This window comes from Empedobacter sp. GD03797, from assembly GCF_029842105.1.
Taxonomy (GTDB): Bacteria; Bacteroidota; Bacteroidia; order Flavobacteriales; family Weeksellaceae; genus Empedobacter; species Empedobacter falsenii_C.
This window is the reverse complement of sequence record NZ_JAOCFS010000014.1, coordinates 1-57671: the sequence shown is the minus strand read 5'-3', so window position 1 is coordinate 57671 and position 57671 is coordinate 1. Positions and strand designations below refer to the sequence as shown.

Annotated in this window: 52 protein-coding genes (1 of these 52 running past the window's edge); 25 read left to right on the top strand and 27 right to left on the bottom strand. The window is 32.3% G+C overall.

All coding sequences use genetic code 11. The features are described from left to right. The 3 genes in view from N5D90_RS10475 to N5D90_RS10465 are tightly spaced (at most 9 nt apart) and all read left to right on the top strand, a layout consistent with a single transcriptional unit that may run on beyond the window. Positions 1-821 carry the 3' portion of a mechanosensitive ion channel family protein gene (locus N5D90_RS10475; protein WP_038335045.1) on the top strand. 439 nt of this gene lie to the left of the window's left edge, so the window shows 821 of its 1260 coding nt (coding positions 440-1260); the start codon falls outside the window, past its left edge; the stop codon is at positions 819-821. A gap of 9 nt (positions 822-830) precedes the next feature. After that, the gene (locus N5D90_RS10470; RefSeq protein WP_038335044.1) at positions 831-1556 is read left to right on the top strand and encodes a pyridoxine 5'-phosphate synthase; all 726 of its coding nucleotides are present in this window, start codon (positions 831-833) and stop codon (positions 1554-1556) included. Positions 1557-1559: 3 nt separating this feature from the next. Further along, a complete protein-coding gene (locus tag N5D90_RS10465; RefSeq protein ID WP_280062410.1) occupies positions 1560-2336 on the top strand; it encodes an alpha/beta fold hydrolase in 777 nt (258 codons plus the stop codon). A 77-nt stretch (positions 2337-2413) separates the two neighbouring features. Here N5D90_RS10465 and N5D90_RS10460 read toward each other — a convergent pair whose 3' ends face one another. Both N5D90_RS10460 and N5D90_RS10455 read right to left on the bottom strand, forming a co-directional pair. Next, positions 2414-2953: a GNAT family N-acetyltransferase gene (locus N5D90_RS10460; RefSeq protein WP_114997934.1), complete on the bottom strand. Its 540-nt coding sequence runs from the start codon at positions 2951-2953 to the stop codon at positions 2414-2416. Next, complete coding sequence (locus tag N5D90_RS10455) at positions 2944-3957, bottom strand: ABC transporter ATP-binding protein (protein ID WP_280062409.1); 1014 nt, start codon at positions 3955-3957, stop codon at positions 2944-2946. The genes N5D90_RS10460 and N5D90_RS10455 overlap by 10 nt, the downstream gene beginning before the upstream one ends. Before the next feature lie 100 nt (positions 3958-4057). Between N5D90_RS10455 and N5D90_RS10450 the strand changes: the two genes are divergently transcribed. The 3 genes from N5D90_RS10450 to N5D90_RS10440 all read left to right on the top strand — a co-directional run bounded on the left by N5D90_RS10450 (position 4058) and on the right by N5D90_RS10440 (position 6022). After that, complete coding sequence (locus N5D90_RS10450; RefSeq protein WP_280062408.1) at positions 4058-4744, top strand: YceI family protein; 687 nt, start codon at positions 4058-4060, stop codon at positions 4742-4744. A 161-nt stretch (positions 4745-4905) separates the two neighbouring features. After that, positions 4906-5406 (top strand): hypothetical protein, encoded by a 501-nt coding sequence (locus N5D90_RS10445; protein WP_280062407.1) that lies wholly within the window; start codon positions 4906-4908, stop codon positions 5404-5406. A gap of 55 nt (positions 5407-5461) precedes the next feature. Then, positions 5462-6022, top strand: a complete 561-nt coding sequence (locus tag N5D90_RS10440; protein ID WP_280049060.1) for a cytochrome b/b6 domain-containing protein — start codon at positions 5462-5464, stop codon at positions 6020-6022. Between the two features lie 32 nt (positions 6023-6054). Here the strand turns inward: N5D90_RS10440 and N5D90_RS10435 are convergent, their stop codons facing one another. The 7 genes from N5D90_RS10435 to N5D90_RS10405 form a co-directional block, all read right to left on the bottom strand. Then, complete coding sequence (locus tag N5D90_RS10435) at positions 6055-6588, bottom strand: hypothetical protein (protein ID WP_280062406.1); 534 nt, start codon at positions 6586-6588, stop codon at positions 6055-6057. Positions 6589-6623: 35 nt separating this feature from the next. Continuing rightward, a complete protein-coding gene (locus N5D90_RS10430; protein ID WP_114997942.1) occupies positions 6624-7007 on the bottom strand; it encodes a DUF423 domain-containing protein in 384 nt (127 codons plus the stop codon). Positions 7008-7025: 18 nt separating this feature from the next. Then, on the bottom strand, positions 7026-7697 hold the full coding sequence (tsaB, locus tag N5D90_RS10425) for a tRNA (adenosine(37)-N6)-threonylcarbamoyltransferase complex dimerization subunit type 1 TsaB (RefSeq protein ID WP_038335034.1): 672 nt from the start codon (positions 7695-7697) through the stop codon (positions 7026-7028). A gap of 82 nt (positions 7698-7779) precedes the next feature. Further along, positions 7780-8385 (bottom strand): DapH/DapD/GlmU-related protein, encoded by a 606-nt coding sequence (locus N5D90_RS10420; protein ID WP_280062405.1) that lies wholly within the window; start codon positions 8383-8385, stop codon positions 7780-7782. Positions 8386-8449: 64 nt separating this feature from the next. After that, positions 8450-9772, bottom strand: a complete 1323-nt coding sequence (locus N5D90_RS10415) for a TolC family protein (RefSeq protein WP_280062404.1) — start codon at positions 9770-9772, stop codon at positions 8450-8452. Positions 9773-9868: 96 nt separating this feature from the next. After that, on the bottom strand, positions 9869-10195 hold the full coding sequence (gldC, locus tag N5D90_RS10410) for a gliding motility protein GldC (RefSeq protein ID WP_038335027.1): 327 nt from the start codon (positions 10193-10195) through the stop codon (positions 9869-9871). A 17-nt stretch (positions 10196-10212) separates the two neighbouring features. Beyond that, positions 10213-11262: a gliding motility protein, GldB gene (locus N5D90_RS10405; RefSeq protein ID WP_280062403.1), complete on the bottom strand. Its 1050-nt coding sequence runs from the start codon at positions 11260-11262 to the stop codon at positions 10213-10215. Positions 11263-11362: 100 nt separating this feature from the next. Here N5D90_RS10405 and nadE point away from each other — a divergent pair, with 100 nt between their 5' ends. Next, complete coding sequence (nadE, locus tag N5D90_RS10400; protein WP_038335023.1) at positions 11363-12157, top strand: NAD(+) synthase; 795 nt, start codon at positions 11363-11365, stop codon at positions 12155-12157. Between the two features lie 15 nt (positions 12158-12172). Beyond that, positions 12173-12976 (top strand): bifunctional 2-polyprenyl-6-hydroxyphenol methylase/3-demethylubiquinol 3-O-methyltransferase UbiG, encoded by an 804-nt coding sequence (locus N5D90_RS10395; RefSeq protein ID WP_280062402.1) that lies wholly within the window; start codon positions 12173-12175, stop codon positions 12974-12976. A gap of 30 nt (positions 12977-13006) precedes the next feature. On the opposite strand, the gene N5D90_RS10390 is transcribed toward N5D90_RS10395, so the two are convergent. The 15 genes from N5D90_RS10390 to N5D90_RS10320 all read right to left on the bottom strand — a co-directional run bounded on the left by N5D90_RS10390 (position 13007) and on the right by N5D90_RS10320 (position 35741). Next, on the bottom strand, positions 13007-13387 hold the full coding sequence (locus N5D90_RS10390) for a VanZ family protein (RefSeq protein WP_280062401.1): 381 nt from the start codon (positions 13385-13387) through the stop codon (positions 13007-13009). Beyond that, positions 13380-13760, bottom strand: coding sequence for a glycine cleavage system protein GcvH (gene gcvH / locus N5D90_RS10385; protein WP_038335019.1), 381 nt, complete (start codon positions 13758-13760; stop codon positions 13380-13382). Before gcvH ends, N5D90_RS10390 begins: the two co-directional genes overlap by 8 nt. A gap of 20 nt (positions 13761-13780) precedes the next feature. Then, complete coding sequence (gene sprA, locus N5D90_RS10380) at positions 13781-20950, bottom strand: cell surface protein SprA (RefSeq protein ID WP_280062400.1); 7170 nt, start codon at positions 20948-20950, stop codon at positions 13781-13783. Continuing rightward, the gene (gene ruvA, locus N5D90_RS10375; RefSeq protein ID WP_038335017.1) at positions 20950-21531 is read right to left on the bottom strand and encodes a Holliday junction branch migration protein RuvA; all 582 of its coding nucleotides are present in this window, start codon (positions 21529-21531) and stop codon (positions 20950-20952) included. The genes sprA and ruvA overlap by 1 nt, the downstream gene beginning before the upstream one ends. 78 nt (positions 21532-21609) lie before the next feature. After that, on the bottom strand, positions 21610-22563 hold the full coding sequence (locus N5D90_RS10370; RefSeq protein ID WP_038335016.1) for a hypothetical protein: 954 nt from the start codon (positions 22561-22563) through the stop codon (positions 21610-21612). A 143-nt stretch (positions 22564-22706) separates the two neighbouring features. Next, positions 22707-23999: a serine hydrolase domain-containing protein gene (locus N5D90_RS10365; protein ID WP_236688205.1), complete on the bottom strand. Its 1293-nt coding sequence runs from the start codon at positions 23997-23999 to the stop codon at positions 22707-22709. A 111-nt stretch (positions 24000-24110) separates the two neighbouring features. Beyond that, positions 24111-25616 carry a serine hydrolase domain-containing protein gene (locus tag N5D90_RS10360; protein WP_181816251.1) on the bottom strand — a complete coding sequence of 502 codons (1506 nt, stop codon included), beginning with the start codon at positions 25614-25616 and terminating at the stop codon, positions 24111-24113. Between the two features lie 125 nt (positions 25617-25741). Beyond that, the gene (locus N5D90_RS10355) at positions 25742-26884 is read right to left on the bottom strand and encodes an AraC family transcriptional regulator (protein ID WP_280062399.1); all 1143 of its coding nucleotides are present in this window, start codon (positions 26882-26884) and stop codon (positions 25742-25744) included. 71 nt (positions 26885-26955) lie between these two features. After that, on the bottom strand, positions 26956-27672 hold the full coding sequence (locus N5D90_RS10350) for a sulfite exporter TauE/SafE family protein (protein WP_125349890.1): 717 nt from the start codon (positions 27670-27672) through the stop codon (positions 26956-26958). After that, entirely contained in the window at positions 27657-28100 is a 444-nt protein-coding gene (locus tag N5D90_RS10345; protein WP_038335014.1) for a FixH family protein, read from the bottom strand. Before N5D90_RS10345 ends, N5D90_RS10350 begins: the two co-directional genes overlap by 16 nt. Before the next feature lie 4 nt (positions 28101-28104). After that, entirely contained in the window at positions 28105-29586 is a 1482-nt protein-coding gene (gene ccoG / locus N5D90_RS10340; protein ID WP_280062398.1) for a cytochrome c oxidase accessory protein CcoG, read from the bottom strand. 103 nt (positions 29587-29689) lie between these two features. Then, complete coding sequence (locus N5D90_RS10335; RefSeq protein WP_280062397.1) at positions 29690-30637, bottom strand: cbb3-type cytochrome c oxidase N-terminal domain-containing protein; 948 nt, start codon at positions 30635-30637, stop codon at positions 29690-29692. A gap of 196 nt (positions 30638-30833) precedes the next feature. Continuing rightward, the gene (gene ccoO / locus N5D90_RS10330) at positions 30834-33101 is read right to left on the bottom strand and encodes a cytochrome-c oxidase, cbb3-type subunit II (protein ID WP_280062396.1); all 2268 of its coding nucleotides are present in this window, start codon (positions 33099-33101) and stop codon (positions 30834-30836) included. Then, a complete protein-coding gene (gene ccoS / locus N5D90_RS10325; protein ID WP_280062395.1) occupies positions 33101-33265 on the bottom strand; it encodes a cbb3-type cytochrome oxidase assembly protein CcoS in 165 nt (54 codons plus the stop codon). Before ccoS ends, ccoO begins: the two co-directional genes overlap by 1 nt. Positions 33266-33344: 79 nt before the next feature. Then, on the bottom strand, positions 33345-35741 hold the full coding sequence (locus N5D90_RS10320) for a heavy metal translocating P-type ATPase metal-binding domain-containing protein (RefSeq protein ID WP_280062394.1): 2397 nt from the start codon (positions 35739-35741) through the stop codon (positions 33345-33347). A gap of 75 nt (positions 35742-35816) precedes the next feature. Between N5D90_RS10320 and N5D90_RS10315 the strand changes: the two genes are divergently transcribed. Next, the gene (locus N5D90_RS10315; RefSeq protein WP_125349884.1) at positions 35817-36524 is read left to right on the top strand and encodes a Crp/Fnr family transcriptional regulator; all 708 of its coding nucleotides are present in this window, start codon (positions 35817-35819) and stop codon (positions 36522-36524) included. Positions 36525-36582: 58 nt separating this feature from the next. On the opposite strand, the gene N5D90_RS10310 is transcribed toward N5D90_RS10315, so the two are convergent. Beyond that, on the bottom strand, positions 36583-37290 hold the full coding sequence (locus N5D90_RS10310) for a DNA alkylation repair protein (protein WP_280062393.1): 708 nt from the start codon (positions 37288-37290) through the stop codon (positions 36583-36585). Positions 37291-37354: 64 nt separating this feature from the next. Beyond that, entirely contained in the window at positions 37355-38581 is a 1227-nt protein-coding gene (gene hflX, locus N5D90_RS10305) for a GTPase HflX (RefSeq protein WP_038337345.1), read from the bottom strand. Between the two features lie 136 nt (positions 38582-38717). Here hflX and N5D90_RS10300 point away from each other — a divergent pair, with 136 nt between their 5' ends. From N5D90_RS10300 to N5D90_RS10225, 16 genes are all read left to right on the top strand, one after another. Next, the gene (locus N5D90_RS10300; RefSeq protein WP_114997987.1) at positions 38718-39605 is read left to right on the top strand and encodes a T9SS type A sorting domain-containing protein; all 888 of its coding nucleotides are present in this window, start codon (positions 38718-38720) and stop codon (positions 39603-39605) included. A gap of 365 nt (positions 39606-39970) precedes the next feature. After that, positions 39971-40828 (top strand): ATP phosphoribosyltransferase, encoded by an 858-nt coding sequence (gene hisG / locus N5D90_RS10295; protein ID WP_280062392.1) that lies wholly within the window; start codon positions 39971-39973, stop codon positions 40826-40828. 80 nt (positions 40829-40908) lie between these two features. After that, positions 40909-42195: a histidinol dehydrogenase gene (hisD, locus tag N5D90_RS10290; protein ID WP_280062391.1), complete on the top strand. Its 1287-nt coding sequence runs from the start codon at positions 40909-40911 to the stop codon at positions 42193-42195. A 14-nt stretch (positions 42196-42209) separates the two neighbouring features. Beyond that, positions 42210-43268 carry a histidinol-phosphate transaminase gene (hisC, locus tag N5D90_RS10285; protein WP_280062390.1) on the top strand — a complete coding sequence of 353 codons (1059 nt, stop codon included), beginning with the start codon at positions 42210-42212 and terminating at the stop codon, positions 43266-43268. A 74-nt stretch (positions 43269-43342) separates the two neighbouring features. After that, positions 43343-43705 carry a four helix bundle protein gene (locus N5D90_RS10280; protein WP_038336488.1) on the top strand — a complete coding sequence of 121 codons (363 nt, stop codon included), beginning with the start codon at positions 43343-43345 and terminating at the stop codon, positions 43703-43705. Positions 43706-43742: 37 nt separating this feature from the next. Beyond that, positions 43743-44876 (top strand): bifunctional histidinol-phosphatase/imidazoleglycerol-phosphate dehydratase HisB, encoded by a 1134-nt coding sequence (hisB, locus tag N5D90_RS10275; protein ID WP_280062388.1) that lies wholly within the window; start codon positions 43743-43745, stop codon positions 44874-44876. A 76-nt stretch (positions 44877-44952) separates the two neighbouring features. Continuing rightward, the gene (gene hisH / locus N5D90_RS10270; protein ID WP_280062387.1) at positions 44953-45531 is read left to right on the top strand and encodes an imidazole glycerol phosphate synthase subunit HisH; all 579 of its coding nucleotides are present in this window, start codon (positions 44953-44955) and stop codon (positions 45529-45531) included. 19 nt (positions 45532-45550) lie between these two features. Beyond that, positions 45551-48670 carry a S41 family peptidase gene (locus tag N5D90_RS10265; RefSeq protein WP_280062386.1) on the top strand — a complete coding sequence of 1040 codons (3120 nt, stop codon included), beginning with the start codon at positions 45551-45553 and terminating at the stop codon, positions 48668-48670. Between the two features lie 75 nt (positions 48671-48745). Further along, positions 48746-49459 (top strand): 1-(5-phosphoribosyl)-5-[(5-phosphoribosylamino)methylideneamino]imidazole-4-carboxamide isomerase, encoded by a 714-nt coding sequence (gene hisA, locus N5D90_RS10260; RefSeq protein ID WP_280062385.1) that lies wholly within the window; start codon positions 48746-48748, stop codon positions 49457-49459. A 68-nt stretch (positions 49460-49527) separates the two neighbouring features. After that, the gene (locus tag N5D90_RS10255) at positions 49528-49884 is read left to right on the top strand and encodes a four helix bundle protein (RefSeq protein ID WP_221410148.1); all 357 of its coding nucleotides are present in this window, start codon (positions 49528-49530) and stop codon (positions 49882-49884) included. Between the two features lie 90 nt (positions 49885-49974). Further along, positions 49975-50727 (top strand): imidazole glycerol phosphate synthase subunit HisF, encoded by a 753-nt coding sequence (hisF, locus tag N5D90_RS10250; protein ID WP_038336482.1) that lies wholly within the window; start codon positions 49975-49977, stop codon positions 50725-50727. After that, the gene (hisIE, locus tag N5D90_RS10245; RefSeq protein WP_280049037.1) at positions 50724-51335 is read left to right on the top strand and encodes a bifunctional phosphoribosyl-AMP cyclohydrolase/phosphoribosyl-ATP diphosphatase HisIE; all 612 of its coding nucleotides are present in this window, start codon (positions 50724-50726) and stop codon (positions 51333-51335) included. Before hisF ends, hisIE begins: the two co-directional genes overlap by 4 nt. Before the next feature lie 178 nt (positions 51336-51513). Next, positions 51514-52977, top strand: a complete 1464-nt coding sequence (locus tag N5D90_RS10240; RefSeq protein ID WP_280062384.1) for an ankyrin repeat domain-containing protein — start codon at positions 51514-51516, stop codon at positions 52975-52977. Between the two features lie 8 nt (positions 52978-52985). Continuing rightward, positions 52986-53477 carry a DUF2271 domain-containing protein gene (locus N5D90_RS10235; protein ID WP_180905318.1) on the top strand — a complete coding sequence of 164 codons (492 nt, stop codon included), beginning with the start codon at positions 52986-52988 and terminating at the stop codon, positions 53475-53477. 2 nt (positions 53478-53479) lie between these two features. After that, positions 53480-55669, top strand: coding sequence for a PepSY domain-containing protein (locus N5D90_RS10230; protein ID WP_038336478.1), 2190 nt, complete (start codon positions 53480-53482; stop codon positions 55667-55669). Between the two features lie 177 nt (positions 55670-55846). Next, entirely contained in the window at positions 55847-56848 is a 1002-nt protein-coding gene (locus tag N5D90_RS10225; RefSeq protein WP_280062383.1) for an FAD:protein FMN transferase, read from the top strand. Between the two features lie 174 nt (positions 56849-57022). Here N5D90_RS10225 and N5D90_RS10220 read toward each other — a convergent pair whose 3' ends face one another. Beyond that, positions 57023-57610 carry a hypothetical protein gene (locus tag N5D90_RS10220; protein WP_280062382.1) on the bottom strand — a complete coding sequence of 196 codons (588 nt, stop codon included), beginning with the start codon at positions 57608-57610 and terminating at the stop codon, positions 57023-57025. Positions 57611-57671 lie beyond the last annotated feature (61 nt).

Here is a 57671-nt window from a genome sequence, read left to right as displayed (position 1 = left end):
TGCGAACTTTTGGGCAAATGTTGAAGTTTATTATCACATTTTTTGCGATAATTTCTGGAATAATGATTTTGTTTACGGTTGATAAAAACACAATTATTACTGTTCTCGGAGCTTTAACTGCAGCTGTTTTATTGATTTTTCGTGATGCGATTTTCGGATTTGTTTCTGGCTTGCAAATCTCCTATTCTAAAATTGTAAAAGTTGGCGATTGGATTACCGTTTCAAAGGGCGATATTGAAGGAACAGTAAAAGAAATTAACATCAATTTGGTGAAAATTGAGAAGTTTGATAAATCTATTGCAACGGTTCCTACTGTGGATTTGGTTTCGTCGCAAGTAACCAATCATATGGCGATGTTGGCGACTGGAACACGTCAAATAAAACGTTCGGTTTCGTTTAATGTCAATTCTTTTCAGTTTTGTAACGAAGAAATGTTAAATCGTTTCGAAAATATTACTTTAATTCATCATTATATTCAACAAAAACGTCACGAAATTTCCATCTATAATCAAAACATTGAAAATTCTGATTTAGATATTAATGGTAAAAATTTAACCAACATTGGTGTTTTTAGAATTTATGTTGAACATTATTTAAAAAGTTTGAAAACTGTTTCGCAAAATGATCCAATTATTGTGAAACAATTACCTGTTTCTCCACTTGGAATGCCGTTAGAAATTGGTTGTTTTACAACTTCGGCAAGCAATTTGGAATTTGAAAGAATTCAGTCCGATATTTTCGATCATTTGTTGACAGCTTGTCGTAAATTTGACTTAGAAATTATGCAAAGCATTTCGCTTTCTGATATAAAAAAATTATAATATAAAATCATGACTAAATTAAGTGTTAATATAAATAAAATTGCCACAATTCGTAATGCACGTGGTGGAAATACGCCAAATCTTGTAGAAGCGGCAATCAAAATTCAGGAATTCGGAGGACAAGGAATTACGATTCATCCACGTCCAGATGAACGTCATATTCGTTACCAAGATGTGTACGATTTGAAACCTGTTGTAACAACTGAATTTAATATTGAAGGAAAACCGATTGATAGTTTCATGGAATTGGTTTTAAACTCAAAACCAGAACAAGTTACCTTGGTTCCTGACGCAGAAGATGCGATTACATCAAATGCTGGTTGGGATACAATCAAACATTTTGATTATTTAACTGATGTGATTAAAACCTTTAAAGACGCTGGAATCAGAACATCTATTTTCTTAGATCCAAATCCTGCTTTAATTGAAAGTGCTGCAAAAACTGGTGCTGATCGAATCGAATTGTACACAGAAGAATTTGCAACTCAATATGGTTTAGGAAATCTTGAAGCGATTAATCCTTATAAAGAAACAGCTAAATTGGCAATCGAAAATGGCTTGGCTGTAAATGCTGGACACGATTTAAGTTTGGACAATATTGAATATTTTATTCGCGAAATTCCAACAATTGCAGAAGTTTCTATTGGTCATGCTCTAATTTCTGAAGCTTTATATTTAGGTTTAGAAAATACAATACAAGCGTATTTACGTAAAATTGAATTAGCAAATTTGTAAAAAATGGCAGAAATCTTACATAGCAAAATTGTCGGTTCTGGTGAAAAACATTTGTTGGTTTTTCATGGATTATTCGGGCAATTGGATAATTGGAGCACATTAGGAAAACATTTTGGTGAATATTTTACTACACATTTGATTGATTTACGCAATCATGGACGTAGCTTTCATAGCGAAGATTCTTCTTTGGCAGCGATGACGCAAGATATTGTGAATTATATGGATGCAAATTCTATCGAAAAAGCACATTTGTTGGGACATTCTCTTGGCGGAAGAATTGTGATTGATTTTGCAATGATTCATCAAAATAGATTAGATCATTTGATTGTGGCGGATATGGCTCCAAAAGCGTATCAACCTCATCATAACGCGATTTTCAAGGCGTTGAAATCTGTCAATTTTGATCAAGTTGAAACTCGAAAAGATGTAGAAGCGATTTTAGAACAATATATTCCTGAAATTGGTGTGCGACAATTTTTGTTGAAAAACGTGTATCATGCCGATAATGGGAAATATGCTTTTCGATTCAATTTAGATATTTTGGATAAATATTATCAAGAGATGATTGGTTCTGAATTGTTAAAAGGCGAATTTGATGGTCCAACTTTATTTTTGGGTGGTGCAAATTCAAATTACATTATGCCAGAAGATGAAATGATGATCAAAGAACGTTTTCCAAATGCAGAAATCAAGAAAATTGCAAATGCAGGACATTGGTTACATGCCGAAAATCCGAAAGATTTTACAACAGAAGTTTTAGATTTCTTGTTGAATAAATAAAAACAAAAAAGCGAAATTCATAATTTGAATTTCGCTTTTTTTTATATCAAATTTTTAAAAGACCTTGACAAGATCTTTTAACTCAATTTATTTTCTCTCAACAACGACCAATAAATCATAGTTGAATCTCGACTTAATTCAGTGAAATTTAGTTTTGTCAAAAGTTTAGTTGAACCAATATTTTCTATCAAACAACAAGCGGTAACTTCCTCTAAAGTTTCTTTCGTAAATGCCCAATTTATCAATTCTGCAGCTGCTTCCACAGCAAAACCTTGCTTTCTTTCTGCTTCGATAATTCCGTAACCAATATCACAACTTCTTCCAACAAAATTATAACCTTTAAAACCAATGTCACCAATTATTTCTCGCGTTGATTTCTTGATAATCATCCACGATTCGAAACCTGTTGGTGCGTCAACTTTAGACAAGTTCACAATAATTCGAGGCAATGTTTCGATTACATCTGCATCTGGCCAACCTTTTCCTCTAATCAAATTTAATTGCTCTAAATCGGTATAATTATTTTGTAATATATTTTCGCAAATGGAAATCGTGAATGGCATCAAAATTAATCGTTCACTACACAATTCCGTTACTTGTAAACTTTCTAAATGCATAATTGATGAAATTTTATAACTTCAAAATGTATCAACTCATCTTTCGTTAATTTTTGAGAAGAATAAGTCAACAATTCAATGTTTTTGAATGTAAATCTTACCAAATAATCTCTTCCCTGAAATTTTGATGAAATTACTTTTCCTTCAAATTTTCCATTTTCAGAAATTGTAATTTCTTCTGGATAAATGACAATTTTAGAAGAATCGATTCCTAAATCTTGCGAATCATCCAACACGTTTACATAACCAAAAAGTTTGGCTACATAAGCTGTCGCAGGAGAATTTCGCACATTTTCTACCTCATCAAACTGAATCATTTTTCCATTCTGCAAAACTAAAATTTTATCCGAAGTATAAAAAGCATCATTCAAATCATGCGTCGTAAAAATCACTGTAATTTGATGCGCCTTGCACCAATCCATAATTTTTTCTCGAATGGTTAATTTTAATGTTTGATCTAAATTAGAAAAAGGTTCATCCAGCAACAAAATTTCCGGTTGTTGTGCCAAAGCTCGTGCAATAGACACACGCTGTCGCTGACCTCCACTCAGTTTATTTGGAAAAATATGTTTAAAGTCTAACATTTCAACCACCGTTAATGCTTCGTCAATTTGTTGTTGTTTAAGTTCTAAATCAAAATTGCTTAAAAATTTTCCGACATTTTCGCCAACCGTCACAAAATCTAACAAATCATAATCTTGGGCAACATATTTCATCATTTTATGACCTGGAATCAAGTTATAAGCAGGACCACGTAATTTTTTTGTATGATAGTAAATTTCTCCTTCTTTAAAATCCAACAAACCATAAATCAATTTCAGTAAAGTTGATTTTCCACTTCCACTTTCTCCGATAATACTTATCACTTCGCCTTTGTTAACTGCAAAATTGATGTTATCGAGTACTTTTTCTTCGAAATCTGGATAATTATAACTGAGTTGTTTTACGTTTAGCACGATTAAATAATTTTTCTTATGTTTGGCTAAGGTATTAGATTTATTCAATATGAAATAATTGTTTAATTATTTCATTTATTGATATAAATCAATATCAACTATTAATTTATATTATAGTTTTGCAATAGAAAAAAATTAAAAAAGCGATATGAAAAAATTATTCTTAGGATTGGCTGTTGTTTCTGCTGTTGCATTAACATCTTGTGGAGGAAAAACTGAAACTAAAGCTGCTACAGAAGCTCAAGAAGGAGCTACATCAACTGAAGGAGCTGCAGAATATGCTGTTGATACAACTGCATCTGTTGTAAATTGGAAAGGTGGAAAAACTTTTGACGATATCAACAAACCAGAAGAAGGTCACTACGGAGTAGTAAAATTAAAAGAAGGTTCTGTAAAAGTACACGACGGAGTTTTAGAATCAGGGAAATTTGTTGCTGATTTTGCTTCTTTCGAATCTAAAGATTTAGATGCTGATGCAGAAAGCAAAGGAAAATTAGACGGACACTTAAAATCTGCTGATTTTTTAGACGTTGAAAAATATCCAACTGCAACTTTCGAAATTACAGGAGTTAAAGCTTTAGAAGGAGGTGATTACAATTCAGAAATTTCTGGAAACTTAGATTTCCGTGGAGTTCCTAAAAATGTTACTTTCAAAGCTAATGTAACTGTTGATGCGAATGGTGTTACAATCAAATCTGAAGAATTCGGAATTAACCGTAAAGATTTCGGAATTGCATTCGTAGGTGCTGGAGGTTCTATTGTAAAAGACGAAGTTTTATTACAAGTAGATTTATCAGCTAAACCAGCTGTTGCAACTGAAGAAGCTGCAAAATAATCGAATTGAATATTCATTAAATCATAGAAGCCATTTATCTTAGATAGATGGCTTTTTTGGTTTAGAGGCGAAAAAATATAATTTCTCTCATTTTTTTTGTGATAATTAATTGAACTTAATTATATTCGTACTCATAATTAATAACATACATTAACAAAACAATGAAAACAATTAAGTTCTTCCATCCGGATGAAACATTTAATTATAATATTGAAAAATCGTTATGCAAAGTCGTTTTTCAAGGAAATAAAAAATGTTTGTTGGTCGAAATACATTCGACTGATGACTTAGAACACGTAGAAGGCGATTCGTTACAAAACGATTTTCCTCAACTTTCTTTATTTATTGATGATTTTCCTTTGGATGTAGAATCTGTGGAGGAATTAAACGGTAAAAAAGTTTCTATTCCTTATGGTTTTGCCGAGGAAGAAGACGAAGAAGGTGAAACTGTGGAAGTATATTACACAACGTTAAATGTTTCGGAAGAAGATTACGAAACGGTAAACAACGAATTAACTTTTAGTGTGAATGACAAAGGAATTTTGACCTTGAATTGGAAAGGTGAAGTGCAAGATTTTGTAGAAGAATCTGAAAAAGATATTCCTTTCGAAATTGAATGTACATTTGAAGAATTCGAATTTGACGAAGACGATTTTGAATAAAAAAATACAACAAAAACCTCTCAATTTTGAGAGGTTTTTTTAATCACTATAAATTATGAAAAAGTTTACTTTAACTCATCGATTATTACATTGGACAATCGGAATATCGATGATAATGCTTTTCTTAACTGGTTTTTTGAGAATGGAATGGATGAGTAAGAAAAATCTTTCTGCTTTGATTACTAATGAAGTTTCAAAAGAAGGTTTAAACATTTCTGACGCTACTTTAAAAACAATTGGAAGAAGTTCTTTAGAACCAATGTGGCAATGGCACGAAATATTTGCTTATATCGCTTTAGGTCTTTTTGCTGTGCGAATTGTTTATATGCTGGTAAAGGGAATCCGATTTCCTAATCCTTTGAAAAGTCATTCAACATCTGAAAAATTTCAGGGAATAATTTATATGATTTTCTATTTGTTAATGCTAATTAATATTGTGACAGGATTTTATTTAATGTGGGGAAATGGAACTTACAAAGACCCTATGGAAGAAGTGCATAAAACTGCAATTTATTGGTTTCCTATCTTCTTTCTCATTCATCTCATAGGAGTTATTATCGATGAAGTCAATAAAAATTCTGGAATTGTTTCTAAAATGATAAATGGTAAAGATTAAAAATAAAAAAGACACTTTATAAAGTGTCCTTTTTATTTAAACATTTGATATATTTTATCTTTTTCGTAACCTTCGATAGTTACTTTTTGATCAGTACTATAAAATGTATATTCTCTACGATTATCCGTATCTATAATATAATTCGGAAAAGATTTATTTGGTCTTCTCATTCTTGCTTCTTTGAGATTTTTTCGATCCTTGTTAGAAATCAAAAAAGTCTTTTTATCAAGAATCAAAAAGTAATATTCTTTTTCTAAAGAATAATAGTTGCTTGAAGATTTTACAGTTAAGATTAATTTATTATCCTTTACTTGATAAGTTCCTTCAGCAAAACCATAATCAGCATTATTGATTTCTTTACCGTTTTTATCTAACTCTACAATACAGCTAAGAAAAACAGACTTGTATTGAAATTGTTGGTTGTTAAACAATTTCAATTCAGAATTGCTATTAAAACCTTCTAATTTAAAGATTAAAGGAGTCGTCAATACTAATTTATCTTGCGCTTTTGTATTAATTGCAAATAAAAATAATAATCCAACCAATAATTTATTCCACAAATTCATATAACTGATTAACAATTATATAAATTTAAAGAAAATTATTTTCCTTTCATAAAAATCCAAGCCAATAAACCCCAACCGATAATCATGAATAATCCTCCAAGTGGCGTAATTGGTCCTAAAAATTTAAGGTTTACGTTCCAATGTTCTGCGAATGACAACAAATAGATACTTACAGAAAAAACAAATGTTCCGGCAATTAAACACCAAGCAGCAGAGCGTTCTAATCCGTTGTTAAATTGAAAATACATTCCAACAGCTAATAAAACTATTGCATGATACATTTGATAACGTACCCCTACTTCAAAACTTGCTAATTTTTCCGCAGGTAAAATTTTCTTGAACGCATGAGCTCCGAAAGCGCCTAATATAACCGCCGTCATTCCGTATAATGAAGCGATTGTCAACACAAGATTTTTCATAAATTATCTCTTTTTATTTTATTCAGATTTCTTTTTTCCAGCCACAAAATCCTTCAAATAATATGGCTCGAAATACGCAACATCTTCAAATGACTTTTGGTTAAATTTTTCTTCCGCAACACGAATCATATCTTTTGCCGATGGAAAAGTTTGTATAAACGTAGCATCCAAATGCGCTAAAACTTCTTGACATTTTTCTGCTCCATCACCCACAAAAATAATTTTCTTTCCTTTCAATTCTTCAAAAGAAGTTTCGTCGATTACTTTCGCTTCGGTTTCTGTTAACTGATTTCCTTGCTTATCGAACAAAGCTGTATAGACTTCCATTCGTCTTGCATCAATCATCGGAATGATATAATCAACCTCTTGATTTAATTGTGATTCCGCCAAAATTTGCAACGAATTAATCGCCATCAACGGGATATCAGAACCATATGCAAAACCTTTGGCAGACGAAACGCCAATACGTAAACCTGTATAAGACCCAGGACCTTTTGAAACACAAACCGCCTCGATATCTTTCCAATTTATTTGCGCACCTTCCACACACCAATCCACAAACTGATTCAGTTTTTCGCCATGTGCATAATTTTCATCACTTTCTTCAACCAAACATAGTTGAACGCCATCTTTAGCAATCGAAACTGAACAATTTTTTGTTGAAGTTTCTAAATTTAAGATTGTTGCCATGATGCAAAGATACATCACGAAAGTTAGATGATTTATGTTTGATAAGATGATTTTCTATCAGAAATGGAGAAAATAATTAGCTTTAATCGATTTGTTTGACCAATTCTAATCTGTTCACAATAGAATTTTGTTCTAAAATAGTTCCTGGAGAAAGAACTGCATTTGCTCCAATTTTTGAATCGTCTCCTACCAAAGCTCCAAATTTCGTTACACCAGTTGAAATAATTTGATCATTGACTTTTACAGAAATATTTTTATCAATACGTTCATTGTAATGATTCGCACAAATAGAACCAGCTTCAAAATTTACATTTTCACCAATTAAACTATTTCCAACAAAATTGAAATGCGCTATTGCAGATTTTTCAAAAAGAATTGCTTGTTTTACTTCTGATCCCGGACCAACAATAACCGAATTCGCAAGAAAAATTGGTCCACGTAAATACGCATGCGCTCCGATAAAACAATTTTCTGAAATAATAATTGTTCCTTTTAGTGTAACTCCTTTCTCTACAGTTGCAGATTTATGAATCGCAACATTACCTTCGATCCTATAATCATCAGATAGTTGCTGAATTTTATTCGTAAGAATTTCTTCTAAATTATCTACAATTTCCCAAGGTTGCTGATTTGAATTTTCTGGAAAGTGAGACAAAAAACTTTTTATATAATCTTGAATATTTATCATTTCTAAATTTAAAAAATCTAGAAATAAGTTATATCAAAAAAAGGTTATTAAAATAGTTAAACCTCTATTTTTCTTCCAACGTAATTGGAACGCCAGCATAGAAATCTAATACTTTTTGTTTGAAAATATAGTTGTATTTCGCTTGTAACATTTGCGATTCTGCCACCATCATGTCATTACGCGAACGGTTAAAATCATATTGATTAATAACTCCAGCATTGTAAGATTTTTGCGCAAAATCGTATGAAATTTTCGCATATTTTACCGCTTCTTTCGACGAATCGTATGACGCATAAGAACTATTTACTTCGAAATATGCAGACTGAACGTTTTTCAACACCTCTTGTTTCGATTGTAGAAGATCAACTTTTGCTAAATCCTCGTTGATTAATGCTTTCTGAATATTAATTTTATAGGAATATTGATTCCAAATTGGAATAGACACACCAACTCCAAAAACGCCCGTTACATTATGTCCTAATTGCTCTAATAACGCATCTTGGCGTAATCTCTTGTTAAAATATTGCAGATAATTTGTCCCGAAATTGAAACTTCCTGTCACTTTTGGAAATAATGAAGTTCGCGCAATTTGAGTTTCTTTCGCAGCAACATCAATTTGCAATTCGGCATGTTTTACAGAAGGCTGATTTTGATAAGCTGTTTCCACCACATCATCCAAATTATACAATTGAGACGTAACATTATCTGGAATTTTCACATCGGTTACAGCAAAATTTCGGTAATCATTTAATTGTAACAACATCGCTAAATTGAACAATGCACGCTCTATTTCGATTTGTGCATTTACCACTTCACGTGTATTTGTCGCGACTTCAGATTCAGATTGTGCAACAACAGATTGAGCTACAGTTCCAGCTTTGAACTTTTTTTGATTTTGATCTAATAATTGTTTCGAAATAGTTAGATTTCCAACTGCAACTTGTTTCAATTCTTTGTTCAATAAAACCGCTAAATAATAATTCGCTACTTGCAACGAAATATCATTTATCGTCATTGCAGTTTGCACTTTCGACGCTTCCAATTCCAAAGCAGCTTTGTCTTTATTCAATTGAACAACTCCACCACTATAAATATTAATGCTCGATTGTACGCCAAATGAATGCGCAAATTGATAATATCCCTTTTCTATTGTTGGATTATACGTTCCGATTGTAAAGTTAGTATCTACATAACCCGAAACCGTTGGCAACCATGCATTGTAGGTTAACTCTAAATTTTTATTGAAAATTTCTTGGTTGATGGTATTCTGCTGAACAGTCAAATTATTTTTCGAAGCATACTCAATACACTTTTCAATTGTCCATTCTTCTTGGGCAAACGAAGAAAGAGAAGTAATAAATAGTAAAGTAAAAAATAATTGTTTCATAGACTATTCTTGTCAGAAAATTAAAGATATAAAATAAGTCGAATTTCTAACCAAAATGTTACGAAATTCGACTTAAAGTTTTATTTGGTCAGTAAATTAACCTTTAATTTTTGAAGCAATTGCAAATTCTTCTGCAAAAGCAGCGATTCTTTCTGCAACTTCTTTTTCCTCTGTTGCTCTTTCGTAAGAACTAGACATCGAAATTAAAATTTGATGAAAGAAACGTTTCATATCATCTTGTGTCATTTCTTTTGTCCACAAATCGATGCGCAAAGCCTCTTTTGCTTTATCATCCCAAACAGAAAGTAACATTGCTTTTGTTTCTTCGTGACTAATTCCACCGTCTGGTGCATTCCAAGTCATTTTTTCTGGCACGTGATTTTCGTCCAATTCAATCTCTACTGTAATATTTGTTGTTCTCATAACTTCTAATTATTAGTTTATTTCACAAAATGGTAAACTTTACCATCAATTGTTTTTGTTGTATAATTTGTTGAATTATTACTTTCTAAAGCTGGCTTATATTTAGAATCTTTGAATATTTTTTGACCATCCATATCATCTAATAAAGCTTTCAATTCTACCTTAGGATTCTCTTTCATGTATTGACGAATAATTTGCAAACCAATCCAAGCCGCAATTCTTCCTGGAGAATCTTGCTCAATTTCATTATTAAATTTAGAAAATGGACTAATTGCTAAAAAGCGTTTATCCAAAGAAGCATCTGAACTGAATACATAATTTTGTTCTACAAAAAAGTTCCAAATTTGACCTTCGTTCTCAATACACCACTGAATTTGTTCTGGCGTGTAACCAACTTTATATTCGTCCGGCGTATCTGTTAACAATGCATCTTGCAAAATCAATTTCTTCCCTTCATAAATCATTTTATCAATAAATAATTGATTTCTTGGGCTAAATGTAACCACATCATTCGCAATTGCATCAACTGCTTGAGATGGTAAACGATTAAGATCTAAATTTGTACGCAAATAACGTTCTACACCAATGCTGTCATACAATTTGTTCTTTGGTCCCAAATACGCATCCATCGCAATAAACATCAAGCCAGATTGCTGACTAAACATCACAGGATAATCTATATTTTGCAAACCTGATGAATAAGTATAAACCGTCGGAATTTTATATTCAGGAAAATAAAATTGGTAACGCTGAAACATCGGTGTTAACGATTGATTTAAGTTTTTAAAATCTCCAAAAACCTTTCGAGATCGTCCATAAATACTCAATTCTTCTTTATTACGACGTTGACTTTCCCAAACATCGTCCGCAGTTTTTGCATCAAAAAAGAAAGGATAATCTTTTCGTAAAGTCGCTAAAGGAATCGAATCGTTAAAAAAATCTTGACTGATATCATGAATATTCAACTGAACATTTTGTTCTTTGACATCCACTTCCCACGATTTTTCTTTTTTGCACGCAGTAAATAAAATTAAACTCGCAAAAGCTAAGCCATATACAAATTTCATTGCTTGGTTATTTAGCTAACAAAAATAGTAAAATAATCTGTAGTATTTTCAACCCTAATTTTTTTCATAATCTGCTATCTTTGAAATAAATTATTAAACTATGCAAACTGAAAAAGTTGTAGAATATATTGTTTCTTGGTTGAAAGATTATTTGGAAACAGCACACCAAAAAGGCTTTGTGATTGGAATTTCGGGCGGAATTGATTCAGCTGTAACCTCTACATTATGTGCGATGACAGGTTATCCTTTATTAAACTTAGAAATGCCAATTCATCAAGAAAAGAATCAAGCTGATCGTGCAAAACGTCATATCGAATGGTTAAACAATAAATTTTCTTCGCCTATCGACTCAATAGAAGTTGATTTAACTTCAACTTTTGACGCAATGGTTTCGGCTTTACCAGAAACGGAAACGACGGATAAAGTGAATTTAGCGTTGGCCAATACACGCTCTCGTTTGCGTATGACGACATTGTATTATTTTGCTGGTTTACACAATTATTTGGTTGCAGGAACAGGAAATAAAGTCGAAGATTTTGGTGTTGGTTTTTATACGAAATACGGTGATGGCGGTGTAGATCTTAGTCCAATTGCTGATTTAATGAAATCGGAAGTGTATAAAATTGCTGAGTTTTTAGGCATTAATACAGATATTCAAAAAGCAAAACCAACTGATGGTTTGTTTGGCGATGATCGTTCGGATGAAGATCAATTGGGAGCAAATTACGATGAATTAGAATGGGCGATGAAAGCGAAAGAAGCTGGAAAAACTGCAGATGAATTTGAAGGAAGAGAAAAAGAAGTTTTCGAAATTTATTCGAGATTAAATCGTATCAACCAACATAAAATGGTTCCAATTCCGATTTGTGATATTCCAGAGGAATTGATGAAATAACTAAAATATTAAATAATGACACCTGAAACAAACTATATAGAAATCAATAAACAATCTTGGAATAATAGAACCGAAGCACACTTGAAATCTGATTTTTATAATCTTGAAGAATTTATAAAAGGGGCAACATCTCTAAACTCAATTGAATTAGATTTATTAGGAGATATAAAAGGAAAATCCATTTTACATTTACAATGCCATTTTGGACAAGACACAATCTCTCTTAATAGATTAGGTGCAAATGTAATAGGTATTGATTTATCTGACAAAGCAATTGAAAGTGCTCGAAAAATTGCAATTGATACGAATTCAACTGCTGAATTTATTTGCTGTGATTTGTATGATATAGAAAATCATTTAAATAAGCAATTCGACATCATTTTTACAAGTTATGGAACTATAACTTGGTTACCAGATTTAGATCAATGGGGGAAATTAATTTCTAAATTTCTAAAACCTAACGGAAAATTTGTTTTTGCTGAATTTCATCCTGTAGTTTGGATGTTTGATGATAACTTTGATAAAATAGGTTATAATTACTTTAATGTTGAATCAATTATAGAAACTGAAAACGGAACATATGCTGACAGAAACGCTGATATTTCACAATCTTATGTGACTTGGAATCATAGTATGAGTGAAGTTATAACTAGTTTAATTGATAATGGTATGGAACTTAAACAATTTCAAGAATATGACTATTCTCCATATAATTGCTTCAACAAAACATTCGAGTTTGAGCCTAAAAAGTACAGAATAAAACATTTAGAAAATAAAATCCCTATGGTTTACTCTATTGTAGCGAAAAAGAAAAATTGATTATAGATTAAAACAAAAAACTCAGTAATACTACTGAGTTTTTTTATGTTGTAAATAATATGTTATTGCAATATATGCGAGGGCGATTCCGGATAAGTTTGCCATTAAATCGACAAAATCAAAACTACGATGAAGTGATGTTAAAATGCCTTGTAAAATTTCGATAAGAAAACTTACCAAAAACGGAATTATCATCAAACGTAGATTTGTTATTTTGTAAGCGACAAATAACAAAATCGTCATCATTCCAAACATTCCACAATGTACAACTTTATCAAAATTATCAATCTTAAAAAAGATTCCTAATTCTTCGATTGTACTTAATTTCGAAAAATTTTCTTGTGGAAGTAGCGTCAGATAAAACACCAACGTTACATATGCAAAGAATATTATTTTTTTTGTCTTATGCACCGATTAATTCTCCGTAAGCAGCTGCGTCTAATAAAGCATCTAATTGAGAAGCATCTTCAATTTTTACTTTGATAATCCACCCTTTTCCGTAAGGATCAGTGTTGATTAATTCTGGCTCACCTTCTAATTCAGTGTTAAATTCTACAACTTCACCGCTAATTGGCATAAATAAGTCAGAAACTGTTTTTACTGCTTCTACTGTTCCAAATACTTCTTCTTGACCTAAAGTTTCTCCTTCTGTTTCTACGTCAACATAAACAATATCTCCTAACTCTCCTTGTGCGAAAGCTGTAATACCGATTGTTGCTACGTCTCCTTCTACAGAAATCCACTCGTGATCTTTACTGTACTTTAAATTGTTTGGAATGCTCATAATGTTTGTTTTATTGTTTTTTAATTTCCGAATGTAAAGGTAGCACTAAATCCGGCACGAATTTGAGAAATTGGAAAAGCTGTTGAAATTTTATATTTACTCATCATCTGATCCCAATAGAATCTCAAGTTCAAATTCTTACTCACGTTATAATCTGCTGTCAACTTAAACGTCATAATTCGCTGTCCACCTGTAATTTGCGAATCTCCATAAATACTTGTTGGTACGTTTGGATTTTGTACGTCATCAAAGTTATAAATTACTTTTCGAATTGTTGTTTGATTATCTCTTAAAGAAAAATCTCCACGAATATTTAAGTCTCCTTTGATTGTTTTCTGATTTCCTTGGTAACGAATTTTCATTTTGAAATCTTTGAAGATATACCCAAATCCAACAATATATTCAGATCCATAATCTTCTGTATACGTATAATTTGTTGTACTTAATGATAACAAACGATCTCTGTTATATTGCGCACGCAATTGCATACTGTTACGGAATGTTAAATCTACTCCAATCAATGGCGAGAAAGATTCGATCATGGTAACGGCTCCATATAAATTCTGTGTATAGTAATTTCCGTTTTCATCTTTACCAGTCACTTGTCCGCCACCCATAATTCCTGTATCTAACATGAAGTTTGGATTCGACTGAATTCCTGTTGTTGTATACGTCGAATTATATGAACTCGAAATCTCAACATTATCAAAATATTTATTGATAATTGGAACAGATTTCAATCCTGTGTACGTTACGCGCCAGTTCGGAACCGGAATAGAACGATTGTATCCTAACTTAGACGAACCTGCATCTTTTCCTTGTACCGCCGCTAAAAAGGCTGGTAAAAGAACGTCAGAACTTCTTGCATTAAATCCTTCGTAATAACCCAATCCATCTTTATTTCCGCTACCTCTTTTTTGTGCTAATCGCTCAGAAATAGTTTTAGTATTTGTTAGGAATTGCTCAAAAATTGCATCTCCATCTTTGAAAGCTGTTTTGATATTTACGGTCGAAATATTAAGATTTGCTAATTCATCAATGTATGGATTTTCGACTGCTAAATTGAATCCTGAATGATAAATACGACGATCTTTTGTACGTTTTGCACTCAAATCAATTCGTAAATCAGGAATAGGCTCAATCAAAGCAGTTCCATTAAAATCAGAACCTTTTGTTATTTGATACGCATCCGTCATCAATTCATCTCCTACAATCAATCCTCTTTCAACCAATTGTCGTTTGATATCGAATTGTGTTCCATAAACGAAGCCTAAACTTGGTCCATTTTTACCATCAACACCAAAGAAACCTGGCTCGTACAATAATCCTGGAATTACGGCTCCATTTGTTTGATTAAATGTAAAATTAGCACGTTTTAGTGACGATAAAACCATCCAACCATAATCTTTTGCTGTAAATTTATGTTTGAATTTATAAGCTGATTTCTTATTTGTTCGACGTTTTTTAGCGAATAAATTTGTATAAACTGTATTCAACGAATCTATTTCTGCTCGGCGTCCTTTTAAAATAGAATCGTAACGTTTGTAACCTTTAAACTCTGGATAGAATTTCGTGAAATCTAAATCTCCCATCAAATTGATCGAATTCGAGTTTTGAGCTGTTCCATTTCCTAAATTAACAGGTCTTCCGTCTACTTCAAAATTTCTGTAAGCAGTAGAAGTTGCAACCCAGTTATAATTCGATGTAAATCCTGCTTCAACATTCATCCAATTGAGATATGGGAAGAATTTTAAAGGTAATTTATAATTCACCTGAAATTGTTGATCGTATTGAACTGGACGTCCAATTGTGAACATATTTTGCCAAATCATATCTTGATCTGCACGCTGGAAAGTTGTTCCATCATTCAACGTCATTGTCGAAGATGTTAAATCTAAACGCAACGATTTCGTCAAATCAAAACCTAAATTATATTGCCAATTGAACAAGAAATTGTTACTATATGTCGGACGAATTAAGCTCGAAGAACTTCCTCCTCCTAAATATTGACTGATATCGCGATATTGTCTTTCACTATACGTTCGCGCAATCTCTGTACGGAAAGAGAAACGTGTTGGCAAAGGATTCACATTAAATTCGCGAATAAATTGTAAATATTTTCCTGATTCCTCTTTTGGTTGAACCGCACGCCATTTTTTGAAAGGCTCGTACGATTTTCCTCTAAATCCGAAATTATAATTAATCGATGCTCTTAATTGCTGATTTACATTGTATTGCGTATAAATATCACGGTAATAATTATCTGAATACATCATTGAAACTGAGAAGTTAGAAGGATCATAGAAACGAACAGGATTGTTGTTATTTGTAGATCTAACTTTTCGAATATTGTTAAAAGCAAAACTTTTGAACTGCGTATAAGTACGAACAACTTTTTCTAATTCGGCTTTATTAGGCGCTTCATCAAAAATAATATCGTTGTCTAATGGATTATATTTTGGATCGACAAAACTTTCCTGAATTGTAAAATCGAATGGAATTTCCATTCCCCATTTCTTTGGTAAGAATTTGTCTAATTTTACTTGTGCATTCAACGCGTATTGTAATGATTCGTCCTGATTACGATTTGCAGGACCTTGATCGATAGCACCAAAACCTACAGAACTTGTACTTCCAGAAACTTGTACATTTGCAAAGTCACCTAAATTGAACTGCACATTTGCAGAAGCTGCATAACCTCCTTGGTTATCAATTTCGCTCAAACGAAGTTCGTTCACCCAAAGTAAAACCTCTTTATCAGTAGGTCCAGATGTATTACGAACCCCAATCATGATCGAAGATACATTCCCCAATGTTGGACGACCTTTTACGTAAATCGTTTTATTTGGATTCTCTTGATCGAAAGCAAAATTGAAACGTTGCAATGTATTAAAATCAATAGCATCTCTTTGTTTTTTAGCATCTGTAAACAAATCTGTATTCAAGTCGATAAAGTTTTCATCAGGCCAAACTGTGCTTTCTGTTGCGGAACTTTGTGGCGTATATTTCAACGGCATTTCATATTCGTAGTAGTTATCTGTATAATCACTACCTACACGAATAAATAATTTTGTACCATTATCAATTGCATTTGACGCTCTATCTAATAAGTTTTGAGCAGATACAAACATTTGTAATTTTTTGTATCGGCGCAAATCTAAATTTGTATTCTTAAAAATAGCTTTTGAAGTACTACCTAATTTAAACTTCGCTTTCAAAGTCATCGAAGCTTCATTCTGAGATTGAATACCTGTTGCACCTTGCGTTTGTTCACGATATACTCCAGGAGGAATCATATAACGAGGACGATCTGTACCATTTCGTTCGATACTAACCTCACCGACTTCTAAATCATCGATATTTTTATCTTCTTCAGTTCCTTCTTGATTTCCAGCAGCCATTAAAGGATAAACATTTTTGGTATAACGACGCCATTCAGAACGAACTAAATCAAACGTACCAAAACGAATTGTTGTTTCTTCTTCGAAACCACGCATCACCATACGCATAAAACGAGCAGCTGTTAATACGCTTTCTGCTTGTGCAATAGACGCATCATTGTTTAACTCTTCTACTCCATCTCCGTCAAGATCTAAATCAAAGTTATCAACAGGAATTCGAACTTGATACCATTTAACATCATGTTTCGTTTTGTCAGGAAATTCCCCTTGAACCGTTTTTCTTGCAACAATAAATTTATTGTTTGGATCTTCTAACGTTTGACGGTTAATTTTTAACGTATACTGATTATAGTTTTCTGTTTGATCTAAATTGAAATCACCATTAATATCTTCAGTATCTGGAGTTAAAGATGATGCATGTAAAGGATTATCGGTTGAATTGTTTCCTTGTGGATTTCTGAAATAACGGTAACGATCTTGAACTGTATTCCCAATTGATGCTCCTCTGAAACGATCATCTAAGAAGAATAAATAATTATCATTCGCAGGATCTAATTCTCCTGTAACCAAATTATTACTCGTTATTCCATAACGCTGCGCTTCTTCCTCATCTGTTAATCCATTGTACCCTAAATCTTGTTGTTTTCGGGCAGCTCCATCTGTATCAAAAGCATATAAAATTGGATTTAACTGAGGTGTTTTCCCCCATTTTGATTCAACAACTTGAACACCATTATTAGAATGAGGTAATCCATTTTCGTACATCATTTCTCCGTCTTTTAAGACATCTTCCGAAACATTTCCTAAATGTACCAATAACTCTCCTTCTCCACCTTTTCCATCTGCATAAGGATCCATCATCCAAAACTCGATGTATTCCACATTTGAATCTTTGAAGTTAGAAACTGAGATAGGACGCATAATTGCTCCCCAATTTTTCGTGTCTACTGCATTTGGATTAACGTTATAAGGTCCACGTTCTTGCGGATAGAATGTCATGTCTAATGTGCTGATATACGAATTTGTACCAGCCATTACATCACGTTGATCAAAAAGTTCCTTTAACTTAATGCGACGCGCCATATGCGTTGACATTTGTTGATCTGTTAAAGGTGAACTTCCTCCCATTCCATAAAAACGAGGATCAATCGTGTACCACGATAACATACGACGACCATTGTTGAATGATAAATCGTCATTTTTCATTCCATTCGGGAAGAACGGGTGATAACCAGAGGCAGAATATCCAGCAGGTTTTCCTGGTGTTGATCCAAATTTCCAAGAACCAACATCTAATAAACTAATGCGAGATTGTGCATCTTCGAAATCGTCTATATAAGAATAACCTCCCGTAACCTTGTTCATTCCTGGCATCAAATAAGCTGCTTCTGCCTGAACACTAATGTTCGACATTTGATCAGTTTTGATTCCCGGAATTTTATTTGTTAAACGAGTTAACCACTCAGCTTCTGAGTTATATTGTGTATTAAGTCCAAAAATTGTGTTGTTCACAGGTTCTGAACCAAATTGTGTTTTTTGCGTAACTGGACGTTCTTGGTAATTAATTAAAGTTCCGCCTAACATCAATTTATCACTAAATTTATGCTCGACATTAATTCCCATGAAACGTTTTTTCTGTAAATTAAATGTTGATTGATTTTCTAAAGATACATTAATTGGTGCTCCAGAATTTTTCAATTGTTCGTTGATGATTTTTACACGACCCAACTGATAATCTACCGTATAATCTACGCCTTCTGTCAACGTTGCTCCACCAGAAGTTACCTTAACAGAACCTTGTGGCACGTTGAAAGCACCCAACGGAATACCGTCTGTCACCGTTCCTTTGTATCGACCTTCTAATGTATAACGATTGGCTAATTTTTCGCCAGAAAGTGTATTTGGTAATTGACGATAAATTTGATTGAAAACGTATTCTTGATTTTGACCTTGTAATTTATTGCTCAAATATTTACCAAAAGGCTCAACTGAAGTGAAAATAATATTTCCTCTTTCTGTATCAATAGTTAATCCTGATTGAAAATCGAACAAACCATCTCCTTTACTTCCGTCAGGATTTTGTTGTAATTGTCCGTTCGAATTTAATCTATCCATATTCAGAACTTGTAATAACGATTGTTCTGAAACAGCAGAATTTGGTAAATAATTTAATGTTCCCGATGATTCTTTACCATTATCTTTGAAATTAATATTCATCAAGAAATCTTCACTCGAAACACCATAAGCATTTAACGAATAAATATTTTTCATCATCAAATCCCACATTGGCGAAGCGACATTAACAGCAGAATTTGGTTTGATTAATTTCGCAATAATTGGTTTATCTGTCTCGCTCGACATCTGTCCAACTTTGTATAATTTTGTCGGATCAGAGCTTAACGAATATTGAAACGAAACCGCTAACAAATCTTCACCATCAACCAAAGGCGTATTCAAGGAAATGTATCCTAATTTTGGATAGAAAGTGAATTCGGAAGCATCAAGTTTTCGAACATTTTCATTAACGATAAAGTTTTCTCCATCCTGAAATTGCTCTCCATTAAATTCATGAGTATTTAAGAAGCTTCTCGCATCACTAATTTTAGTGAATTTTTTATCTAAGATTTCTTCATACAACTTATTATTACCATTTTGAGGAGCTGTATCACCTTCTGCAATATCTCGCAAAGCAATGATAGCACGTCTATTCTGCTGATTTCCTCCAGATTTATCGACTTTCCAAACCTCAATATTACTAATGTTGATATTACTATTAATCGCAGGATAATTTTCTAGCGCTTTATCATAACGATCTCTAAAAAATTGGCCTAAGAAAAAGTGTCTATTGTATTCATATTTTTCGGCAGCGACTTTAAAATCTGTCATCACACCACCACCTTGAACCACGATATTTTTAGACTCCGAACGTTGTTCTGAAAAGACAGCCGATACATTTGTACGACCGAATTTAAGATCTGTTCTAACTCCAAAAAGTGATTGCGCACCTGTAATCAACGAAGTACTAAGTGGCATCGAAATATTACCAACCTCTATATTTTGTAGGATATCATCTTCTCCTCCAAATGGATCCAATTTATTCCCTAAAGCCTTTCTCCATTGAAGTTTCATTTGATTTTCGAAGCCAAAACCAGCTTGCGTATCATAATTCACTTTCATCTGAAGATTTTCTCCGACTTTCCCCAAAATACTCAATTGCATACGCTGGTTAAGATCCATTGTAAGCGTTTGACGGTTTTGCGGTAACAACATTGGATTGTCTATCTTTTGCAAGAAAACACCCAATTCTAAATTTGCATAACCTTGCGGAATCAATGAGATTTCTGATCCACCAAAAATAGTTTCGAAAGCTTTCGATTTTACTTTAAAACTTGGTAAAATACTTCCTTCCTTTTTCCCTTCCTTATCTCCAAAACGTTCTTCACGATAGTATTGATCGTTGGTTTGAGATTTTACTCGGAAATAATTTTTCATGTCTTGATTCTGAACCAAAGTCAGGTATTCTTGACGTGTCAAATAGATAGGTTCGGAAACTAAACTTGTTCCAATTTGAGGATATAAAATATACTGACGCTTTATCGCATCATATTGTACATCGTATTTTATTTGATTATCTAAAAACAATCCACCTTTTTGATCTCGGATAGGAAACTTAAGCGTATCACTTTCCTGAGCCATAACATCGCTCATAGTTCCCATTGCAAAAAGGAAACACAAAGCCGCTATAGTAGAGCCTTTACGAATAGTTTTTGGTTCGTTATGAATCTTCATTAAATTTTCTTCAAGGTTTCTTTTACTAAGAATTCCACGTCTGCATCTGGTTGATCTTGTAGGATTTTGTCCATAATTTTCTCTGCAGATTTTTTAGGAATTCCTAAAACTTCTAAAGCAGATAACGCTTCATTCTTAGATTTATTTTTAACCGAAGTAGAATTAACATCTAATATTAAACTTTGATCCAATTTATCTTTCAAATCAATAATGATTCTTTGCGCAGTTTTAGCACCAATTCCTTTTACACTTTGCAATAATTTGGCATCTTCTTGAGCGATTGCTGTTGCAATTTCTTTGGAAGAAAGTGTCGAAATAATCATCATTCCAGAAGCTGGACCAACACCGTTAACACTAATTAATTTCTGAAAAATTTCTCGTTCTAATTTTGTTGCAAATCCATAAAGTATATGCGCATCTTCTCGGACAATTAAATGTGTAAAAATTGTAACCAACTCTTCGTGTTCTAAAGTAGAATACGTATTCAATGAAATATTGACCCAATATCCGACACCATTGCAATCTATTACAGCATTTGTTGGATAAATCTCGATTAATTTACCTCTTAATTGTGTTATCATTTTGACGTTTATTTAGTTACACTACATATAGTGATAACGTCAAAAATACAATTTATTTTGTAAGGATGAAAGTTGGATTTATTGATGAGAATCTAATTTGAGTTTTAGAGATTGTAATAATCGTTTTTCGAAATCATGAATAATACTTTCTGCCCAAAAGTTTCCGTACCAATTTAATTTAGAATTTATTTGATATTCGCAAGAAAGTGTAATTTTTGTTTGCGTTGAATTTATTTTTTCTAAACGATAATTTATATTTTCAAACTTAAAATAATTTCCTTTCAACACATGTTGATCAGTTGGTTTTTGGCGAAGTTTAGACTTTGAAATATCTATTTTGAAATTTACATATTTGTTCTCTTCCAATTCAGTAACATATTCAAATAACTCCAAATCATCTGTAAATTTTCCGATACGAACCAATTGATTATTTTCTATAAATGATGTCGATTTTATTGGGCGCGGAACACCAATAAATTGATAAAATCCATCTTTATATTCATCTTGCTTTATTTCTTTGACTTCAATCAAATTAGGAAAAATATTTTCGGGTTGATTATTCACAACAATAGAACTTTCTGTAGTAAACAATTCACTTTTATCAGGAAAAACATTTTCAATTGGAAATAAAAACAACGGTAATAATAAAATTGAGTATAGTTTTTTATCATTTTCTCTTTCTGCTGTTCTGCTCCCACAAATTAATCCCGCAATTCCTGCAACTATTAAAGCTGGAAATCCCAATATTAATCCACAAACCAAATCTTCAATCCCTGTCATTAAGCTCGTTATAATATAAATTACAACTGTAATTATTGGATAAAAAAATTGTTTCAATTTTGATTTATAAATTTCTGTAGAAGAATACAAAATCGGAACTACTCCAATAACAATTGGAATTCCGAAAAGAAAAGTATAGGTTAATAGACCTCTATCAAATATACTATATGAATTATCACCTATTACCAACCGAAAAAGCAAACCATACAATGCTCCTAAAATAATTCCTATATATTCTGATTTGAACTTCATCGCGTTAATTACATTTCATTAAATTAAAAGTACAATTTATTTTGTAAGGATGAAAGTTGGATTTTAATGAAAGCCTTGTCAAGATTTAGAACGCTTGATAAGGCTTCGAGTGATTTGAATTAAATATTTTGAGAAATCAATTTTTAGTTTTTTAACGCTATAATTTTCTCAATCATTCTTTCGGCATTGCCGTTGGTTCCGCCAAGGTTGATGGCTTTGTTGTACCATTCTAAAGCCAAATCGTATTGCTTGTTAGTAAGATAAGCTTCGCCCAAACTATCGGCAACACTGGCGTTATTTGGGAACTCTTTTACAACCAGTTGAAATATTTTTATAGACTCGTTAATTTTGCCTGCTCTTAATAATTCGTAACCCAAAGTATTGAGTTCAGTTGGATTTTCAAAACTGTATTCCTTTTCGGAAGTTTTCTTTAGTTGGTAATAACTTTCAATCGCTTTGTTCACATCAGTTTGTGCTTCTTTTCTTAAAGCTTGGTAAACCGACTTTTTAGGAATTTCAAAAGATTTCCCCAGAATAATATCACGAATAATATGTCCTAAATCCCAAACTTTATTCCGATTGTTGGACGCTAAAATGATAACAACATCGTTTTTCATATCATTTAACACCAGCGATTCAAATTTGTAGGAAACACCATTGTGACGTTGCAATTCTTCTTCTCCAAAATAATCTCCAAAGGATCCACCTTGATGGTCTTTTGTGTAAGGATTATTCAATAATGTTTCAAAAGATTTTCGGGTAATCAAACGATTATGATCCATCGCATCAAGCCATTTGTACATATCATTGGTGTCCATCCAAAGCCAACCGCTGATAAACTCCATTTCTGGACAACGTTTATTATCCATATCGTAGCAAGATGTTCGATTTTTGTAGTCTGCTTTTGCATCAAACACGGAATTAGTCATTTTTAAAGGTTTGATAATGTTTTTCGTGACAAAATCTTGAAAAGTCATTCCTGTTATTTTTTCAATAATTCTTCTTTGCAAAAAAACATTGCCATTATCGTATCGGTAATCCTTTTCAGGCTCAAATAATAAGGTATCCGTTTTTTTCAAGATCTTCCAAGCCTCTTCATCGTTTTTCGGGACTATTAGCCCGTTTTCTATTCTGGGAATTCCGCTGGAATAATTAATCAAATGCCTTGTCGTTACTTTTTCGGACCATTTTGGCAAATCCAAATTGTATTTCGAAATCGGGTCGTCAAGATTGAGTTGACCACGTTCCACCAAAATCATAATCGCAACTGCATTAAATTCTTTTGCAATAGAACCAAAGTTTAAAATTGAGTTTTTCGTTAAGGGCGTTTTCTTTGTTTCGTCGCTAAAGCCAAAGGATTTTTGATAGATGATTTTTCCTTTTTTTGCAACCAAAACATTTCCATTGAACAAACCTCTTTCGTAAGATTTTGTCATTAAGGAATCGATTTTTTTGGTGACATTTTGAGCGAAAGTGAAGCTTGATAAAATCAGAAAAAGGAAAAGGAAACCGATATTTTTTGTGAAATTATGTATTTTCATAATGATCTACTTCTTCAATTCTTTTTCAATTTTTGAAATCATTTCTTTTGCGTTTTGATTGGTTGGTTCCAGCTCCAATACTTTTTGATAATCAGCTTTCGAAGCAGCGTAATCTTTTTTATCGAAATAAGCTTCCGCACGGCTATCGTACGCATTTGCCAAAGTTGGAAACTGATTAATATTCAAAGTGAAAATCTTGATAGCTTCATCAATTTTGTTATTTCTTAAAAACTCGTAGCCCAAAGTATTCAGTTCTCTTGCATCCGAAAAATTGTAATCGTTTGGATTGGTTAGCTTCAATTTTTTGTAAAGTTCAATGCCTTTATCAATGTCTTGATTGGCGACTTTTTTAATTGTTAACGAAATTGATTCTTTTATGGGTTCAAAAGGATAATTTTTCCAATGATTTTGATAGGCAATATTTGAAACAATTTCATTGATTAGCTGCATATTTCTACCGTTGGTCATCACAACCACACCGTTTCCATCTTCCAAACTTCCAATGTAATGACAAACAAATCCTTCATTTCCACCGCTGTGACCAAAGTATTTTGTACCGTTATAATCTTGAACAAATACGCCTAAATTGTTATCAAGTCTTTTTATTGACATTTCTTTTGAAAGAATCTTATTGGATTTTCCTTGTAAAGACAGTTGAGTTTCGATGATGTATTTCGCCAAATCTGTCGGATTGGTCCACAAACCTGCCGCAGCTTGTTCGGGATAGATATGGTATTTACCAACAACTTCTACCTTTCCATTGTAACCCGTCGCTAAAAGATTTTGCTTGTCGGATGATGGTGGTTGATTGAACGAACTTTGCGTCATTCCCAAAGGTTGCAATACATTTTTCAGCATATAATCTGCATACTTTTCGCCAGTTACATCTTCAACAATTAATTGAGAAACAGTCGTGCCACCGCCTGAATATTGAAACTTGAGACCAGGCTCAAAAATCGAACGAACGGTATTAGAATTTGCAGGTTTAGCGCCATCCAAAATTTGAGTAATCGTCGGTAAAGCTTGTCCTTTTTCATAACCGCCAAAACCGCTGACAGAAAGTCCAGCTGTATGACTTAACAATTGAGCGATGTTGATTTTTTTCCCTTTTGAAATTGAATCGTATGGAAATTTCCAAGTTTTCAAAAAAGTGTTAATATCCTGATCCAGATTTAATTTTTTGGCTTCGACTAACCTTAGAACTCCCAAACTGTTAAACGATTTACTAATTGACGCTGCCTGAAAAAGTGTATTCGTGCTTGCTGGTCTTTTCTCCGTGACATCTGCAAAACCGTAAGCTTTTGTCCATTCAATTTTGTAATTTTTAACGACAGCAATACTTACGGCATTGACTTCGTAAAAATCCATTCGCTCTTTTAAGGTCGTTTTTTTAGTTTTAGTCTTGTCCCAAGCATTTAAATTATTCTCTAAAGATTTGATTTTTTCATTGACATTTTGAGCATAAGTGAAGCTTGAAAAAATCAGAAAAAGGAAAAGGATTGCATTTTTCATAAGTGAAACCATTTGATTGTGATTCATATTCAATATTAATTATTTTTCTGCAAAACTGCGTCAAAATGCTTTAATACACGACCGACTAAAAAAAGTCGAACTCATTTTTTGGAAAGTACTACCAATTATTTCGCATTTTTCCTAAAATCGGTCGGCGTTGTACCTGTGTATTTTTTGAATGAAGTACTAAACGATGATTTGGAATTGAAGCCTACTTCATAAAGAATTTCTAAAATTGTCAAGTCTTTTTTGGATGGGTCTCTTAAAATTTCTTTGGCTTTCTCGATTCGATATTCATTAATAAAATCAAAAAAATGTTTGTCCATGTACAGATTAATCAAAGCCGATAAATCTTTCACAGGCATTTTGACTTGCTCCGCCAGATTCTGAATCGTTAAAGATGAATCCAAATAAGGCTCATTTTTAAGCATAAAATCTTTTAAAGATTCGATTGTGGCATTTTTCTCCGCATTAATTTCGGGACTCGGTTTTTCTTCGGAAACGACTTCTTTAATCGGTTTTAAATCCGAATTCACTCCACGGAAGAAATCGGGATTGTTTAACGCCACAAATAGATACCAACAGGTACAAAACAGAAAAGCGAGTCCATCAAGGCAAACAATCCAATCCCGAAGTTCAACCTTACCCCAACCAAAAATAAATGTTACCAGCCATCTTATCAAGACGATAAAATGCAAAACGTAATAAAGCATTGTTATTTTGTAAAGGGCATCAAGTTTAGAAATGTCAGGGTTTGCGTAATTCTCAAGATACACCGTTTTAGCTTTTCTAATCACCCAAAATGAAGCAATGAAATAGACTTGAAACAGCACTTCAAAAAGAATGAGGAAAAATTGCCAAAGCGGCATATCGCCCATGTTGTTTATAAATTTTATTTTCGCGGGTTTATCCACAAAAATAATTCCCCACATTATAAATGCTGTAAACGCTAAAAACGGAATAAGGTGCAGTAAATGCTTGGCTTTTAAGCGAAAATTGGTGTAACAAACAGACAACACATAAAGGTAAAACGTTGCCGAAAACAAATAGACAAAAGTCCAACGAAAAGCTTCGAGGTTGATATGGTTGATCGGAAATCCATGTTGTAAAAACTTAATAGCGTCAACCGCATTTGTAAAAAGAAAAAACGCAAGCAAACAGTTGGATAATTTGTGCTTGGTCTTTACCGTAACCAAAAATAGGGCAAGCAAAATCACGATGAAAATCCCAATGGCGGAAACGAACTGCTGAAATGTATACTTGTCCATTTTGTTTTGAATACAAAATCAAATGTAATATTTTTTCACATCTTTAAGAAAATACATTTATTCAATAAAATCTACATACAATGCTCATCCATTCCATTTAGCTGAAGTGCTTCTTTGGCTGGCGAGATAAAAGGTATGTTTAATTCTAATCCGCGAAGGATAAATAACACACCCAAAATAAGTGTGATAATTGGTAAGATTTTTAAGATCGTTTGACGCTGTTTCACTGATAAAAAATTACCAAATAAAACGGTTGCAAACATCAAAGGCAACGTTCCAAGTCCGAAGAAAAACATGAATAGTGCACTTTTGTAAACTGATCCTAAACCAATGGCTGCTGTAAGTGAAGCATAAACCATTCCACAAGGTAAAAGTCCGTTTAATAGACCAACTATATAAAGAGAGGAAGAATCTTTCTTGATTAAGAATTTACCAAGAGAGAGTTTTACTTTTATCATCAAGGCGTTTACAGGACGAAGTTGTGTAGCACCATTTTCGTAAAATTTTGGAATCATGACCATAATAATCATCAAAACTCCAATCAAAATACTTAGATAATTTTGTAATCCAACAAATGAAAATGATTCGCCAATCAATCCTAAAATTGCACCTAAAATTGTATAAGTGGTTACACGTCCTAATTGATAAGTCAAATTACGAAGTGTAAATTTTAGTTTGTTTTGAGATTCTAATCCCAAAGATAAAGCAATAGGTCCGCACATCCCCACGCAATGCAGGGACGATGTAAGACCTATGGATAATGCTATGATAACTATTGTGAAATCCATCGAATGGACTTTTTAATCAAATAAGTTTGATTATTTTCTTTCCAGCTTAAAGTTAATTCGTATTCTCCGTCAATTAACTTAACAGATGGTACTAAAAAATTCTTTTTATCAGATAATTTAATCGGCATTTTGACATCTTTTGTTTCGTCATCATTACGCATCAAAAAAATATCTCCTTTAAAATCGGCAGCAGTAGTCGCTGGAAATTGAAATAAAAATCCATTTGCTTGTACAATAACTTCTGGTTTTTCTGCCAAAGCATTTGCACGTTTTTCAGCATTTATTTCATCCTGAAAATGAATTTCTTTTTCGTAATAATCCTCGGTTACCATTCCGCCTGTATCTCCTGCAAAATATAACAACGATAGAATGAATATCATAAAACATCCCAAAGCAATTGCTACATAATGTCCCCAATTTAACTTCATATGATTAATATTTGAATGGAGCTGAGAAGCTCGTTTCGTATTTATCGATTACTTTTCCTTTTTGATTGACTAATCCAATCACGACTTTTTCTTTGTACGATTTTACTTCATCCATTGGAATTTTCAAGAAGAATTTTCCTTGGATGATTTGACCTTTTTCCATGTTCAATTTATTCTCGCCTTCGTACATTTCTACTTTTGAGTTTTTGTGAGATAGCAATTGAACAGTTACAATTTGGTCTGCATTTGTTTTATTGTACAATGTATACTCGAATTGATTAACGTAGTATTTGCCTTCTACCTTGTAATCTGTCCCAGGAACTTTAAGGTATTTAGATTCTACATCAGAACGAGAGAACAAGAAAGCTGTCATTGCTCCAATTAATAATAATAAAGCAAATGTATAAGCAGCTAATCGTTTTGTGAATTTGAATTTTTCGCCACGTTTGATATCATCTTCCGAAGCATAACGAATCAATCCTGTTGGTAAACCAACTTTTTCCATTACTTCGTCACACGCATCAATACAAGCTGTACAGTTAACACATTCTAATTGGATTCCGTTACGAATATCAATTCCAGTAGGACAAACAACAACACATTGACCACAGTCAATACAATCTCCTTTTCCTTCTGCTTTACGATCTTCGTTCTTTTTAAATTTTGCTCGACCAGCTGTTCCTTCACCACGTTTGAAATCGTATGTTACATTGATTGTATGCGAATCAATTAATACACCTTGGAAACGTCCGTAAGGACAAACCAATGTACACGCTTGTTCGCGAAACCATGCGAATACGAAATAAAACATTGCTGAGAAGAAAACTAATCCAACCAATGTTCCAATATTTTCTGCTGGTCCTTCTTTTATCACATCATACAACGCATCAGCTCCAATAATGTAAGCTAAGAATACATTGGCGATGATAAATGAAATGATCGCGAAGATGGTCCATTTTAATAATTTTTTACGAATTTTTTCTTCGTCCCAATCTTGCTTATCTAATCTAATTTGTTTTGCTCTATCTCCTTCTATGGCGTATTCTATTTTTCGGAAAACCATTTCCAAGAAAATTGTTTGCGGACATACCCATCCACAGAACAAACGACCATAAGCCATGGTGAATAATACGATGAAAATAATTGTCGTAATCATTCCTAAAGCTAAAAGGAAGAAATCGGATGTAAAGAACGGAAATCCGAATAAGATGAATTGGCTGTGCAAAACATCAAATTTGAACAATGGATTTCCATTAGGTAATTTAAAGAAAGGTGTTAAGATTAATATTGCTAACAATACATAACTTACATACGTCCTATAGTTTGTAAACTTACCTTTTGGTTTTTTAGGATAAACCCATTTACGTTCTCCGGTTCGCTCCATGGTTCCAATGGAACTACGAACATCTTCGTTCATTTGGCTGTTATCATCCAAATAATCGTCTAAATTAAATTCATCTTTTGGGTCAGAATTTTGAACACTCATTTTAGTGAATTTTAAATATATACAAATTTACGACTAAAAAAGAAAAGAGAGCTTATAAATAAGCTCTCTTTCAATATGATATTTGTTGTAATTATTTAATCAATTACTTTTGTTTCCATGCTTCCATTAAGTCACCTTGAGGAGCAGCTGCACCTTCTGCAACTGTTTTCGTAGGTTCTTTTTGGTTGATGTAATAAACATAAGAAGCTACTTTCTCAATTGCTAATCCAGATAACTCTTTACGTTGACCAAATGCACGCATTTGAGGATTGTGAGGAGATCCATTGTAAACAATGTGATAGATATTTTTGAACAAACTATCTTCTACATGATTCACCCAGTAATCATCCGTTAAGTTTGGTCCAATACCTCCTTTACCACCTTCCATGTGACATTGTGTACAGTTTTGCTCAAAGATTTTTTTACCTTGTTCTACGATTGCAGGATCGTTAGACTTGTTTACAGCTCCTGTGATATCAATATCATTTGCAACTGCCCAAATACTATCTTGCGCATCTTTGTAAACCATTTCTTCTTCGTATTCTTTGTCCATGTGAGCAAAGTCTGTGAAGCTATATGCCATTACGTAAACTACCATAAATACTACACCAAAGTAGAATAATGATAACCACCATTGTGGTAAAGCGTTGTCTAACTCTTTGATTCCGTCAAAACCGTGATCTAAGATAATAGATTCTTCTTCTTCGTCTGATTGTTTTTTAGCAGCTGAACTAAATAAGCGTTTGAAATAACCTATTTTTCCTTCTTCTAAATACTGTGCTTGTTCTACTTCTGATAATCTTTTGAATCTTTCTGCTTCGATTACTTTGTTCAAAGCATTAATAATTAAAAGCATTACCGTTGCAATTGCTAATACTGCCCAGAAAATTCCTTGTGCGAACACATGTTTTAAATGTTCAAGTAAATTGTTTACCATTCCTTGAAAACCTGGTTCTGGCACCACATCTACTGGCGTAACCATTGTAAACGCTAAGATTATAGCTAATAGCGTTAATGGGATAAATATATAGGCCGGGGTACGTTGTCTCATTTTGTATTATTTTTTTCGTTCTCTTCTGGTTCTAAATCTAAAGCTGCAGACTCGTTATCTTTATAAAAATCTTTTGGTTTTTTCATAACCTTAACAAATACTGTTATAAAGATTGCCATAAATCCTATTAGGATAAATATCTGCAACAAAGATGCATACTCATACTGAGAAAGGAATTCTTTATAATATTTTAACATTAGTTACTCGCTGTCTCTACTTGTTCAGCACTGATATCTGTTCCTAAACGTTGTAAATACGCAATTAATGCAGTAATCTCACGGTCTCTTAACGGAACAAACTCTTTTCCTTCAGCTTTAGCTTCAGCTTCTTTTTTAGCATATAAGTCTTTCAAATCATTAGCATCTTTAAAGATACTTGTTTCGATCGCTAATGCTTGTTTGTTCATAGAAACTTGCATACTATCAAAATCTTCTTGTTCATAAGGAACTCCTAATGCAACCATAGATTTCATTTTATCACGCGTTAACTCACGGTCTAATTTATTTTCAATTAACCATGGGTAACGAGGCATGATAGATCCGTCTGATGTAGAACGTGGATTCCACATGTGTTTGTAATGCCAAGCGTCTGGATTTTTACCTCCTTCACGGTGCAAGTCTGGACCTGTTCTTTTTGATCCCCATAAGAATGGATAATCGTAAACAAATTCTCCTGCTTTAGAGTATTCTCCATAACGTTTTACCTCGTCTCTAAACGGACGAATCATCTGAGTGTGACAAGCGTTACAACCTTCTCTAATATATAAATCACGTCCTTCTAACTCTAAAGGTGTATATGGTTTTACACTTGAAATTGTAGGTACGTTAGATTTTACTACAATTGTAGGTACAATCTCTACTAAACCACCAACAGCTAAAGTTAATACAGCAGCAATTGTTAAAACCATAGGAGTTCTTTCCATCCAAGAGTGTACTCCTTCTCCTTGTGTACGTGAAGCTGTTTTTGGTGCTAATGCAGGAGCTTCTGCTTCTTCATTCGCAATAAAGCTTCCTGATTTTACAGTTTTCCAAACATTAATAACCATTAAAATTGATCCAATCAAATATAATGTTCCTCCAAATGCACGTAATGGATATAACCATTGTTTAAGAATTGTAACTGTTTGTAAGAAGTTACCATATTCTAATGTTCCGTCAGCTGCGAATTGTTTCCACATTAAACCTTGTGTCCAACCTGCAACATACATAGGAATTACCCAGAATAAGATACCGAAAGTACCAATCCAGAAGTGTGTATTAGCCATCTTAACAGATGCTAATTTAGTTCCAAATAACTTTGGTACTAAGTAATAGATCATACCAAAAGCGATAAATCCATTCCATCCTAAAGTACCTACGTGTACATGAGCAGGAACCCAGTCTGTAAAGTGACCAATTTTATTTAAAGTTTTTGTTGCTAATAACGGTCCTTCGAAGGTAGCCATACCATAACAAGTTAAAGCAACTACGAAGAATTTCAAGATTGGATTTTCTCTTACTTTATCCCAAGCTCCACGTAACGTCAATAACCCATTTAACATACCTCCCCATGATGGAGCAATTAGCATAATTGAGAAACCTGTTCCTAATGCTTGTGCCCAACCAGGTAATGCTGTATAAATCAAGTGGTGAGGTCCAGCCCAGATATAAATGAAAATCAATGACCAGAAGTGAACAATAGATAACTTGTATGAGAATACAGGTCTATTTGCTGCTTTTGGTACAAAGTAATACATTAATCCTAAAATAGGAGTTGTTAAGAAGAATGCTACGGCATTGTGTCCGTACCACCATTGTACTAACGCGTCTTGAACTCCAGAATATAATGAGTAAGACTTTGGAGCTGTTAAGTTAAAAGTCACTGGAATTTCTAAGTTATTAAATACATGTAGCATTGTAATAGCTGCCCAAGTTCCGATGTAGAACCAAATAGCTACGTACAAGTGACGTACACGACGTTTAGCAATTGTTAAGAACATTTGTACTCCGAACAACACCCAAACTAGCGCGATTAAAATATCAATTGGCCATTCGTGCTCAGCATACTCTTTAGAAGTGTTGTATCCTAAGATAAATGTAACAAATGATAATACAATAAATAATTGCCATCCCCAGAAAACGATCCAGCTTAAAACGTCGCTGTACATTCTGGTTTTCAACAATCTTTGCATTGAATAATAAGCTCCAGTAAAGAAAGAGTTCCCAACAAAGGCGAATACCGCAAATGTTGTGTGTATCATTCTTAATCTACCAAAACCAAGTGTTCCTTGCGAGTTGATTAAACCTTGAATATTCCCTCCAATTGTACCATCATCCGATCCGAAGATGTATTCTGGTAACGTAGGAAAAAACAACAAAGTTGCAACCAATACTCCAAAGAAAAATGCCATAACTGCCCAAAACAATGTGGCATAAAGAAAATACTTTACGATCTTATTGTCGTAACTAAAAGTCTGCATTTGCATTATGAGTCGATTTTATCTTGTGTTTTTTTATCATCTTTTAACATTCTCACTGCTGGAGATTCATCTTCGTCAAACTGTCCCTTTTTATATCCCATAAAGAATAATAGAAGGAAAACTGCCCCCAAAGAGACACTAACCAATATCATTAATAATAATATCCCCATAGCTCCACAAAATTACAAAGCCCAAAGTTCTTATCACAATGATTTTGGTCAGAGCAGTATGTATATACGTAATTTAAAATCAGTCTAAATTCCATTTCGTTATTTTATCTGCAATTCGTGTGCTTGCCGTAGCAAAAATTAACACTGAAATAGAACTTATTGGCATTAAAATCGCTGCTACGACTGGTTGTAAATATCCAGAAACGGCAAAACTAAGCCCAACTATATTGTATAAGAAACTAATAAAAAATGCAATTTTTACAAATTTCATTGCTGTCTTTGCTAATTTCAAAAAGTTTGGAATAGCCGAAAAACTTCTCGCATCCAAAATTCCGTCACATGAAGGTGAAAAACTGTTAATATCTTCAGAGATTGAAATCCCTACTGTACTTTGTTTCAAAGCTCCAGCATCATTTAATCCATCTCCAAGCATCATCACTTTTTTTCCATCCTCTTCCAATTGCTTGATGTATTCTAATTTATCCGTTGGTGATTGATTAAAAATCAATTTTGCATTTGATGGAAAAATCGTTTCTAAATATTCTTTTTCAGAATCATTATCCCCTGACAAAACATGCAATTGATATGCATCCAACTCTTTCAATATACCATCCAATCCTTTTCGGTATCGATTTGTATAGACAAATTTACCAAAAACTTCTCCATCAATTGATATAAAAACTTGAGATTGATTTAATCTATTTTCATTAAAAATTGCATTGGTAAAACTTCTCGACCCAACTTTTAATTGATGCCCATCTACTTCTGCTTGTTGACCTTTCCCAACTATTTCTTCGTAATTAGAAATCGGCAAATGATCGTCAACATTTAGTTTTTTATACAACGTACGACTAAGCGGGTGATTTGAATTTCTGATTAATGCTTTTACCAATTGCTTTTGATACTCAGAAAGTTCTTTCCCCTCGTATTGCACTTGCGCTTCATCACTTTCCGTAATTGTACCCGTTTTATCAAAAACTACATCTGTAATTTTCTCCATTCTCTCGACTGTTGATGTATTTTTTACATAGAATTTCTTATTCCCGAAAATACGCATCATGTGTCCCAAAATAAACGGAGACGACAAACCAAGCGCACAAGGACAAGCGATAATTAAGATTGATGTAACAACTTCTAATATTTTTGAAGAATCGTGGAAATACCAATAAACAGCAGAAATTGCTGTAATAATAAGGATGATTAATGTGAAATAATGACTGATTTTATTCGTCAAGGCATTCAACTCAGATTCTTCTTTCTGGAACGCATCATTGTTCCACAACTGGGTTAAATAACTTTGATTAACATCCGAAATAATTTCCAACTCAATTGCATGACCAGATTGTTTTCCACCAGCAAATATTTTATCTCCAGCTTTTTTCTGAATCAAGCGAGATTCTCCCGTTACAAACGAGTTATCAATCATCGCTTCACCTTTCATCAAAATGGCATCGGCTGGAATAATTTCTTCATTTCTAATTAAAATTCGATCACCTTTTTTCAAGTCAGCCAACAAAATTGGTTGTTCATAACCATTTTCTAATTTCGCAACTGCAATTGGATAAAACGATTTGTAATCTCGATCAAATGCCAATGCTTGCATTGTTTGTTGCTGAAACCATTTACCTGTCAACATCAAAAATAAAAGCATCGCTAATGTATCAAAGTAACCTGGCGAAATATCAAAAATGATATCATAAGTCGATTTGAACATAATTACGATAATTCCTAACGCAATTGGCACATCGATATTGATATATTTATTTTTCAGACCTTGCCAAGCCGAAACAAAATAATCGGTAGATGAATAAAAGAAAACAGGCAACGACAACGCGAACATCGTCCAACGAAAATATCCTTTGTTTTGATCTAACCATTGTTCTTTTACATTACCAAAAACTTCGACATATTCTGGAAACGATAAAAGCATAATATTCCCAAAACAGAATCCTGCAATTACCAATTTGCTCACCAAAGAACGATCGACTTTGCTTTTTTTCTTTTTGTCTAATGTTTTTAGATTAATCGAAGGTTTGTAGCCTAAATTTGTAATAAATCTTGCCAAATCACCCAATTTCAAATCCGCATCTCGATACGTAATCTGAACAGTTTTTTGCGTAAAATTGACATTAGAAGATATAATATTTGGATTAATTGTATCCAAACTTTCTAACAACCAAACACACGAAGTACAATGCATTACAGGCACATAAAAGGACACAACAGTAACGCCATCATCTGAAAAATCGACAACTTTATCAAAGATTTCTTTTGTGTTTAAGAAATCAAATTGATGATTACTTTTTCCATCAGGACGCAAACCTGCATTACGATTAAGGTCGTAATAATCTTTTAAATTATTTACGTTTAAAATCTCGTAAACCGTTTTACAACCCTGACAACAAAAATCCTTTTCATCGAACTGAATAACCTCTTCTTCAATTCGTTGACCACAGTGAAAACAATTCTCTTCCATACTATTTTACAAAATTACTTTCCTTTTATCAGAATTAACGTTAACTTTGTATGAATTAAGTCATAACAACAAGATATGTCAGAGTTTAATGAGAATGTAGTATCGATTAAAGCGATGTTTGATAACCCAGAGTCTTTCGGGGTTTTTAGTAAGGAAGAATTATTGGAGTTTGAGCAAGAAAAGAAAATCATCAACCTAAAAAAAGGAGACGAAATTATCCAGGAAGGTCACACACCAAAAGGTATATATTGCGTCATGAAAGGAACTGCTAAGTTGTTCAAAATTGGTTTTAATGGAAAAGAGCAAATTCTACGTTTTATCAACGAAGGTGACATTATCGGTTATCGCTCAATTTTAAGTCAAGAAGTTTTTGGTGCATCTGCAACTGCAATGACCCCTGTTGAAATATATTATATTCCAGAAAAATTCTTCTTAAAATTATTAGAAGTTAATCCAAAATTAGCTTTCAATATTTTACAAAGAATTGCAAAAGATTTGGGAGAATATGCAAGAACAATTACTTATTTAGCACAAAAAACAGTTCGCGAACGTTTGGCTGAAGTTTTAATTTTATTAGAAGGAAAATTAGGAACAGACAAAGACGGATTTATCAACATTTCGTTGACACGCGAAGAAATGGCAAATTTGATTGGAACAGCAACAGAATCTGCAATTCGTTTGATTTCTGAATTCAAAACTGATGAATTAATCGAAGTTGAAGGACGAAAAATCAAAGTTTTAGATCATCAAAAATTGACAAAATTAGGTCATGTTATTTTGTAAGAATTTATTCTTTATATAAAATAAAAAGTCGCTCTGTGAGCGACTTTTTTTATGCAAACTATTTCAATTTCATATAATAATCTTTGAGAATTGGATCAATTTTTTCGAGCGCATATCTCAACGTCGTTCTTGGCATTTGTAATGTATATTCATCTAAAAACTCAATCAACTTTTCTTCGTCCATTTTTCCCATTTCACGCAACATCCAACCATTTGCTTTGTGCATTAAATCGTGTGAATGATTAAGATTTTTCAACACAATTTCTGGAACAATTGAAAATGATTTTTGTTTGATAAAATACATCGTTGATACAATTGCAATTCGTTTTTCCCACAAATCCTCAGAATTCGCTAATTCAAAAAGCAATTCCTCTCGCTTTTGATGAAAACAATAATGTCCCAAAATTTTATAACAACTTGTGTCAACCAAATCCCAATTGTTGATTTGAGAAGTTTGAGCAAGATAAAAATCGATAATTTCTTTTCTTACAAGTTCGTCTTTTGATTTTTCGTACTTCGAAACCAACATCAACAAAGCAGTTAATCTATATTCGTGAATATTAGAATTCAATAAATTTTTGATGTCATTTAATGAAACTTGTTGATAAAATTCTTTCGCAATCAAACGCTGATTAGGAACAGAAATCCCAAGAAAAATATCTCCTTCGCCATATTCTCCTTTTCCAGTTTTGAAAAAACGCATCATAATTTTCGCTTTTTCTTCGTCCGATAAATCTTGTAAAGTTGATTTTAATTGCTCTATCATATTTTATCAATTAAGATGTTGAAGTTAACAAAAAAAGAGTCCAAAAACTGAACTCTTTCTATCTTTATTCTTCCGTATCATTTTCTTCTTCTTCATCATAATACTGAAAAAGAAAGTTATTATAAGGAAAACGTTTCATATGAATTTCTTTCACTTCTTCATAAACTGTTTTGCGCAAATCTTCTAAATTATCTTTTTCCGTTGCCGAAATAAACAATGTCGGATAATCCGTTTTCGCCATCCACGTACGTTTCCAATCTTCTAACGAATAATTTTCAAATTTCTTTTCAGACAAATCATCTTCATCTTGTTTGACATAAGAAAAATTATCAATTTTATTAAAAACCATAATCGTTGGTTTCTCTTTCGATTCAATTTCAGCTAAAATTTGATTCACCGAATTCACATGATCCTCAAAACTCGCATGCGAAATATCCACAACATGCACCAATAAATCCGCTTCGCGAACCTCATCTAATGTAGATTTGAACGATTCCACTAATTGTGTAGGCAACTTACGAATAAACCCAACCGTATCCGTTAATAAGAAAGGTAAATTACCTATCACCACTTTACGAACCGTTGTATCTAATGTTGCAAATAATTTATTTTCGGCAAAAACTTCAGATTTCGATAAAACATTCATCAACGTTGATTTCCCAACATTTGTGTACCCAACCAACGCAACGCGCACCAATGCACCACGATTTTTACGCTGAGTTGCCATTTGCTTATCGATTCCTTTCAGTTTCTCTTTCAATAATGTAATTCGATCACGAATAATACGTCTATCCGTTTCAATTTCAGTTTCACCAGGACCACGCATACCAATTCCTCCACGCTGACGCTCTAAGTGCGTCCACATTCGTGTTAATCGCGGTAATAAATATTGATATTGTGCCAATTCTACTTGCGTACGTGCATATGAAGTTTGCGCTCGTTGAGCAAAAATATCTAAAATCAATTGTGTACGGTCGATGATTTTTTTGTTGACAACTTTCTCAATATTTTTCAACTGAGAAGGCGTTAATTCATCATCAAAAATAACTGTATCAATATCATATTCCTCGACAAAAGCTGTGATTTCATCTAATTTCCCGCTTCCTACAAAGAATTTAGAATCAGGTTTGTCCATTCTTTGCGTAAAACGTTCTCCAACTGTCGCTCCAGCTGTATAAGCTAAGAACTCCAATTCGTCCATATATTCCGTCAGTTTCTCTTCGGATTGTTCACGTGTAATCAATCCAACTAAAACTACTTTTTCGTATTGTGCTTCTTGTTTTTCTAACATATATTACTGCAAAAATAAAAGAAAGTTTTGGATGTCAGACTACTTCGTCTAAAATCTTAACGATAATTTTCACATTCTATTAAAATTAAATCAGATAAAATTTTCATCTTTGTCGATTCACTAAACAATATACTTTATGAAGAAAAATTTACTATTTGGAGTTTTAACTTTATTATCATTGAGTGTTAATGCTCAAAATCAAAAAATATCTTTTGAAGAATCAGAAGGTTTCACAATAGGAAATCTTAATAACCAAAAAAATTGGTTTAATTGGGGATATGTATCAGATAACAACTCTAAAGTCATTAACACATTTGCAAGCGATGGTAAAAATTCAGCACAAGTTATAAATAATGAAATTGAAGAAGGTAATTGGGGAGGAATTGCTTATCCTGTAACTAAGTATCGTAAATATTCTATTTCTGCAGATGTATATTTAGACAACACTGACAATTCTAATTACGAAATGTTAGCATTATACAATGAAAATAATGATTATGATCTAGTTGGTGGTTTACTTTTTTATTACGACGGAGAAGTCGCCTACGAAGACATTGAAACCAGCTTGGTCTTGGGAACATGGACTCCTAAAAAATGGTACAATGTAAAAGCCGAAGTCGATTTAAAAACGAAAAAAGTTATTTATTTCTTAGACAATGTAAAAGTAAAAGAAACAAATATTTCTAATTTGAACAATGAAATTACTGAAGTAGATTTTAGTTTTGATAATTATGGCTCTGGATTTATAGTTGATAATGTTAAAATTGTAGATTTAGAGAATTTAGGTACAAATGAAAATAACAAAACAGAAATTTCTATTTATCCTAATCCTGTAAACGATTATCTTAATATAAATTCTGATAAAAAAATCAGTGCAATAAGTATTACAGATTTAACTGGGAAATCTCTTTTTGAAGGTACAAATTTGAATAAAATAGATGTTAATCATTTACCTAAAGGATTATATTTAATCAAAATAAAAACTGATAATTCTGAATCAATTCAAAAATTCATAAAAAAATAATCATTTTTAAAGCGAAATATAAAATATATATTTCGCTTTTATTTTGAATAAAACTTATTCATTCATCAAAAAAATAGAATAATTTACTCTTTTATATCTACTTAAGAACTCTTTTCTCTAATTTTAAAAAAAACTATTGTCAATTAAAATTTCCTTTCTACATTTGCTTCAACAAAAAAATTAAAATGTACACAAATCAATTACATCATCATCACCATCATACTTGCACTCAAGCGAGCAGATAGTGGTATGTAATGATTTTATCACAATATCTAAGTCCCGTTTGAGTAAATCGAACGGGATTTTTTTTTACTTCAAGATTTAATCATCGATTTACTCAAACTTAAAAATATAAAATATTAAAAATGAGTAAATTAAAAATAGCTATTCAGAAAAGTGGTCGATTAAGTGAAAAATCACTCGAATTATTGAAAGATTGCGGAATTAAAATCTCTACAAGTAATCGAAAATTAAGAACCGAATCTCCAAATTTCCCTATCGAAGTTTTATTCTTACGCGATGATGATATTCCGCAATATGTAGAACAAGGCGTTGCTGATATCGGCATTTTAGGCGAAAATGAAGTTTGGGAAAAAAATAAAAATGTTACACAAATTCGTCAATTAGGTTTTGCAGGATGCAAACTTTGTTTAGCGATACCAAAAGATGAAATTTATACGGATTTAAGTTATTTTCAAGATAAAAAAATTGCTACTTCTTATCCACGAATTTTAGGAAAATTCTTCCAAGAAAAAGGAATTAATGTCAAAATTGAAGAAATCGGTGGAAGCGTAGAAATTGCACCAAGTATAGGTTTGGCAAATGCTATTTTTGATATCGTTTCTACAGGTTCTACTTTATTAACAAACGGTTTAAAACAAGTGGAAACGGTAGTTGAATCGCAAGCTGTTTTAATTTCTAATAAAAATCTTGATGTTGAAAAACAAGCTATTGTAGATCGTCTTTTATTTAGAATCGAAGCAGTTAAACAATCTTCTGAAAACAAATATATTTTATTAAACGCACCAAACGAAAAGTTAGAAGAAATCATTGCTTTGTTACCCGGAATGAAATCTCCAACAGTTTTACCATTGGCCGAGAAAGGTTGGTCATCAATCCACACTGTCATTAAGGAAGATACTTTTTGGGACATTATCGAGCAATTGAAAGCTTTGGGTGCAGAAGGAATTTTAGTATTAGAAATTGAAAAAATGATTTTATAAGATATAAGTCTTAAGGTATAAGTCATAAAGATGACAATAAAAACCTTAGATCTTAGGTCCTAGAACTTAAAACTAAAAAAATGCAAAAATATATCAAACCTCAACTTTCAGATTGGTCAACGTTAACAGCTCGACCAACGAAAGAAGCACAAAATTTACAAAAAATCGTTTTAGATGTTTTTGAAAAAATTCAAATCGAAAAAGATCAAGCATTAATTGATTTTACAGAAAAATTTGATCAAGTTAATTTAACTTCTTTAGAAGTTTCTACTCAAGAAATTGAAGAAGCAAAAAGTTTAATTTCTGAAGAATTGAAACAAGCAATTGAATTAGCAGCCTCAAACATCGAGAAATTTCATGCTTTACAACGCGAAGATGTCAAAATTATTGAAACAACAAAAGGTGTAAATTGTTGGAGAGAATCTCGCGGAATAGAAAATGTTGGAATCTACATTCCTGGCGGAACAGCTCCATTATTTTCTACAGTATTAATGTTAGGAATTCCTGCAAAATTAGCGGGTTGTCATAATATTATTTTGTGTACACCTCCAAATCAGGAAGAAAAAATTCATCCTGCTATTTTATATACAGCAAATTTAATTGGAATTGAAAAAATATATAAAGTTGGAGGAATCCAAGCCATTGGTGCGTTAACTTTTGGAACAGAAACGATTCAGAAAGTTGATAAAATTTTTGGACCAGGAAATCAATACGTAACTGCTGCAAAACAGGTTGCTCAGAATTTTGGAGTTGCTATTGATATGCCCGCAGGTCCAAGTGAAGTTTTGGTAATTACTGATGAAACTTCAGTTCCTAAATATGTCGCAGCCGATTTATTATCGCAAGCAGAACACGGAATAGATTCACAAGTGATTTTATTAACAACAAACGAGCAAACATTAAACGAAACAATTATTGAAATTAATGCTCAATTAGAAGTTCTACCAAGAAAAGAATTAGCAGCTAAAGCTCTAGAAAATTCACGAGGAATTCTTTTAAATTCAATCGAAGAATGTGTAACTTTTTCTAACATTTATGCTCCAGAACATCTAATTTTTGCTTGCGAAACAGCTGAAAATTATATCGGAAAAATTATTAATGCAGGCTCAGTTTTCTTAGGAAATTATTCGTGCGAATCCGCTGGAGATTATGCGTCTGGAACCAATCACACATTACCAACAAACGGATATGCAAAGAATTATTCAGGTGTGTCTTTTGATAGTTTTATCAAGAAAATTACTTTTCAAAAATTAACAGCACAAGGAATTCAAAATATTGGTCCAGCAATCGAATTAATGGCCGAAGCCGAAGAATTATTTGCCCACAAAAACGCAGTTACCTTAAGACTAAATGATCTAAAATCGTAAATCAAAAATCGTACATGAATTCTTTTAACATAAACAACATCATTCGTCCCAACGTAAAAGCGATGAAAGCCTATTCATCGGCGCGTGACGAATTTCAAGAAATAAATGACGATTTCGTTTTCTTAGATGCGAACGAAAATCCATTCAACAATGGGCTAAATCGTTATCCCGATCCTTTGCAACGCAATGTAAAATCGATTTTAAGTGAAATCAAAAACTTTCCTGCCAATCAGATTTTATTAGGAAATGGAAGTGACGAAGTTTTGGATTTAATTTTTCGTGCATTTTGCGAACCGAATCAAGATAATGTCATTGCGATTTCTCCTTCCTATGGAATGTATGGAGTTTTAGCTAATCTGAATGCAATTGAATACCGAAAATCATTATTAAACGAAGAAGATTTTCAACCAAATATCGAAGATATTTTCTCAAAAGTTGATGACAATACGAAAATGATTTTCTTGTGTTCGCCTAATAATCCAACTGGAGAAATCATCAAAAGAGAATTTATTTTAGAAATTGTAACTCGTTTTAATGGTTTAGTAATTATCGACGAAGCGTATATCGATTTCGCTACGGGAGTTTCTTGGATAAAAGAAATCAAAAATTATCCTAATGTAATTGTTACACAAACTTTATCGAAAGCGGTTGGTTTGGCAGGAATCCGTTTAGGAATTTTGTATGCTTCACAAGAAATTGTTGATGTTTTAAACAAGATTAAACCGCCTTATAATATTAATCAATTAACACAATTAAAAGCGATTGAAATTTTAAGCGATTACGATAAAGTGATAGCTGTTACAAATACAATTATCGAACAAAAAGAAGTTTTAGAAACTGCTTTAATTGAGATTTCATTTGTAGAAAAAATCTATCCAAGCGATGCGAATTTCATTTTGATCAAAGTTGATAATGCAAACGAACGTTACAATCAATTGGTCGAAAAAGGAATTGTCATTCGTAATCGAAACAACGATGATTTATGTCAAAACTGTTTGAGAATCACAGTTGGAACGGATGAGGAAAATGAGAAACTTATGACTACGTTAAAAGATTTAGTACGTAAGATTTAAGACATAAGGATTACAAATAATGAACAAATTTTGTTAACTTAATTTTTAATCTAATCATCTTAAAATCTGTAATTATGGCAACATTTAAAGACCTTATTGTTTGGCAAAAATCACATCAACTTGTTTTGAAGATTTATGAATTGACTAAATTATTTCCTCGAGAAGAAATTTATGGTTTAACAAGCCAAATAAGACGCGCTGCTTATTCCATACCTTCAAATATTGTTGAAGGAAAGAAAAAGAAAACAATTCCGCATCAGCTAAGTTTTATAAATATTGCAGAAGGTTCTTTAGAAGAAGTCAAGTATTTCTTGATTTTAAGTAAAGATCTAAATTATATAGAAGAAAATAAATTTAATGAATTAATAAAAGACGCAGAAGAAATTGGAAAACTTATTAATGGTTATGAGAAATTTATTAAAAACTCAAAACCTTAAATCTTACGTCTTATGTCTTATGTCTTATAAACTAATTATGAAAAAAATACTATTCATCGATCGCGACGGAACAATGATCTTGGAACCCGAAGACTACCAAGTTGACAGCTTTTCGAAACTAGAGTTCTATCCAGAAGCATTTACTTATTTAGGTAAAATTGCGAAAGAATTGGATTACGAATTAGCGATGGTAACCAATCAAGATGGTTTGGGAACGCCTGCTAATCCAGAAGAATTATTCTGGCCGATTCAAAATTTTGTGGTGAAAGCATTCGAAAATGAAGGGGTGAAATTCGAAGATATTTACATTGATAAAACCTTTGCACACGAAAATGCGCCAACGCGCAAACCAGGCACAGCTTTGTTAACAAAATATATTAATAATCCAGAGTACGATTTAGTAAATTCGTTTGTGATTGGTGATCGAATTACAGATGTTAAATTAGCTCAAAACCTTGGTGGAAAAGGAATTTTCATCGCGAATGATGAAGCTTTAGGAGCAGACGAAATCAATGATAACGAAGGTTTGAATGAAACGATTGCTTTAAAAACAACGTCGTGGAAAGATATTTATGAGTTCTTAAAACTTCAAAATCGTACCGCTTCAATTGTTCGTAACACGAATGAAACAAAGATCAAAATAGATTTAAACTTAGACGGAACCGGAAAATCCGATATCTCGACAGGAATCCACTTTTTCGATCATATGCTAGATCAAATTGCGCGTCATGGTCAAATGGATTTGGTGATTAAAGTCGATGGCGATTTAGAAGTTGACGAACATCACACAATTGAAGATACAGCAATTGCTTTAGGCGAAGTTTTCGCTCAAGCTTTAGGAAACAAATTAGGCATCGAACGTTACGGATTTACTTTACCAATGGACGATTGTTTAGCTCAAGCAGCGATTGATTTTGGTGGAAGAAATTGGTTGGTTTGGGAAGCAGATTTTAAACGTGAAATGATTGGTCAAATGCCAACAGAAATGTTTTATCATTTCTTCAAATCATTTACAGACGGAGCAAAAGCCAATTTAAACATCAAAGCAGAAGGTACAAATGAGCACCACAAAATCGAAGCGATTTTCAAAGCCTTTGCCAAAGCCATAAAAGTAGCGGTTAAGCGTGATCCAGAAAAAATGATTTTACCATCAACAAAAGGACTTTTGTAGACTTAAGTCTTAAGGTATAAGTTCTAAGGATTTTCTTTTCCTTATGCCTTACGACTTAGAACTTAGAACTAAAAAAATGATAGCAATAGTAAAATACAACGCAGGAAATGTAAAATCGGTGTACAATGCGGTGACTCGTTTGGGTTACGAAGCGGTGGTTACGGACGATTTTGAAACCTTGCAAAATGCAGATAAAGTAATTTTCCCTGGAGTTGGCGAAGCAAGTTCTGCGATGGTTTATTTAAAAGAAAAAGGATTAGATAAAGTCATCAAAAACTTAAAACAACCGACTTTGGGAATTTGTTTGGGTCAGCAATTGATGTGCGCTTATTCGGAAGAAGGAAATACCGATTGTTTAGGAATTTTCCCTATTCAAGTGAAATTATTTCCTTCAACAGAAATTGTTCCTCATATGGGCTGGAACACGATTTATGATTTAAAAACACCTTTATTTAATAATGTTCAAGAAAACTCCGACATTTATTATGTACATAGTTTTTATTGCGAAAATTCAGAATATACGATCGCGAAAACAGATTATATTTTAGAATATTCAGCAGCTTTAAATAAAGATAATTTTTACGCAACTCAATTTCACCCAGAGAAATCTGCAGGAATAGGAGAACAAATACTAAAAAACTTTCTAAGTTTATAGTAATTATAAATTCTCACACATGAAAAAAATAGTTTTTACTTTACTTAGTGCTTTTGCAATTTCGCAGGTTTCTGCTCAGGAAAAAGTGTATTTTACCTCTACCCCTTCTTTAAGTCCAGATGCTAAAACGGTTTATTTTAGTTACGATGGCGACATTTGGTCAACTGACATTAATGGTGGAAATGCGTCAAGAATCATAGCTTTAGAAGGCGAAGAAATTAATCCTCGTGTTTCACCAGACGGAAAATGGTTAGCGTTTAGTTCTAATCAATACGGGAATTACGATATTTATGTGATGCCTATAAATGGTGGGAAAATCAAGCAATTGACGTTTCATCAAGCCAAAGACGAAGTCGAAAGTTGGAGCTGGGATAGTAAATCGATCTATTTTACATCAAACCAAAATAATGGATTTGGAAGTTTTAAAATTAATTTAGATGGAAAAACACCAGAAGCGCTTTTTACAAATTATTTCAACACAACAAATGGTTTAGTAGAAACTCCTCAAGGCGAATATATTTTCACAAATTCATCTGAAAGTGCAAGTCAAGTTACACGAAAAAGATACAAAGGAGAAAATAATCCAGATTTATTAGGATATAATCCAACCACAAAAAGTTATAAACAATATACCGATTACAACGGAAAAGATTTTAATCCAACAGTTGATAAAAACGGAATTATTTATTTTATTTCGGACGAAAATAATGGCGAATACAACTTATATCAATTAGCAAATGGTAAAAAAGAAGCGTTAACAAAATTTGAAACTTCCATCAAGAAACCTTTTGTTTCGGCTGATGGTTCAAAAGTTGTTTTCGAAAAAGATTATCAATTATTTGTTTACGATGTAAAAGCAAAAACATCGAAGCCTCTTACAATTAATGTCAATTCGAATAAATCTTTAGAAAAAGAACAAAATTTTGAAGTTGAAAATAATATTGACTATTTTGATATTTCTCCTGACGGAAAGAAAATGGCTTTTGTAAGTAGAGGAATTATTTTTGTTTCGGATAATGAAGGAAAATTTGTCAATCAAATTTCTGATGGAAAAGAGCGTGTTTTAGAAGTAAAATGGTTAAAAGACAACAAAAATTTAATCTTCAACCAAACCTATAAAGGTTATCAAAATTGGTTCAAAATTTCGGCTGACGGAAAAGGAAAAGTTGAACAATTAACTTCTGATTTAAGAAATAATCGAGACATTACGTTCAACAATGATTTATCACAAGCTGTTTATTTAAGCGGACGCGATGAAGTAAGATTATTAGATTTGAAATCACTTAAATCATCAACAATTGTTAAAGATGAAATTTGGGCTTTCCAAAATTCGAAACCATCTTTTTCTCCAAATGATGAATATGTGTTATTCTCTGCAAAACGCAATTTCGAGTTAGATATTTTTATTCACAACATCAAAAAAAATACAACTGTTAATTTAACGAATACTGGTGTTTCTGAAGCTGATCCTACTTGGTCTCCAGACGGAAAATATATCTATTTTTCAAGCGATAGAAAAAATCCGTCCTATCCTTTAGGAATGCAAGAATCAAGTATTTATCGCGCTTCTTTAGATTGGTTTGATCAAGCTTATAAATCAGAAAAATTTGATAATTTATTTGTCGAAGAAAAAAAGGTTGAAAAGAAAGAGAAAAAAGAAGAAAAGAACGATTTTAAAGCATTAACTATTAATCCTGAAGGATTCTTGGAACGAATCGAATTGGTAACAGACCGTTTTGGATATCAAACAAATCCTTTTGTTTTTGCGGATGATAAAAAGCAATTTTTATTCTATAATACCAATCAAGAAAATGGTAAATTTCAGTTATACAGAAAAACAACCATTGATTTTGAAGAAGATAAAACAGATAAAATATTCAACAAAGGCGCTGATTTTATCGTAAAAAATGAGAAAAATCTTTATGCTTTAATCGATAATTCTGTTTACAAATTTGGCATTAGTTCTACAAATCCTGAAAAAGTGAATATTAAATATAATTTCAATAAAAACTTGGCTTCAGAATTCAATCAAATGTACGAGGAAGCTTGGGCTGGAGTAGAAGAAAATTTCTATGATGAGAATTTTCATGGAATCGATTGGAAAGCTAAAAAAGAGCAATACGCAACGTTTTTACCTTATGTCAACAATCGAAATGATTTGAGAATTTTGTTAAATGATATGCTAGGTGAATTGAATTCTTCGCATTTAGGTTTTTCATCTTTCGGAAAAGAAGAAAGTCGAAGATTGAATTATTTCACCAACGAAACAGGAATTATTTTCAAAAAAGATCAACCTTTTACAGTTGAAAAAATCTTACGAAAATCTCCTGCTTTTCTTAAAAATGTTGATGTTCAAGAAGGTGATATTTTAGTGAGCGTAAATGGGCAAAAAATCGATCAAAACCAAAATCGCGAAACTTATTTTACAACGCCTAAAAAATTAGAAGAATTAACTCTTGAATTTGACCGAAAAGGAAAAACAATTTCGACGAAGATTCATCCAATTTCAAATAACGAATTGAAATCGCTTTTATATGATGAATGGATTTATGAAAATCGTCAGCGTGTAAAAAAATTAAGCAACGATAGAATCGCTTATTCGTACATGAAAAATATGTCTAATTCTGAATTGGATGTATTTTTATTGGACATGGTAGAGCAAGAGAATAGAAAAGATGGTGTCATTTTAGATTTACGTTTCAATACAGGTGGAAATGTACATGATAAAGTCTTGAACTTTTTATCGCAAAGACCTTATTTGAAATGGAAATATCGTGAAGGACAATTAACTGTTCAACCGAACTTTGCACCTTCAGGAAAACCAATTGTTTTATTAATTAACGAATACTCATTAAGCGATGCAGAAATGACAGCCGCAGGATTCAAAGCTTTAAAATTAGGAAAAATCATCGGTCAAGAAACGTATCGATGGATCATTTTTACTTCTGGAAAAGGATTAGTTGATGGTTCATTTTATCGTTTACCAAGTTGGGGAACTTATACTTTGGATGGACAAAATTTAGAAAAAACTGGTGTTAAACCTGACATTTATATTAAAAACACGTTCTTAGATCGACTAGAAAATAAAGACCCACAATTGGAACGTGCAATCCAAGAGGTCATGAAAGAATTAAAATAAATTTAAGACTTAAGTTGTAAGGCGTAAGAAGTTACACCTTAGATCTTATGTCTTACACCTTAAAACTAAAGAATAATGAGAATCATTCCAGCTATAGATATTATCGACGGAAAATGCGTTCGATTATCGCAAGGCTATTACGATACAAAAAAAATATACAACGAAAATCCATTGGAAGTAGCAAAAGAATTCGAGGATTACGGTATCGAATATTTGCACTTGGTGGATTTAGACGGCGCAAAATCAAAGCAAATTATTAATCATAAAACCCTAGAATTAATTGCTTCTAAAACCAATTTAAAAGTTGATTTTGGCGGTGGAATTAAGGCTAATGATGATATTAGAATTGCTTTTGAATGTGGTGCAAATCAAATTACAGGTGGAAGTATTGCTGTTCAAAACCAAACATTATTTCAAGAATGGATTTCACAATATGGAAGTGATAAAATTATTTTAGGCGCAGATGCTAAAGATCGAAAAATTGCTACACATGGTTGGTTAGAAACCTCAGAATTGGATGTCATTGATTTTATTCAAGAATATAAAACTAAAGGAATTGATTATGTGATTTGTACAGACATTGCGAAAGATGGGATGTTACAAGGAACTTCAAACGAATTGTACGCTGAAATTTTAGCAGCTTCGGATGTCAAATTAATTGCTTCGGGTGGTGTTTCTTCGATCGACGATTTAATTAAAGTGAAAGAGTTAGGTTGTGAAGGAGCAATTTTGGGAAAAGCTATTTATGAAGGAAGAATTGATTTGAAGGATTTACGTTTGTTGATTTAGCGATTAACGATTTATGAGTTACGATTAAGATTTCGTAAATTGTATATCGTAAATCTAAAATAAACAAAGTGCAAGAGATTATTAAGAAACGAACAAAACAAATTGGAATAGACGTTATTCTTTTGATTAATCAATTCCCAAATTCGATTGCAACAAGAGCTATTTCTAATCAAATCATTCGAAGTGCAACTTCAATTGGAGCAAATTATAGAGCAGCTTGTCGTGCAAAATCAACGGCTGATTTTATTAATAAACTCAAAATCGTTGAAGAAGAAACTGACGAAACTATTTATTGGTTGGAAATTTTAGAGGAATCTAAATTATTTGAATCACCTAAAATTAATCAGTTAAAAATCGAGCTCAACGAAATATTATCAATTATTGTTAGCTCAATAAAAACTTTAAGAAATAAACAAAATAAATGATTTGAGATTTTTGATTTACGATTGTCGATTATCATTAAATCGCAAATTCCTAAATTGTAAATCTGAATTCGTAAATCTAAAATATACTACGTGTTAAAAAAAAGAATCATTCCGTGTCTGGACATCAAAGATGGAAGAACGGTAAAAGGGGTTAATTTCGTGGGTTTACGCGATGCGGGAGATCCAGTAGAATTGGCAAAAAAATATGTAGAAGAAGGCGCTGATGAATTGGTGTTTTTGGATATCACAGCTACCATTGAAAAGCGTAAAACTTTAGCTGAAATGGTGGAGAAAATTGCTTCGGCGATTAATATACCGTTTACAGTTGGTGGTGGAATCAATTCGGTGGAAGATGCTTCGGCGGTCATCAAAGCTGGCGCAGATAAAGTTTCGGTGAATTCTTCGGCGGTTAAAAATCCTCAATTAATTGCAGATTTAGCTGCTCGATTTGGATCGCAATGTGTAGTCGTTGCTGTAGATACTCGCGATGTAAATGGAACACAAAAAGTTTTCGTAAGCGGTGGAAAAATTGAAACCGAATGGGAAACCTTAGATTGGGTCAAAAAAGTAGAAGAATTTGGCGCTGGCGAAATTCTGTTAACATCTATGGATGGAGATGGGACAAAAGCTGGTTTCAAAATTGATATCACAAAAGCAGTTGCTGATACTGTAAATCTTCCAGTAATAGCTTCGGGTGGAGCTGGAAAAATGGAGCATTTTACAGAAGTTTTTACCCAAACAAAAGCAAGTGGTGGATTGGCTGCAAGTATTTTTCACTTTGGTGAAATTCCAATTCCGACGCTTAAAAATTATTTAAAAGAACAAAATATTCCGATACGATGAAGATCGATTTCAATAAAAGTAATGACGGATTAGTTCCCGTTATTATTCAAAATTATCTTAACAATAGAGTTTTGATGTTAGGTTATATGAACGAAGAAGCTTTTAACAAAACCCAAGAAATTGGAAAAGTGACCTTTTATTCTCGTTCAAAAAATAGATTATGGACAAAAGGTGAAGAATCAGGAAACTTCTTAGAGGTTAAATCAATTGCGGTTGATTGCGACAACGATACAGTTTTAATCAAAGCAAAACCTTTTGGACCAACTTGTCATACGGGTTCTACGACTTGTTTTAAAGAAGAAACCAACCACGGATTTGTATATGAATTAGAACAAACCATTAACGATAGAATTGATTTGGACAATGATCCAGATTCGTATACCAACAAATTATTCAAAAGAGGAATCAATAAGGTTGCGCAAAAAGTAGGTGAAGAAGCAGTTGAATTGGTAATTGAAGCCAAAGACAACAACGATGATTTATTTATTAATGAAGCCGCGGATTTAATGTATCATTATTTAATTTTATTGAAAGCCAAAGGTTTCAAATTAGAAGATGTAGAAAATGTTTTGAAATCAAGAGAAAATGGTCCAAGACGAGCTGAGTAAAGTAGTTTAGAAATATAAAAGATTGCAGATTAGCAATCTTTTTTGTTTTCAAAAAACTGATGTTTAGCAGAATTAGCCAAATTTATTTAATTTAATTAGAATTAATATAAATAAAAATAATACTTTTGAAATCAAATTAAAATTAGTCTAAATAATCATTACAATATATTCTATTCATATGAAAAAATTATTCATTTCTGCTGCTATCCTTGTTGCTTCATTTATTCAAGCTCAAACGAATACGTTGATGGACGCTGGTTTTTGGAAAAATAATCCAACAATAGAAACTGTAAAAACTGAAATTTCGAAAGGAAATAGTCCTTCTTTTCAAAATGGTGGTTTCTTTGATCCTGTTGTGATAGCGATTAACAATAAAGCAGATTTTAATGTGACTAAATTTTTAATTGAACAAGAAGGAAATTCTATTGATAAAAAAACGCATCACTCAAGAATTTATCTTCAATGGGCTGCGGCTGCGGGGAATTTAGAATTGGTAAATTATTTATTAGCCAAAGGTTCTGATGTTCACTACAAAGACAGCCATGGTTACGATGTGATTACGTATGCTGCAAGTGCTGGAAATCAAAATATAGCGGTTTACGATGCGTTAATTAAAGCTGGTGCCAATCCAAAAGTTAAAGGAGAAAATGGGACTAACTTAATTATGGAAGCAATTGCAAATGATGATGATTTAAAAGTAACAGAATACTTTATTTCGAAAGGTTTATCATTAAGCGAAAAAGACGCTAACGGACGTACTATAGCGGATTATGCTGCAAAATTAGGAAACTTATCAATCATAGATAAATTAATCGCGAAAGGTGTAAAACCTACAGATCAAGCTTTATTTTTTGCCACTCAAGGTTCGAGAACAAAAGAAAATGGTGTAGAAGTTTTCCAAGAATTAATTACAAAATATAAATTAAATCCAAAAGCGTTAAATCCAGACGGACAAACATTATTACATGCTTTATCTCGCAGAGGAAACTCAGAAACAATCAACTTTATCTTATCAAAAGGTGTTGATGCTAAAATTGCTGATAAAGAAGGAAACACTGCATTAATGGTTGCTGCTGGAGGAAAAAACACAGATTTAATCAATACATTTTTATCAAAAGCAAATAATGTAAATGCGATTAATAAAAATGGTGAGTCAGCTTTAACGAAAGCTGTTGCTTCTGGAACATCTCAAATCGTTTCTTTATTATTAGAAAAAGGCGCTAAAGCTAATATTGTTGATAAAGATGGAAATAATTTGGCTTATTATTGGTTCAATTCTTTCAAACCAAATGATGAATCATTCGCTGAAAAACAAGCTTTATTAACAAATGCAAAAGTTGATTTTAAAGCTACTCAAAGCAAAGGTGCAACTTTGTTACACATCGCTGTTGATAAAGGAAATGTAAATTTGGTAAAGAAAGCGATTGAATTAGGTGTAAATATTAATACACAAGATGAAGACGGAAATACAGCGTTACACAAAGCAGCTTTGATTGCGAAAGATGATGCAATCTTGAAAACTTTGGTTGCTGCTGGAGCGAAAAAAGATATTAAAACAGAATTTGACGAAACGGCTTATGATTTGGCTGGAGAAAACGAATTCTTAAAGAAAAATAATGTGTCTATTGACTTTTTAAAATAATGAAGGAGATGAAATTTAACTTAATCAAAAAATTAGTTGGATTAGTTGTAATCTTAATGGCAACTGCCACTTTTGCACAAACAACAAAATACAAAACAATGATTCAGATGAATAATTACACAGGAAAAGAAGCCTATGTAGTGATTTCATTAATCAATCCAAAAGGACAATACGAAAAAACTTTAGGTGTTTTGGGAACGGATAACGAGTGGTACAACACGTTAAAAGAATGGCACAAATTCAATAGTAAAAAGAAAGAAAAATTAAACGGAATTACAGGTGCTTCAGTTGCTGGAGGAGCGAGAGCTACACGTGTCATCGAGTTTGATACTGCAAAATTGAATAAAGGATACAAATTACGTTTTGAATCTGCTGTTGAAACTCAAAAATACGTCGCAAAAGACGCCGAAGTTGCATTAAATTCTGCGGATTTAGACAACAAAGCAGGTATCAAAGGTTCAGTTTATATTAAAGCCGTACGTTTTATAAAAGTTCAATAAAAATGACATTATCTATTTGGAGATATGCGCATTTGAGTCTTGCAATTTTATCTTCAGCATTTTTAGTTATTCTATCTATCACAGGAGTAATTTTGGCTGTTGATGCAATAAACGAAAAATCGCCCGCATACAAAGTAGAAAATTTCGATAACATAACACTCGCGCAAGTTTTACCAACTTTGCGCGAGCATTATTTTGAAATAATAGAAGTTAAAGTTGATCACAATGATTTTGTGACGATTGATGCTATGGACGAAGATGGGAATTCGATCAAATCTTACATTGATCCTACAACAGGAAAAAAGATTGGTGAAATTGTTCCAAAAAGTGATTTCATCAATTGGGTCACAGCCTTGCACCGTTCATTATTTCTAAAAGAAACTGGTCGAGCAATCGTTGGCGTAGTCTCTTTTTTATTGATGTTAATTTCAATAAGTGGATTAATCTTAATCGTAAAACGTCAACAAGGAATCTTAAACTTCTTCATCAAAGTTAACAAAGACTCTTTTTCACAATATTTCCACGTTGTAACTGGACGTTGGTTATTAATTCCAGTTTTAATCATTGCATTAACAGGAACATTGATTTTCTTAGCACGATTAGAACCTTTAGTTGGTCAACCAAAAGAAATCGAGCATCAAGCTAAAGAAAATTTACAACCAAAAGATTTAAAAGACATTGAGTTTTTCAAAAACACGAAATTAAGTAGTGTAGAAAAGATTGAATTTCCTTTTATTCCAGATGATGAAGCTGAACCATTTATCGTTCATTTAAGAAAAAAATCGGTTTCGGTTAATCAAGTAAATGGAGCGATTATTTCAGAATCGCTAAATCCTTATTCTGCAATTGTAGAAAAATTTAATATCGATTTACATACGGGTCGCACCAATGTGATTTGGGCAGCGATTTTAGGAATTGCTTCACTTAATATTTTATTTTTTATTTGGTCAGGATTTGTAATTACGTTCAAACGTACAAAAACGAAAATCGGCAAAAATAAATATAAAGCTATCGAAGCTGAAATTATCCTTTTAGTTGGTTCTGAAAATGGATCGACTGTTGGTTTTGCTTCAAAAATTCAAGAACAATTTTTAGCAAACGGGAAAAAATCATTCATCGCTCAGATGAATCAATATGAAATTTATCCAAAGGCAAAACAACTCATCATTTTTACTTCCACTTATGGAATTGGTGATGCGCCTGCGAATGCTAAGAAATTTGAACAATTAATCACACAATTTCCACAAAACCAATCCATCGAATTTTCGGTTGTAGGATTTGGCTCAAGAGCCTATTCAGATTATTGTGGATATGCGATAAAAGTTGACAAATGGTTGAATGATCAAAAATGGACAACTCGATTATTGGATTTAAAAACAATAAACGATAAATCGCCAGAAGAATTCACAAATTGGGTCATTTCTTACAAGGAAACTACAGATATTCCATTAGCAACAACGCCTGCGATGTATGTTGGAAAAGCACCAAAACTGAAAAATGTTAAGGTAATTTCTAACACAAAAGTAACAGAAGAAGATGCCACATTTAAAGTTGTTTTAGATGTAAAAGAGAAATTCAAATCTGGAGATTTATTAGCAATTTATCCAGAAAGCGATCACAAAGAACGTTTATATTCAGTCGGAAAAGTTGATAATAAATTGCAACTAATTGTAAAATTGCATGAGTTTGGATTAGGTTCTCAATATTTATATAATTTGGTTCAAAACTCTACGATTAAAGCTCGAATTGTCAAAAACAAAGCCTTTAGATTCCCAAAAACTTCAAAAGTTGTGATGATTGCAAACGGAACGGGAATTGCGCCTTTCCTTGGAATGATTGACGAGAATTCAAAAAATGTTGAAACGCATTTATATTGCGGTTTTAGACATGATAATGAAACAACAAAATCTTATCAAGAATTTGCAACGAAACAAATTTCTACGAATCATTTGAGTCAATTTCATATTGCTTTTTCACGTGAAGAAAATAAACAATATGTGATGGATTTAGTCAATCGTGATGCTAAATTCTTTGCTGAAACATTACAAAATGGTGGAATTCTTATGATTTGTGGCGCTCTGAAAATGCAACATGATGTGGAAAAAGTTTTGGAAGAAATCTGTCAACAACATTTGAAAAAATCATTCGAAGAATTTAAAACAAACGGACAATTTTTGACGGATTGTTATTAGAAAAATTGTTGAAACAATCCTGAGACGAGTTAAGAATTACAAAATCTTGTCAAGCTGAATTCATTTCAGCTTCTCATTATTATTTATTCTCTAATTTCTTGTCATACCGGGCCTGTCGAGGTATCTTTAAGTTTCAGACTCTTCGATAAACTCACAATAACAAATGAATAAAACATCATGCAATTCATTCTAAAAAATATATTCACTTTTATACTATTGTATGTTCTAACTCCGATAAATGCTCAAACGGTTGGAGTTAGAGATACAATTTTGATGGGAAGTAAATTCAAAATTACATTGGTTGACACCGATTCTATTTCTGTTGAAAAAAATATCAATAAAGCAATTGATGAAATGATCAGAATCGAGAATTTGATTTCTGATTGGAAACCTACTTCACAAGTTTCTTTTGTCAATCAAAATGCAGGAATAAAACCCATTAAAGTTGATCGCGAGGTTTTTGACTTAACAAGACGTGCGATTTATTTTTCGCAACTAACCGATGGTGCTTTTGACATTAGCTTTGCAGCAATGGATAAAATATGGAAATTTGATGGTTCAATGGAAAAGATTCCAACTCAGGAAGAAATTTCAAAAGCTATTGAAAAAATCGGTTATAAAAACATTATTTTGAATGAAGAAAATTCAACTATTTTCTTAAAAAAAGTTGGAATGAAAATCGGTTTTGGATCAACAGGAAAAGGTTATGCAGCACAAAAAGCACGAACTTTCATGCAAGACTTAGGAATACAAGCGGGTATAATTGATGCTTCTGGAGATATGACAACTTGGGGAAATCAATCAAATGGAGAACCTTGGAAAATTGGAATTACAAATCCATTTAATCGACATAAAATGTTGGATATTCTCTCAATGAAAAATGCTGCTGTTACGACTTCTGGTGATTACGAAAAATTTATTTTGATTGATGAAGTTCGCTATTCACACATTATTAATCCCAAAACTGGAATTCCTTCAACAGGATTAACAGGGGTTACAGTAATCGGCGAAAATGCTGAAATGTGTAATGGTTTTAGCACTTCTATCATGGTTTTAGGAAAAGAAAAAGGATTGAATTTAATCAATCAACAAAAAGATTACGCTGCTCTTTTTATTACAGATAAAGGGAAGATTATTCGTTCAAAAAACTACAAAAAAATTAAACGAAAACTTGGGTAATAACACTTAAAAATGGTATTTGGATATGCAGTTTCAACGTAAAAATGCGCCTTACTAAGCATTCCTAACTACAAAAACATTTATACAAAACAACACTCTCAAAATATCAATAATTTAGCCTAAATTATTTAGGTGTATAATAATGTTTAGTAGATTATTTTTATTGAAAAAGTATTATTTCATTTTTAATAATTCTTCTTTAAAATCCTTATATAAAATGTTATATGTTTTTAATAATTGCTCATCTTGTGTTGTCGATGATGTTGAATATTCATATGATATTTTTATTCTAGACATCGACTCTTTAGAGTATAATACTTTTCTTTTTTCTATATCTATTAATTGTAAAATAACGTGGTACTCTCTCTCTTTATTTTTTTCATATGTAGTTATAGATGTGAAATTTTTTTGAGCTAAAATACTAGGCTTTAAAATAGTTTGAATTAGTAATATATATTCACTTTTTGTTTCATTTCTAATTATATCCAATTGTTCATCATTTAAATGAAAAATAAATTTCTCATTACTAAATTCTAGAAAACTTGGATTCAATAAAATATTTTTAATAATATTAGAAAAATCTGAATCTACTTTATTAGAAAAATCAACTCCTACTGAATAAAAATTATTCTTTATTAAAACAAATTTATCTTCTTCTTTTATAGAAAAATTATTTAAGTTTTTTTCTGTATGTAAATAATATTTAGGCGTAACTAAACATGAAGAGAATATAACAAATGATAGATAAATCAAATATTTCATTTTTTTATTAAATATAATTACAATTTATTTATATTTAACTAATTATAATAAATTATAAATC

Excerpts from the sequence above, each read along its gene's own strand:
- N5D90_RS10315 (WP_125349884.1), top strand. The coding sequence starts at position 35,817 with ATGTCAGAGTTTAATGAGAATGTAGTATCGATTAAAGCGATGTTTGAT.
- N5D90_RS10450 (WP_280062408.1), top strand. The coding sequence starts at position 4,058 with ATGAAAAAATTATTCTTAGGATTGGCTGTTGTTTCTGCTGTTGCATTA.
- N5D90_RS10460 (WP_114997934.1), bottom strand. The coding sequence starts at position 2,953 with ATGCATTTAGAAAGTTTACAAGTAACGGAATTGTGTAGTGAACGATTA.
- tsaB (WP_038335034.1), bottom strand. The coding sequence starts at position 7,697 with ATGGCAACAATCTTAAATTTAGAAACTTCAACAAAAAATTGTTCAGTT.
- N5D90_RS10225 (WP_280062383.1), top strand. The coding sequence starts at position 55,847 with ATGCAATTCATTCTAAAAAATATATTCACTTTTATACTATTGTATGTT.
- hisD (WP_280062391.1), top strand. The coding sequence starts at position 40,909 with ATGCAAAAATATATCAAACCTCAACTTTCAGATTGGTCAACGTTAACA.
- N5D90_RS10235 (WP_180905318.1), top strand. The coding sequence starts at position 52,986 with ATGAAATTTAACTTAATCAAAAAATTAGTTGGATTAGTTGTAATCTTA.
- N5D90_RS10370 (WP_038335016.1), bottom strand. The coding sequence starts at position 22,563 with ATGAAGTTCAAATCAGAATATATAGGAATTATTTTAGGAGCATTGTAT.
- N5D90_RS10345 (WP_038335014.1), bottom strand. The coding sequence starts at position 28,100 with ATGAAGTTAAATTGGGGACATTATGTAGCAATTGCTTTGGGATGTTTT.
- ccoG (WP_280062398.1), bottom strand. The coding sequence starts at position 29,586 with ATGAGTGTTCAAAATTCTGACCCAAAAGATGAATTTAATTTAGACGAT.
- N5D90_RS10300 (WP_114997987.1), top strand. The coding sequence starts at position 38,718 with ATGAAGAAAAATTTACTATTTGGAGTTTTAACTTTATTATCATTGAGT.
- hisH (WP_280062387.1), top strand. The coding sequence starts at position 44,953 with ATGATAGCAATAGTAAAATACAACGCAGGAAATGTAAAATCGGTGTAC.
- hisIE (WP_280049037.1), top strand. The coding sequence starts at position 50,724 with ATGAAGATCGATTTCAATAAAAGTAATGACGGATTAGTTCCCGTTATT.
- N5D90_RS10230 (WP_038336478.1), top strand. The coding sequence starts at position 53,480 with ATGACATTATCTATTTGGAGATATGCGCATTTGAGTCTTGCAATTTTA.
- hisG (WP_280062392.1), top strand. The coding sequence starts at position 39,971 with ATGAGTAAATTAAAAATAGCTATTCAGAAAAGTGGTCGATTAAGTGAA.
- N5D90_RS10435 (WP_280062406.1), bottom strand. The coding sequence starts at position 6,588 with ATGAATTTGTGGAATAAATTATTGGTTGGATTATTATTTTTATTTGCA.
- ruvA (WP_038335017.1), bottom strand. The coding sequence starts at position 21,531 with ATGATAACACAATTAAGAGGTAAATTAATCGAGATTTATCCAACAAAT.
- nadE (WP_038335023.1), top strand. The coding sequence starts at position 11,363 with ATGCAAACTGAAAAAGTTGTAGAATATATTGTTTCTTGGTTGAAAGAT.
- hisC (WP_280062390.1), top strand. The coding sequence starts at position 42,210 with ATGAATTCTTTTAACATAAACAACATCATTCGTCCCAACGTAAAAGCG.
- N5D90_RS10280 (WP_038336488.1), top strand. The coding sequence starts at position 43,343 with ATGGCAACATTTAAAGACCTTATTGTTTGGCAAAAATCACATCAACTT.
- N5D90_RS10420 (WP_280062405.1), bottom strand. The coding sequence starts at position 8,385 with ATGATAAATATTCAAGATTATATAAAAAGTTTTTTGTCTCACTTTCCA.
- hisA (WP_280062385.1), top strand. The coding sequence starts at position 48,746 with ATGAGAATCATTCCAGCTATAGATATTATCGACGGAAAATGCGTTCGA.
- N5D90_RS10355 (WP_280062399.1), bottom strand. The coding sequence starts at position 26,884 with ATGGACAAGTATACATTTCAGCAGTTCGTTTCCGCCATTGGGATTTTC.
- N5D90_RS10310 (WP_280062393.1), bottom strand. The coding sequence starts at position 37,290 with ATGATAGAGCAATTAAAATCAACTTTACAAGATTTATCGGACGAAGAA.
- N5D90_RS10465 (WP_280062410.1), top strand. The coding sequence starts at position 1,560 with ATGGCAGAAATCTTACATAGCAAAATTGTCGGTTCTGGTGAAAAACAT.
- N5D90_RS10440 (WP_280049060.1), top strand. The coding sequence starts at position 5,462 with ATGAAAAAGTTTACTTTAACTCATCGATTATTACATTGGACAATCGGA.
- N5D90_RS10360 (WP_181816251.1), bottom strand. The coding sequence starts at position 25,616 with ATGAAAAATGCAATCCTTTTCCTTTTTCTGATTTTTTCAAGCTTCACT.
- N5D90_RS10445 (WP_280062407.1), top strand. The coding sequence starts at position 4,906 with ATGAAAACAATTAAGTTCTTCCATCCGGATGAAACATTTAATTATAAT.
- N5D90_RS10395 (WP_280062402.1), top strand. The coding sequence starts at position 12,173 with ATGACACCTGAAACAAACTATATAGAAATCAATAAACAATCTTGGAAT.
- ccoO (WP_280062396.1), bottom strand. The coding sequence starts at position 33,101 with ATGCAAATGCAGACTTTTAGTTACGACAATAAGATCGTAAAGTATTTT.
- N5D90_RS10320 (WP_280062394.1), bottom strand. The coding sequence starts at position 35,741 with ATGGAAGAGAATTGTTTTCACTGTGGTCAACGAATTGAAGAAGAGGTT.
- N5D90_RS10240 (WP_280062384.1), top strand. The coding sequence starts at position 51,514 with ATGAAAAAATTATTCATTTCTGCTGCTATCCTTGTTGCTTCATTTATT.
- N5D90_RS10265 (WP_280062386.1), top strand. The coding sequence starts at position 45,551 with ATGAAAAAAATAGTTTTTACTTTACTTAGTGCTTTTGCAATTTCGCAG.
- N5D90_RS10415 (WP_280062404.1), bottom strand. The coding sequence starts at position 9,772 with ATGAAACAATTATTTTTTACTTTACTATTTATTACTTCTCTTTCTTCG.
- ccoS (WP_280062395.1), bottom strand. The coding sequence starts at position 33,265 with ATGGGGATATTATTATTAATGATATTGGTTAGTGTCTCTTTGGGGGCA.
- gcvH (WP_038335019.1), bottom strand. The coding sequence starts at position 13,760 with ATGAGCATTCCAAACAATTTAAAGTACAGTAAAGATCACGAGTGGATT.
- sprA (WP_280062400.1), bottom strand. The coding sequence starts at position 20,950 with ATGAAGATTCATAACGAACCAAAAACTATTCGTAAAGGCTCTACTATA.
- hisB (WP_280062388.1), top strand. The coding sequence starts at position 43,743 with ATGAAAAAAATACTATTCATCGATCGCGACGGAACAATGATCTTGGAA.
- N5D90_RS10470 (WP_038335044.1), top strand. The coding sequence starts at position 831 with ATGACTAAATTAAGTGTTAATATAAATAAAATTGCCACAATTCGTAAT.
- N5D90_RS10335 (WP_280062397.1), bottom strand. The coding sequence starts at position 30,637 with ATGAGACAACGTACCCCGGCCTATATATTTATCCCATTAACGCTATTA.
- gldC (WP_038335027.1), bottom strand. The coding sequence starts at position 10,195 with ATGAGAACAACAAATATTACAGTAGAGATTGAATTGGACGAAAATCAC.
- N5D90_RS10405 (WP_280062403.1), bottom strand. The coding sequence starts at position 11,262 with ATGAAATTTGTATATGGCTTAGCTTTTGCGAGTTTAATTTTATTTACT.
- N5D90_RS10365 (WP_236688205.1), bottom strand. The coding sequence starts at position 23,999 with ATGACAAAATCTTACGAAAGAGGTTTGTTCAATGGAAATGTTTTGGTT.
- N5D90_RS10350 (WP_125349890.1), bottom strand. The coding sequence starts at position 27,672 with ATGGATTTCACAATAGTTATCATAGCATTATCCATAGGTCTTACATCG.
- hflX (WP_038337345.1), bottom strand. The coding sequence starts at position 38,581 with ATGTTAGAAAAACAAGAAGCACAATACGAAAAAGTAGTTTTAGTTGGA.
- N5D90_RS10220 (WP_280062382.1), bottom strand. The coding sequence starts at position 57,610 with ATGAAATATTTGATTTATCTATCATTTGTTATATTCTCTTCATGTTTA.
- N5D90_RS10430 (WP_114997942.1), bottom strand. The coding sequence starts at position 7,007 with ATGAAAAATCTTGTGTTGACAATCGCTTCATTATACGGAATGACGGCG.